52 protein-coding genes (1 of these 52 cut by a window edge) are annotated in these 56,416 nt (G+C 61.3%); 21 read left to right on the forward strand and 31 right to left on the reverse strand.

The features are described 5' to 3' along the window. Window positions 1-268: 268 nt before the first annotated feature. The 4 genes from urtD to urtA form a co-directional block, all read right to left on the reverse strand. Window positions 269-1,153 carry an urea ABC transporter ATP-binding protein UrtD gene (gene urtD / locus AC1DY9_RS21885; RefSeq protein WP_477667643.1) on the reverse strand — a complete coding sequence of 295 codons (885 nt, stop codon included), beginning with the start codon at window positions 1,151-1,153 and terminating at the stop codon, window positions 269-271. Further along, window positions 1,150-2,280 (reverse strand): urea ABC transporter permease subunit UrtC, encoded by a 1,131-nt coding sequence (gene urtC / locus AC1DY9_RS21890; protein WP_477667644.1) that lies wholly within the window; start codon window positions 2,278-2,280, stop codon window positions 1,150-1,152. The genes urtD and urtC overlap by 4 nt, the downstream gene beginning before the upstream one ends. A 100-nt stretch (window positions 2,281-2,380) precedes the next feature. After that, window positions 2,381-3,964: an urea ABC transporter permease subunit UrtB gene (gene urtB, locus AC1DY9_RS21895; protein WP_477667645.1), complete on the reverse strand. Its 1,584-nt coding sequence runs from the start codon at window positions 3,962-3,964 to the stop codon at window positions 2,381-2,383. A gap of 272 nt (window positions 3,965-4,236) precedes the next feature. Beyond that, entirely contained in the window at window positions 4,237-5,508 is a 1,272-nt protein-coding gene (gene urtA / locus AC1DY9_RS21900; RefSeq protein WP_457282107.1) for an urea ABC transporter substrate-binding protein, read from the reverse strand. A gap of 250 nt (window positions 5,509-5,758) precedes the next feature. On the opposite strand from urtA, the gene AC1DY9_RS21905 reads away from it, so the two are divergent. From AC1DY9_RS21905 to AC1DY9_RS21925, 5 genes are all read left to right on the forward strand, one after another. Further along, window positions 5,759-6,262 (forward strand): hypothetical protein, encoded by a 504-nt coding sequence (locus tag AC1DY9_RS21905; protein WP_477667646.1) that lies wholly within the window; start codon window positions 5,759-5,761, stop codon window positions 6,260-6,262. 289 nt (window positions 6,263-6,551) lie between these two features. Next, complete coding sequence (locus AC1DY9_RS21910; RefSeq protein WP_477667647.1) at window positions 6,552-6,836, forward strand: hypothetical protein; 285 nt, start codon at window positions 6,552-6,554, stop codon at window positions 6,834-6,836. A 122-nt stretch (window positions 6,837-6,958) separates the two neighbouring features. Next, window positions 6,959-7,741, forward strand: a complete 783-nt coding sequence (locus tag AC1DY9_RS21915; RefSeq protein ID WP_477667648.1) for a HamA C-terminal domain-containing protein — start codon at window positions 6,959-6,961, stop codon at window positions 7,739-7,741. Next, window positions 7,728-11,234 (forward strand): DEAD/DEAH box helicase, encoded by a 3,507-nt coding sequence (locus AC1DY9_RS21920; protein WP_477667649.1) that lies wholly within the window; start codon window positions 7,728-7,730, stop codon window positions 11,232-11,234. The genes AC1DY9_RS21915 and AC1DY9_RS21920 overlap by 14 nt, the downstream gene beginning before the upstream one ends. Window positions 11,235-11,249: 15 nt before the next feature. Continuing rightward, the gene (locus AC1DY9_RS21925; protein WP_477667650.1) at window positions 11,250-11,954 is read left to right on the forward strand and encodes a competence protein CoiA; all 705 of its coding nucleotides are present in this window, start codon (window positions 11,250-11,252) and stop codon (window positions 11,952-11,954) included. Window positions 11,955-12,236: 282 nt separating this feature from the next. Here the strand turns inward: AC1DY9_RS21925 and AC1DY9_RS21930 are convergent, their stop codons facing one another. Continuing rightward, on the reverse strand, window positions 12,237-12,743 hold the full coding sequence (locus AC1DY9_RS21930; protein ID WP_477667651.1) for a LysR substrate-binding domain-containing protein: 507 nt from the start codon (window positions 12,741-12,743) through the stop codon (window positions 12,237-12,239). Window positions 12,744-13,232: 489 nt separating this feature from the next. Between AC1DY9_RS21930 and AC1DY9_RS21935 the strand changes: the two genes are divergently transcribed. After that, a complete protein-coding gene (locus tag AC1DY9_RS21935) occupies window positions 13,233-14,681 on the forward strand; it encodes a sensor histidine kinase (protein ID WP_477667652.1) in 1,449 nt (482 codons plus the stop codon). On the opposite strand, the gene AC1DY9_RS21940 is transcribed toward AC1DY9_RS21935, so the two are convergent. Next, window positions 14,605-15,753, reverse strand: coding sequence for a GlxA family transcriptional regulator (locus AC1DY9_RS21940; protein WP_457282111.1), 1,149 nt, complete (start codon window positions 15,751-15,753; stop codon window positions 14,605-14,607). The two genes, AC1DY9_RS21935 and AC1DY9_RS21940, sit on opposite strands and share 77 nt — an antisense overlap. A gap of 102 nt (window positions 15,754-15,855) precedes the next feature. Between AC1DY9_RS21940 and AC1DY9_RS21945 the strand changes: the two genes are divergently transcribed. The 6 genes from AC1DY9_RS21945 (at window position 15,856) to AC1DY9_RS21970 (ending at window position 21,439) form a co-directional block, all read left to right on the forward strand. Further along, on the forward strand, window positions 15,856-16,722 hold the full coding sequence (locus tag AC1DY9_RS21945) for a substrate-binding periplasmic protein (RefSeq protein ID WP_457282112.1): 867 nt from the start codon (window positions 15,856-15,858) through the stop codon (window positions 16,720-16,722). A 73-nt stretch (window positions 16,723-16,795) separates the two neighbouring features. Next, window positions 16,796-17,584, forward strand: coding sequence for an amino acid ABC transporter ATP-binding protein (locus AC1DY9_RS21950; protein WP_457282113.1), 789 nt, complete (start codon window positions 16,796-16,798; stop codon window positions 17,582-17,584). Next, window positions 17,584-18,240, forward strand: a complete 657-nt coding sequence (locus tag AC1DY9_RS21955) for an amino acid ABC transporter permease (protein WP_457282114.1) — start codon at window positions 17,584-17,586, stop codon at window positions 18,238-18,240. Before AC1DY9_RS21950 ends, AC1DY9_RS21955 begins: the two co-directional genes overlap by 1 nt. Beyond that, the gene (locus tag AC1DY9_RS21960) at window positions 18,237-18,923 is read left to right on the forward strand and encodes an amino acid ABC transporter permease (protein ID WP_477667653.1); all 687 of its coding nucleotides are present in this window, start codon (window positions 18,237-18,239) and stop codon (window positions 18,921-18,923) included. The genes AC1DY9_RS21955 and AC1DY9_RS21960 overlap by 4 nt, the downstream gene beginning before the upstream one ends. After that, window positions 18,920-20,353, forward strand: a complete 1,434-nt coding sequence (locus AC1DY9_RS21965) for an amidase (protein WP_477667654.1) — start codon at window positions 18,920-18,922, stop codon at window positions 20,351-20,353. The genes AC1DY9_RS21960 and AC1DY9_RS21965 overlap by 4 nt, the downstream gene beginning before the upstream one ends. A gap of 105 nt (window positions 20,354-20,458) precedes the next feature. Then, on the forward strand, window positions 20,459-21,439 hold the full coding sequence (locus AC1DY9_RS21970) for a lysylphosphatidylglycerol synthase domain-containing protein (protein ID WP_477667655.1): 981 nt from the start codon (window positions 20,459-20,461) through the stop codon (window positions 21,437-21,439). Window positions 21,440-21,587: 148 nt separating this feature from the next. On the opposite strand, the gene AC1DY9_RS21975 is transcribed toward AC1DY9_RS21970, so the two are convergent. Beyond that, window positions 21,588-24,335: a hypothetical protein gene (locus tag AC1DY9_RS21975; RefSeq protein WP_477667656.1), complete on the reverse strand. Its 2,748-nt coding sequence runs from the start codon at window positions 24,333-24,335 to the stop codon at window positions 21,588-21,590. A 362-nt stretch (window positions 24,336-24,697) separates the two neighbouring features. On the opposite strand from AC1DY9_RS21975, the gene AC1DY9_RS21980 reads away from it, so the two are divergent. Next, window positions 24,698-24,928: a SlyX family protein gene (locus tag AC1DY9_RS21980; protein ID WP_457282270.1), complete on the forward strand. Its 231-nt coding sequence runs from the start codon at window positions 24,698-24,700 to the stop codon at window positions 24,926-24,928. A 12-nt stretch (window positions 24,929-24,940) separates the two neighbouring features. Here AC1DY9_RS21980 and AC1DY9_RS21985 read toward each other — a convergent pair whose 3' ends face one another. From AC1DY9_RS21985 to AC1DY9_RS22000, 4 genes are all read right to left on the reverse strand, one after another. Next, on the reverse strand, window positions 24,941-25,453 hold the full coding sequence (locus tag AC1DY9_RS21985) for an SRPBCC family protein (protein WP_457282119.1): 513 nt from the start codon (window positions 25,451-25,453) through the stop codon (window positions 24,941-24,943). Then, window positions 25,440-25,823: an ArsR/SmtB family transcription factor gene (locus AC1DY9_RS21990; protein WP_457282120.1), complete on the reverse strand. Its 384-nt coding sequence runs from the start codon at window positions 25,821-25,823 to the stop codon at window positions 25,440-25,442. The genes AC1DY9_RS21985 and AC1DY9_RS21990 overlap by 14 nt, the downstream gene beginning before the upstream one ends. 82 nt (window positions 25,824-25,905) lie before the next feature. Beyond that, window positions 25,906-26,280 carry a GFA family protein gene (locus AC1DY9_RS21995; RefSeq protein WP_457282121.1) on the reverse strand — a complete coding sequence of 125 codons (375 nt, stop codon included), beginning with the start codon at window positions 26,278-26,280 and terminating at the stop codon, window positions 25,906-25,908. Beyond that, window positions 26,277-26,729 carry a hypothetical protein gene (locus tag AC1DY9_RS22000; RefSeq protein ID WP_477667657.1) on the reverse strand — a complete coding sequence of 151 codons (453 nt, stop codon included), beginning with the start codon at window positions 26,727-26,729 and terminating at the stop codon, window positions 26,277-26,279. Before AC1DY9_RS22000 ends, AC1DY9_RS21995 begins: the two co-directional genes overlap by 4 nt. 306 nt (window positions 26,730-27,035) lie before the next feature. Here AC1DY9_RS22000 and AC1DY9_RS22005 point away from each other — a divergent pair, with 306 nt between their 5' ends. Next, a complete protein-coding gene (locus AC1DY9_RS22005) occupies window positions 27,036-27,539 on the forward strand; it encodes a DUF421 domain-containing protein (RefSeq protein ID WP_477667684.1) in 504 nt (167 codons plus the stop codon). Window positions 27,540-27,596: 57 nt separating this feature from the next. On the opposite strand, the gene AC1DY9_RS22010 is transcribed toward AC1DY9_RS22005, so the two are convergent. Further along, a complete protein-coding gene (locus AC1DY9_RS22010) occupies window positions 27,597-27,773 on the reverse strand; it encodes a DUF3606 domain-containing protein (protein WP_477667658.1) in 177 nt (58 codons plus the stop codon). Window positions 27,774-27,895: 122 nt separating this feature from the next. On the opposite strand from AC1DY9_RS22010, the gene AC1DY9_RS22015 reads away from it, so the two are divergent. Beyond that, window positions 27,896-28,138, forward strand: coding sequence for a hypothetical protein (locus tag AC1DY9_RS22015; protein WP_457282124.1), 243 nt, complete (start codon window positions 27,896-27,898; stop codon window positions 28,136-28,138). Between the two features lie 117 nt (window positions 28,139-28,255). Here AC1DY9_RS22015 and AC1DY9_RS22020 read toward each other — a convergent pair whose 3' ends face one another. After that, window positions 28,256-29,701, reverse strand: a complete 1,446-nt coding sequence (locus AC1DY9_RS22020) for a DHA2 family efflux MFS transporter permease subunit (protein ID WP_477667659.1) — start codon at window positions 29,699-29,701, stop codon at window positions 28,256-28,258. Window positions 29,702-30,023: 322 nt separating this feature from the next. On the opposite strand from AC1DY9_RS22020, the gene AC1DY9_RS22025 reads away from it, so the two are divergent. After that, complete coding sequence (locus AC1DY9_RS22025; RefSeq protein WP_477667660.1) at window positions 30,024-30,851, forward strand: hypothetical protein; 828 nt, start codon at window positions 30,024-30,026, stop codon at window positions 30,849-30,851. A gap of 31 nt (window positions 30,852-30,882) precedes the next feature. Here AC1DY9_RS22025 and AC1DY9_RS22030 read toward each other — a convergent pair whose 3' ends face one another. The 5 genes from AC1DY9_RS22030 to AC1DY9_RS22050 are packed head-to-tail and all read right to left on the reverse strand — an operon-like array spanning window position 30,883 to window position 34,534. Next, on the reverse strand, window positions 30,883-32,403 hold the full coding sequence (locus AC1DY9_RS22030; RefSeq protein ID WP_477667685.1) for an MFS transporter: 1,521 nt from the start codon (window positions 32,401-32,403) through the stop codon (window positions 30,883-30,885). Beyond that, on the reverse strand, window positions 32,400-33,218 hold the full coding sequence (locus AC1DY9_RS22035; RefSeq protein WP_477667661.1) for a DUF899 domain-containing protein: 819 nt from the start codon (window positions 33,216-33,218) through the stop codon (window positions 32,400-32,402). The genes AC1DY9_RS22030 and AC1DY9_RS22035 overlap by 4 nt, the downstream gene beginning before the upstream one ends. 57 nt (window positions 33,219-33,275) lie before the next feature. Next, window positions 33,276-33,653 (reverse strand): VOC family protein, encoded by a 378-nt coding sequence (locus AC1DY9_RS22040; protein ID WP_477667662.1) that lies wholly within the window; start codon window positions 33,651-33,653, stop codon window positions 33,276-33,278. 54 nt (window positions 33,654-33,707) lie between these two features. After that, the gene (locus AC1DY9_RS22045; RefSeq protein ID WP_477667663.1) at window positions 33,708-34,181 is read right to left on the reverse strand and encodes an SRPBCC family protein; all 474 of its coding nucleotides are present in this window, start codon (window positions 34,179-34,181) and stop codon (window positions 33,708-33,710) included. Continuing rightward, the gene (locus AC1DY9_RS22050) at window positions 34,064-34,534 is read right to left on the reverse strand and encodes an ArsR/SmtB family transcription factor (protein ID WP_477667664.1); all 471 of its coding nucleotides are present in this window, start codon (window positions 34,532-34,534) and stop codon (window positions 34,064-34,066) included. The genes AC1DY9_RS22045 and AC1DY9_RS22050 overlap by 118 nt, the downstream gene beginning before the upstream one ends. A gap of 264 nt (window positions 34,535-34,798) precedes the next feature. Here AC1DY9_RS22050 and AC1DY9_RS22055 point away from each other — a divergent pair, with 264 nt between their 5' ends. Beyond that, on the forward strand, window positions 34,799-35,200 hold the full coding sequence (locus AC1DY9_RS22055; protein ID WP_457282131.1) for an EF-hand domain-containing protein: 402 nt from the start codon (window positions 34,799-34,801) through the stop codon (window positions 35,198-35,200). 50 nt (window positions 35,201-35,250) lie between these two features. Here the strand turns inward: AC1DY9_RS22055 and AC1DY9_RS22060 are convergent, their stop codons facing one another. After that, window positions 35,251-36,252: a transporter gene (locus AC1DY9_RS22060; RefSeq protein WP_457282132.1), complete on the reverse strand. Its 1,002-nt coding sequence runs from the start codon at window positions 36,250-36,252 to the stop codon at window positions 35,251-35,253. A gap of 287 nt (window positions 36,253-36,539) precedes the next feature. Here AC1DY9_RS22060 and AC1DY9_RS22065 point away from each other — a divergent pair, with 287 nt between their 5' ends. Then, on the forward strand, window positions 36,540-36,989 hold the full coding sequence (locus AC1DY9_RS22065) for a VOC family protein (RefSeq protein ID WP_457282133.1): 450 nt from the start codon (window positions 36,540-36,542) through the stop codon (window positions 36,987-36,989). A 109-nt stretch (window positions 36,990-37,098) separates the two neighbouring features. Here AC1DY9_RS22065 and AC1DY9_RS22070 read toward each other — a convergent pair whose 3' ends face one another. Beyond that, entirely contained in the window at window positions 37,099-42,654 is a 5,556-nt protein-coding gene (locus tag AC1DY9_RS22070) for a PAS domain S-box protein (RefSeq protein ID WP_477667665.1), read from the reverse strand. Window positions 42,655-43,020: 366 nt separating this feature from the next. Further along, entirely contained in the window at window positions 43,021-43,959 is a 939-nt protein-coding gene (locus tag AC1DY9_RS22075) for a DedA family protein/thiosulfate sulfurtransferase GlpE (RefSeq protein WP_457282135.1), read from the reverse strand. A 250-nt stretch (window positions 43,960-44,209) separates the two neighbouring features. Here AC1DY9_RS22075 and AC1DY9_RS22080 point away from each other — a divergent pair, with 250 nt between their 5' ends. After that, a complete protein-coding gene (locus AC1DY9_RS22080; RefSeq protein ID WP_457282136.1) occupies window positions 44,210-46,588 on the forward strand; it encodes an ATP-dependent DNA helicase in 2,379 nt (792 codons plus the stop codon). Window positions 46,589-47,071: 483 nt separating this feature from the next. Here the strand turns inward: AC1DY9_RS22080 and AC1DY9_RS22085 are convergent, their stop codons facing one another. From AC1DY9_RS22085 to AC1DY9_RS22110, 6 genes are all read right to left on the reverse strand, one after another. After that, window positions 47,072-47,794: a hypothetical protein gene (locus AC1DY9_RS22085; RefSeq protein ID WP_457282137.1), complete on the reverse strand. Its 723-nt coding sequence runs from the start codon at window positions 47,792-47,794 to the stop codon at window positions 47,072-47,074. Window positions 47,795-48,148: 354 nt separating this feature from the next. After that, entirely contained in the window at window positions 48,149-48,961 is an 813-nt protein-coding gene (locus tag AC1DY9_RS22090) for a hypothetical protein (RefSeq protein WP_457282138.1), read from the reverse strand. Window positions 48,962-49,077: 116 nt separating this feature from the next. Next, window positions 49,078-49,317, reverse strand: coding sequence for a hypothetical protein (locus tag AC1DY9_RS22095; protein WP_457282139.1), 240 nt, complete (start codon window positions 49,315-49,317; stop codon window positions 49,078-49,080). 281 nt (window positions 49,318-49,598) lie between these two features. Beyond that, the gene (locus AC1DY9_RS22100; protein WP_477667666.1) at window positions 49,599-49,772 is read right to left on the reverse strand and encodes a hypothetical protein; all 174 of its coding nucleotides are present in this window, start codon (window positions 49,770-49,772) and stop codon (window positions 49,599-49,601) included. Then, window positions 49,769-50,140 (reverse strand): hypothetical protein, encoded by a 372-nt coding sequence (locus AC1DY9_RS22105; RefSeq protein ID WP_457282141.1) that lies wholly within the window; start codon window positions 50,138-50,140, stop codon window positions 49,769-49,771. The genes AC1DY9_RS22100 and AC1DY9_RS22105 overlap by 4 nt, the downstream gene beginning before the upstream one ends. Next, complete coding sequence (locus AC1DY9_RS22110; protein WP_457282142.1) at window positions 50,137-50,301, reverse strand: hypothetical protein; 165 nt, start codon at window positions 50,299-50,301, stop codon at window positions 50,137-50,139. The genes AC1DY9_RS22105 and AC1DY9_RS22110 overlap by 4 nt, the downstream gene beginning before the upstream one ends. A gap of 269 nt (window positions 50,302-50,570) precedes the next feature. Between AC1DY9_RS22110 and AC1DY9_RS22115 the strand changes: the two genes are divergently transcribed. Then, the gene (locus tag AC1DY9_RS22115; protein ID WP_457282143.1) at window positions 50,571-51,188 is read left to right on the forward strand and encodes a DUF502 domain-containing protein; all 618 of its coding nucleotides are present in this window, start codon (window positions 50,571-50,573) and stop codon (window positions 51,186-51,188) included. Window positions 51,189-51,308: 120 nt separating this feature from the next. Next, window positions 51,309-52,664, forward strand: coding sequence for a dicarboxylate/amino acid:cation symporter (locus AC1DY9_RS22120; protein ID WP_477667667.1), 1,356 nt, complete (start codon window positions 51,309-51,311; stop codon window positions 52,662-52,664). A gap of 100 nt (window positions 52,665-52,764) precedes the next feature. Here AC1DY9_RS22120 and infA read toward each other — a convergent pair whose 3' ends face one another. The 4 genes from infA to AC1DY9_RS22140 all read right to left on the reverse strand — a co-directional run. Further along, on the reverse strand, window positions 52,765-53,022 hold the full coding sequence (gene infA, locus AC1DY9_RS22125; RefSeq protein ID WP_092132708.1) for a translation initiation factor IF-1: 258 nt from the start codon (window positions 53,020-53,022) through the stop codon (window positions 52,765-52,767). A gap of 62 nt (window positions 53,023-53,084) precedes the next feature. Beyond that, window positions 53,085-53,321: a hypothetical protein gene (locus AC1DY9_RS22130; protein ID WP_457282145.1), complete on the reverse strand. Its 237-nt coding sequence runs from the start codon at window positions 53,319-53,321 to the stop codon at window positions 53,085-53,087. A gap of 469 nt (window positions 53,322-53,790) precedes the next feature. After that, window positions 53,791-54,822, reverse strand: coding sequence for a response regulator (locus AC1DY9_RS22135; protein WP_457282146.1), 1,032 nt, complete (start codon window positions 54,820-54,822; stop codon window positions 53,791-53,793). Further along, window positions 54,806-56,416, reverse strand: partial view of a hybrid sensor histidine kinase/response regulator gene (locus AC1DY9_RS22140; protein WP_457282272.1) — the final stretch only. It continues 1,920 nt past the right edge of the window; the window shows 1,611 of its 3,531 coding nt (coding positions 1,921-3,531); the start codon falls outside the window, past its right edge — the gene reads right to left on this strand; the stop codon is at window positions 54,806-54,808. The genes AC1DY9_RS22135 and AC1DY9_RS22140 overlap by 17 nt, the downstream gene beginning before the upstream one ends.

Consider the following 56,416-nt stretch of genomic DNA (forward strand, 5'->3'; position numbering starts at 1 on the left):
CCTTCTGTATGCGCCGAGGAGCGCAGGGCCAGACGGATCAGGGCAAAAACTTGTTTGAGCCGCAGGCGAGTTGTTTTTGACCCCGGCTGGACCGAGCACCACAGGCTGCCCGAAGCGCAGCGCAGGGACGCAAACAGCAGGGTCGCCTTTTCTTTGCTTACTTTCTTTTGGCGAAGCAAAAGAAAGTGAGTTGCCGCCGGGCAACCCCCGGCCAGCCGTCCACAGCAAAGAGCACACCGCCGGAGCAAGAACAGGCGAAGATAAAACCTCAACGGCCAAGATACACCTCAATAACCCGCTCATCCGCCTGCACCTGGTCCAGCGTCCCCTGCGCCAACACAGACCCATCACACAGCACGGTAACGATCTCCGAGATCGTCTTGATGAAACTCATGTCGTGCTCCACCACCATCAGCGAATGCTTGCCCTTGAGCGTCAAGAACAGTTCCGCCGTGCGCGCCGTTTCCTCATCGGTCATGCCAGCCACCGGCTCGTCGAGCAGCAGCAGCTTCGGGTCCTGCATCAACAGCATGCCGATCTCCAGCCACTGCTTTTGCCCATGGCTCAGGTTGCCGGCCATACGGCCCACACTGTCTGCCAGGTGAATCGTCACCAGGATCTCGGCCAGCCTGTCGCTTTGTGTTGAATCGAGCTTGAAGAACATCGAATGCTTCACGCCCTTGTTGGTCTTGAGCGCGAGTTCCAGGTTTTCAAACACGGTGAGCTGCTCAAACACCGTGGGCTTCTGGAACTTGCGGCCTATCCCCAGCTGGGCGATTTCGGCTTCCCTGTGGCGCAGCAGGTCAATCGTGCTGCCGAAAAACACCGTGCCTTCATCGGGCCGGGTCTTGCCGGTGATGATGTCCATCATGGTCGTCTTGCCGGCTCCATTGGGGCCGATGATGCAGCGCAGCTCTCCGGGCGCAATGTCCAGGCTCAGCTTGTTGATGGCCTTGAAGCCGTCGAAGCTGACGCTCACATCTTCCAGGTACAGGATACGGCCGTGGGTAACGTCTACCTCACCGCTGGCGTGGGCAATGCGGCGGCCACTGGCGCTGCGGCCACCGGACTCGGTGTTGCTCTTTCCAGCTTCGAGTGCAGCCAGGCGTTCTTCAATGCGGCGCGCGCCCTGTTCAAGAAGGTCGGGGGTCATTTCGCACCGCCTTTGCGCAACTTCTTGACCAGGCCCACCACACCATCGGGCAGGAACAGCGTGACGCTGATGAAAAGTGCCCCCAGAAAGTACAGCCAGAATTCGGGATACGCCACCGTGAGCCAGCTCTTGGCGCCGTTGACAATAAAGGCACCCACTATCGGCCCGATCAGGCTGGCGCGCCCGCCCACTGCGGCCCAGATGGCAATTTCAATTGAGTTGGCCGGGCTCATTTCGCTCGGGTTGATGATGCCGACCTGCGGCACATACAGCGCACCGGCCACACCGCACATGATGGCCGAAATCACCCAGATGGTGAGCTTGTAGCCCAGCGGGCTGTAGCCCGAGAACATCACACGCGTTTCGGCGTCGCGAATGGCCTGCAGCACACGGCCAAACTTGCTGCCCACCAGCCATTTGGCAAACAGAAAGAAACCCAGCAGCGTGAGGCCGGTCATGATGAACAGCGTCATGCGCATCGACGGCGTGGCAATCGGGATGTTGAGAATGCGCTTGAAGTCGGTAAAGCCGTTGTTGCCGCCAAAGCCTGTTTCATTGCGAAAGAACAGCAGCATGGCCGCAAACGTCATGGCCTGCGTGATGATGGAAAAGTAAACGCCCTTGATGCGCGAGCGGAACGCAAAGAAGCCAAACACAAAGGCAATGATGCCCGGCACCGCCACAATCAGAAACAGGGTGGCGGCAAAGCTGTCGCTGAAAGTCCAGTGCCAGGGCAGTGTCTTCCAGTCAAGGAACACCATGAAGTCAGGCAGGTCGCTTTTGTAATTGCCGTCACGGCCAATCTGGCGCATGAGGTACATGCCCATGGCGTAGCCGCCCAGCGCAAAGAACACGCCGTGCCCCAGAGAGAGGATGCCGGTGTAGCCCCAGATCAAATCCATGGCCAGCGCGCAGATGGCGTAGCACATGATCTTGCCGAGCAGCGCCACGGCGTAGGTGCTCATGTGGAACACGCTGCCCTCGGGCACCCACAGGTTGAGGATGGGCGCAATGGCGCAGACGGCGATCAGCGCCATCATGAAGGCGCTCCAGCCGCCGCGTGTGAGCAGCGGGCCTTTGGCCGGTAGGACGACAGGCATAGGTTTAAACACAGACTCGGTATTCATGACGTTTTGCCAATTCGAGGGTAGCCGTGGAACCGGCTTTGCCGGGCCACTAGCTGCGCCCCCTTGAGGGGGAGGTGCCGCAGGCGCTTCGGGGGCGTACTCATACTTCCGCACTGCGGCCCTTCATCGCGAAGATGCCCTGAGGCCGCTTCTGGATGAAGATGATGATGAACACCAGCACGGCAATCTTGGCCAGCACGGCGCCTGTCCAGCCTTCCAGGAATTTGTTGAGGATGCCCAGGCCCATCGCGGCATACACCGTGCCTGCCAATTGGCCCACGCCGCCCAGCACCACCACCATGAACGAATCCACGATGTAGCCCTGGCCCAGGTCAGGCCCCACATTGCCCACCTGGCTCAGCGCGCAGCCCGCCAGGCCCGCAATGCCCGAGCCCAGCGCGAAGGCGTAAGTATCAACGCGGGCCGTGTTCACACCCATGCAAGAGGCAATCGGCCGGTTCTGCGTGACGCCGCGCACAAACAGGCCCAGCCGTGTGCGGCTGATCAGCCAGGCCACGCCCAGCAGCACCGCCACGGCAAACACAATGATGACCAGCCGGTTGTAAGGCAGCGAAAGATTGCCCAGCACCTGCACGCCACCGCTCATCCACACCGGGTTTTCAACACCCACGTTTTGCGCACCGAAGATCGAACGCACCAGCTGCTGCAGCATCAGGCTGATACCCCACGTGGCCAGCAGTGTTTCCAGCGGGCGGCCATAGAGGAAGCGAATCACGCTGCGCTCCAGCGCCGCGCCCATCAGCGCCGAGGCCATGAAGGCCACCGGCACCGCGGCCAGCAAATACCAGTCAAATGCGCCGGGGAAGTATTTCTGGAACACGCCCTGCACCACGTAGGTGGCATAGGCGCCGATCATCATCAGCTCGCCGTGCGCCATGTTGATGACGCCCATCAACCCGTAAGTGATGGCCAACCCCAGCGCCACCAGCAGCAAGATGCTGCCCAGGCTGATGCCGCTGAAAATCGCGCCCAGCTTGTTGCCCCACTCCAGCGAGGCCTCCACCTTGGCCAGCGCAGCCTGCAGGGCCACCTTCACATCGGCATCGGCCTCGGTGCCCAGGCGTTCTATCAGCACCGTTTTGGTATTGGGGTTCTTGCTGCCGGCCAGCTGCGCGGCGGCCTCCAGGCGCTTGGCCTTGTCGGTGCTGCCCAGCATGATGGCGGCGCGCATCAGCTCAAGCTGGTTCTTCAGCTCGGGCACGGTTTCAGCCGCGTAGGCTTTTTCAATCAGCGGCAAGCGCGCTTCATCGTTGTCGCCACCCAGCGTCTTGATGGCGTCGCGCCGCTGCTTCTCGTCTTTGGAAAACAGCTTCAACGCGGCCAGCGCGTTGTCGATCTCGCTGCGCATCAGGTTGGGGTTGATCACGTCTTCGGCATCGGCCGGCAGCGGCACCTCAGCGCCGGTGATCGGGTCAAAAGCCTTGTCGTCTTTCACGACAAAGACCTTGTCGCCCTTGGTTTTCACCGCATCGTCAGACAGCGCCTGTATGAATGCGGCCGTCTTCTCGTCAGCCTTGGCAGCGGCTTTACCCAAGGCCTCCACACGCGCCTCCGTTTCGCCAATTGACATGCCTTTTACCTCCTCAGGGCTTAAGGCATGGGCGCGAGCAGCTATCAAAAGCGTAGCAAGAAGGAGTAAGCGGAGAAGTGGGTAACGGAGCATAGGGGAAAGAACCTGTAGGTTGGGCACAGCACGCAACCGTGTTGCGCCCAGACTGCAACTTCCTGAGGGGGCACCGGCTCCGCTCCTAAGAGCAAGAACCAGGCCGTAGACACCAAAACGGCGTCAAGACTGGAAGAACCAGAACCACTCCATTGAAGAAGTGGTCCAGAGAGCGTAGCGAGCAGCCCGAGGTGGGTTTTGCAGCGCGGAGCCGTACAGAGGTACGGCGAGCACTGCAAGGCCCAGATCGGGTTGCGCAGTAGCTCTATGGCTTACTTCTTGACGGGTTCGTCTGGCTTTTTGTCATTGCCTTCAATGTATGGGCTCCATGGCTTGGCCTTCACAGGGCCAGGCGTCTTCCACACCACATTGAACTGGCCGTCGGCCTTTATTTCGCCGATGAAGACCGACTTGTGCAGGTGATGGTTCTTCTCATCCATCTTGCTCACGATGCCGGAAGGCGCGTTGAAGGTCTGGCCAGCCATGGCGGCGATGACCTTGTCGGTGTCGGTGGACTTGGCTTTTTCAACAGCCTGCTTCCACATGTTGATACCGATGTAGGTGGCTTCCATCGGGTCATTCGTCAAAGGCTTGTCAGAGCCAGGGAGCTTCTTGGCTTTGGCATAGGCAGACCACTTCTTGATGAACTCGGTGTTGGCCGGGCTCTTGATCGACTGGAAGTAGTTCCAGGCAGCCAGGTGGCCAACCAGGGGTTTCGTGTCCACACCGCGCAGTTCTTCTTCACCCACAGAGAAGGCAACCACTGGCACGTCTTTGGCCTTCAGGCCGGCATTGCCCAGCTCTTTGTAGAAAGGCACGTTGGAGTCACCGTTGATGGTGGACACCACAGCCGTCTTGCCGCCTTGCGAGAACTTCTTCACGTCAGCCACGATGGTCTGGTAGTCGCTGTGGCCGAAGGGGGTGTATTTCTCGTCGATGTCGGTGTCTTTGACACCCTTGCTCTTGAGGTAGGCGCGCAGAATCTTGTTGGTGGTGCGTGGGTACACATAGTCAGTGCCCAGCAGAACCCAACGCTTGGCGCCGCCGCCGGCCTTGCTCATCAAATAATCGACCGCAGGAATAGCCTGCTGGTTAGGTGCCGCACCCGTGTAGAACACGTTCTTGGAGAGTTCTTCACCTTCGTACTGCACAGGGTAGAACAGCAGGCCGTTCATTTCTTCAACCACTGGCAGCACCGACTTGCGGGACACAGACGTCCAGCAACCGAAGATGACCGAGACTTTGTCCTGGCCGAGCAGCTGCTTGGTCTTTTCAGCAAACAGGGGCCAGTTGGAAGCCGGGTCAACCACCACGGGCTCGAGCTTCTTGCCCATCACGCCGCCCTTGGCATTGATCTCTTCGATCGCCATCAGCACGGTGTCTTTCAACGTGGTTTCAGAAATTGCCATGGTGCCCGACAGGCTGTGCAAGATGCCAACCTTGATGGTGCCGCCCGCCTGGGCAAAAGCGGCAGGCATGGCGCCAAGGCCTGCCAGTGCGACGGCGGCGGTCATCGCCTTGAGGGTAAATCGACGTTGTTGCATGTGAATCCTCGCTCCGGTAGATAGGTGTGTGAATCGCGTTTCGCTGCGCCAAAACCCGGGGAAACCAGGGCTTTTACACAGCGATGAACCGATTCTGGGGACCGGAGGGGGATTGGGGAATACGCCGGGTGGCGTATGCGGGGTGGCCGGTATGCTGTGGGTTGCCGGTGAGGGCCGGCATTACAGGGAGGCCGCTGCGCCCGCTGACCTCTCTCTCCTATATCAAACTAAAAAACGAGGACTCTCTTATATGAACGCGCTGGTTTCCCGCTCTTCACACCTGGTCATTCTTGCCTTGACCGCCACAATCCTCGCAGGGTGCCAGACCACCCAGCCCGGCCCAGGCGCAAGCAACCCCGAGCCCAGGATTCTTTCCGTCACCCGCGTAGGAGGAAAAGGCATCCCCAACGGCCGATCAGATTCAACGGCGCCCTATCTGCGCGTCATCAAGTTGCAAACCGCCACCGACCCTGGCTACGGCTACTCTGCTGCAAACGCCATCAGAACAGGCCCTTACGACACCCGGCTTCATCTTCTGTACCTCAACTCATTGCGAGGGCCAAAAGGCGAGCCCGTCACATACGAGCGCCGGGGCGCTTGCTGCGAGTACGAAGACAAGTCGCTCCCCAGAGGTGGCGGGCTGCTGGATGTGTACGACATTCAGGTCGACGGAGGCAGCAAGACCATCACGATTTACGTGGATATGTACCGTAAGGGGCCGCCGTTGCTGCCGGTTGGGTTTACGGGTCGGTAGGGATGGTGCTTTCCTGGACGTAGGAGTATTAATCATCCTTCTGCAATGGGCCGGAGAGAGCGAGTCCAAGCAACCGAGGGGGTCAATCTAAACAAGGTCGGTCCGTACGCCGGGAAGCGGTCACCTAGCCGGCAATCGAGACAACAAAATCGCGGAAAAATCGGTGCATTTTGAGGTGAACTCACACAAACAGACCGGTGGCCTCTTTGGGGCGCCTACCCTGATTAGAGGAGGTGATCACCTGCCCTTCTGCCATAGCATGGCTACTCGACGTACCAGGAGAACAAAAATGGCGAGATTTACCGTCCGAGTCGTCTTGCATGACAAGGCAACATGGGATGACTACGAGATTCTTTCTGCGGCACTAGCCAAGCAGAATATTACCGACGTACTTATTTCAGACGACGGCGTCAAATACAAAATGCCTCCGGCCGAGTATCAGTGCGAGGGAGACATAACAAAGGCCGATGTTTTGATTCACTGTAAGAACGCGGCCGAATCTACGGGCAAGAAATACAGCCTCTTGGTGACCGAGTCGAATGGCAGAACATGGGCCGGTCTCGATACGGTCTAGCGCACCGCTCCGGCACTCGAAGTGCGCGTGGGTTGAATATTCAGCAATCAAAACCGTCATCGCGAGCTCGCTGGTGTCACATGACCACTATAAAAACTATTGATTGATCAGGGAGAAGTTCCGTGGGACTATACGAAAGATGGTGTGAATCCACCAAAAAAAAGAACAAGCGCAAGCATTACTGGACCTATGTCGAGAAGGACGGTGGCCGCGACGAGATCCGCAATGATCTCGCACAAACTATCCGGTCGCACTACGATCGGCTTGAACGCATCGCCGAGGATGTAAAGCGACTCGGATACGAGGTGGCCGGCGAAATCCTCAGCGCCGAAATGCCTCAAACAGCCAAAGGCCGTTCTGGCGACCTTGGTGAAATTCTCGCCACCGAGCTAGTAGAAGAAGAGATCGGTCTCCGTATTCCTGTGCGTCGCCTCCGCTACAAAGACGGTCGCAATATGGCCATGCGTGGCGACGACTTTATCGGCGCCGGATACGGTGGAGCCGACGAGAAACTCTGGCTACTGAAAGGCGAGGCCAAGAGTAATAAAGTACTCGGCAAGGCTACGGTCACGAGCGCACGCAAGGTTCTCAATCGTGACAATGGTCGTTGCACGCCGGACTCTCTGCTATTTGTAGCCAATCGCTTACTTGAGAGCAATGATCCAGATGACAACAATCTGGGTCGTAGTCTTCGCGACGAGGTCGGTCTGAAATTGCTGCATGCTGATCGTATTGATCATATGCTGTTCACAATTTCAGGCAACGGCCCCCACGCCTCATTGAAAGTCGATCTCGACGCCACAACGACCAATCGGGACCACTATGTCGTGAACGTCCACGTCGAAGACCACCAAGACTTCATCGCAACTATGTACCTTGAGGCAGAAGATCTTGGAGACGATTGATGAACTAACCGCGTTCCTGACGACCGCGACCGTCGACGGTATTCTTGGGCGTCTTCTCTATCGTGGAGCGGCCTGGTCGCTCATGCGGAAGGAGGGTATGTTGCCGGAAAACGCACCGCCCCTTGGCGCGACAATTGAAACCGATCTCGCCGAGCACGGCTTCGCCTTGCTCAGAGGAGCGATGGCCCTTCGCGCTCAGACTGGTGCTTCGGATCTGACCAGCAAAGCGTTCGAGCGCGCTGCGAATGCATTTGAAGCTCTAGCGCACAACGGTAATCCCGAGGAATCTGCTCGCGGATTTCGCCGCACCATCGCCGCCAGTGCCTACCACCTGGCCGGCTTCTCGGCCGTCGCCTATTCGCTTTTCAACGAGACGATGGAAGACCTCAACATCTCGCCGGGCGAAACAGCGATCCGCCATCTAATACTGCGCGATCTGGAACAGTTGCGCGGCTTCGTTCGTGGCTGGTTGGACGACGAAGTTCACGGCGATGAGCAGATCGCCATGGCTCTGCAGGACGAAGGCGCAGACGTTGACGACGTGCTGTCGACAATTCTCAACACCACGATCTGTCGGGCCTTGGCTCTTTTCGACTTCGCGCTTGAGACGGGAGAGGTCGAGCCGATCGAAGCTGCGCGGGCTCTTCTCGCCACTGCCGTCAGCCTAGCCGACAACGCTGAAAACGTCCCGCTCTGGTGGATCTCGAACCTCTGCCGCCACCTAATCGACGACCTGTGGCAGCACTCGCTCCACCAGAACTTGCCAACTGAGCCACCCGAGGGAACCGAGGAAAAATACCCCGATCTGCGGCGACTTTTCATCTCCTCGCTCTATGCACGCAAGACCTCTGAGGTGGAGCTTTGGCCCTCACAGCGCGTAGCCGCCCAACGCTCCACGGACGTCACGGATGATCTAGTCGTAGCCCTGCCAACCAGTGCGGGCAAGACGCGTGTGGCAGAGATCGCTGCGTTGATGACCCTGTCCTCCGCCCGGAGGGTGCTCGTCGTCACACCGTTGCGCGCCTTATCAGCCCAGACCGAACGGTCCTTCAGGAAGACCTTTGCTCCTCTTGGTTTCGGTGTCTCATCGCTTTATGGCGCTAGCGGCCTTTCAGCCGGCGATGAAGATGCTCTGCGCACTCGTGAAATCATCATCGCGACGCCCGAAAAACTCGACTTCGCGCTGAGAAGCGACCAGTCGCTGATCGACGATGTCGGCCTGATCGTCCTCGACGAAGGCCATATGATCGGCCCTAGTGAACGCGAGATTCGCTATGAGACGCTCGTTCAGCGCCTGCTCAGGCGCGCTGATGCGGCTGGACGCCGGATAGTCTGCCTTTCCGCAATTCTGCCAAGCGGCCACGAACTCGATGACCTGACCGCATGGATTCGTTCCGACGAACCTGGGGAACCGGTGCGTTCCGACTGGCGCCCCACGCGCCAGAGATTCGGAGCACTTACTTGGCGAGATAAGAACGCGCTTCTACGGCTCGACTTAGACGACGACGGCCCCTTCCTCGATAAATTCGTCGTGGAAACACCGGCGCGCGGAAAGGAAAAGAAGCCCTATCCACGCAAGAACTCACACCTCGCTTTGTTCGCGGCGTGGGAGTTTGCCCGCCAAGGTAAGCGCACCTTGATCTTTTCCACCCAAGCAAACTGGGTCGAGAGCTACGGAAAGCAGGTTGTGGATCTCTACAAACGCGGCTATCTGAACTCGCTGCTAGATGACAACGCATCAATCGCTCGCGCCCTAGAGATCGGGGAGGAATGGCTGGGCAAGGATCATCCCGCTGTGGCCAGCCTCAAGGTGGGCGTCGCGATTCATCACGGTCGACTGCCGAGCCCATTCCTGCGCGAACTGGAACTTCTCCTGTCTGATGGGGTATTGAAAGTAATCGTCGCATCACCCACGCTCTCGCAGGGCCTGAACCTCAATGCGGCTGTTCTTCTGGTACCCGCTCTATATCGGGCGGGTGAGAAGATCAAAGGTGAGGAATTCGCCAACGTCGCCGGCCGCGCGGGACGTGCCTTCGTCGATGTTGAAGGGCTGATCGTTCATGTAATGTTCGACAATATCAAATGGCGGAAGAAAGAATGGGGGGAGCTGGTCGCCTCCGCTAAGGCTCGGACGCTTAAAAGCGGCCTTATTCAGGTCGTCGCCGAGATTCTTTTGCGTCTGTCGCGCGAAGGCGTTCTAGATCGCGACGATGCCTGGGAATATCTTGCTAACGCCCGCGAGGCCTGGAGATCACCCGGCGAAGAGGCCGAGGTGGCAGCGCGACTAGCCGGAGCTGTGGAATACGGCGCACACGGCGATGACAACGATGATGACGAGGCAGACGGCGACGAAGAAACCATCGACGAGGAGCCTCTGTCTCAACTCGTCGAGCGCCTTGATGCAACCGTGTTCGGCCTGATCGAAGCGTTGGACGCCGACCACGCCGATCTACCCAAACTTCTGGACGAGGCACTCAAGGGTTCGCTCTGGGCCCGACAGATCGTCCGCGAGGACGAAGGCGTAGCACCCCGGCACAAGAAAGTGTTCGAAGCACGCGCAGCCGTAATTTGGAAGTCCACCACGACGCAAACGCGGCGTGGGCATTTCGCCATGGGCGTCGGGTTGGAAGCTGGCCTCACTATCGACGCGATGGCGGACGAGTTAGCCGAACTCCTGGATTGGGCAGACGAGGCGGCACTGAGCGGCGACATTGACAAACTCGCAGACGCGCTTGGCGGCCTCGGCGAACGCCTACTCTTCATGCGCCCCTTCATTCCCGACAAGGCGAACGCACTGCCAGCAAACTGGAAAGCCATTCTGCACAGTTGGGTGTCCGGTATAGAGGTAACCGAGATCGGACCGCAGAACATGCGAGCAGTCGAAGAAGCCTTYACCTATCGTTTGGTCTGGGCGCTGGAAGCCATCCGTACTCGCCGCATGTCCCTTGGCTGGTCGTCGGAATTTGTGACAGGCGGTGCGGCGGCTACGGTAGAAACAGGCGTCCCACGATTCATGATGGCGATGCTGATTCGGGCGGGCCTACCGTCACGCCGCGCGGCTATAGCGGCAATCGAGGATGCCGAGCCAGCCTTCGTCACCCCAGCGGAGATGCGAGCTTGGCTCGAATCGGACGAAATCACGGCCAAAACCGACGCCGGCGACTGGCCAACGGTCGAGACCTCCGCTCTGTGGGCGCGCTTCCGGACAGAAGCTCTCAGCAGCGGTATTCAGAAATGGTCGGTCGAGCGCTCCAGGCGCATGCTCGACATCGAAGCCCCCCCACCTGCTGGACTCTATCGGATTGTCACCGACGAGGGGGATGGACGGACTTGGCTGGTAAGCCCCGACTACAAGCGGGTTGCCTTATTCAAGAAGCCCGCGGTCGATCCCAAACCCAGTCTCTTCTCGGGCCGTCTACCGGGCAACACCCGGCTCGTGGATACCTTGCGCGTGGGCCGCGGAAAGCTGCGCTGGCCGGCTGCCGACGCTTAAAGGGCAACTGTAGCCATGCTCTATGCCTGGATTGGCGACGAGAAACGTGCACCTGCCGCGAAGGGAGAGCAGGCAACCTGCCGCGGTTGCGGTGGCCTGCTCACCGCCGTCATGCCCGTTGAGAACATGCCCCATTGGCGGCACAGAGCAGGGGACTGCGATACGTGGAGTGAACCGGAAGGCTCTTGGCATCTCGATTGGAAAGAACTCTTCGATATGTCCTGCCGGGAGGTCCCATTGCGCGACTTGGAGACGGGAGAACTGCACCGAGCTGATGTTCTAGTCGGAAGCGGCACCCCGCGCGCAACCGTTCTTGAGCTGCAGCACTCTTCGATCAGTGAAGATGAGCGTAACGCACGGGAAGCCTTCTATCGGCGCGAACATCGGATGTTTTGGTTGATCCATATCCATAGCGATAGCTCTTTTTTGGGGACCTATTTCAGAATGTCGCTTGATTTCAATTCACGTGTTATCAGTCTCGACGGCAAGCAGTTCTCTGTGATGCGCTGGATGGGTCCGAGCAAGCAGTTTATTGAGAAGTGGAAGCGCTCTACTGCCCATGTCTTCTTCAATGCTGGTCCTTACATCTTCTACCTTGCCGGCACTGGCGTGGTCGCACGCTTGGGAGGCTCTCTCAAGCGGGGTGAGTTCGCTCTCTGCACCCTAACCCGCGATGAATTTCTGAGGGGTATCCGCTGGGAGGACAGTGCCCCGTCCTAACTCCCGCCGACTTCAGTTGCCGTAATACTCACCCGTACTCAGATACTTGTCGAGATGGATCGGAGAGGGCAGCGCATAGCGATCGGTATCAGGTGGTCCAAAGTAAGGTCACCGTCCCAAAGCATTGGCTTACGTTGAACTCGCTTAAGTTATTGATAAGCCTGCATCTAGCCGCGGCGTAACCCAGTGAATTTCGGTGTTGGAGTCCTCGTAAAAGAAAGCGCGAGCCACTGGACGCCGTGCACGAGAACGTAAGTGCTGCGGCCAACGGGTAAGACAACCTCACACCCGCAACATAGACAAAAGCCATTCTTCAAACAACCGAATACTCCGCTGCTCACGCCGCTCAGGCGGGTAAGTGAGGAAATAACCGTTCCCGCTATCGACCTCGATGTCAAAGGGCTTCACCACCTTCTGCGAGGCAATCAGGTCAGTGAACAAGGCGGCATCGGCAATCGCTACGCCCAGGCCGCGCTCTGCGCTCTGGACGCACATGTCCACCGTGTCAAACAGCTGCTCACGCGCGCCCTGCAGGTCGGGCACACCGGCGCAGCGCAGCCAGGTCTGCCATTCGTGCCGGTTGGCCGTGGCGTGCAGCAGGGTCGCGCCGGCGAGATCGCGCGGCTCGCGCAGGCTGGCAGCTAGCTGCGGTGTGCACAGGGGCACCAGGCGCTCACGCATCAACGGCACTTCGACCAGATTGAGCCAACCGCCTTTTCCGTGGGCAATGATGACGTCGGCATCGGTATTACTGAAATCGAGTGCGTCTGTCCAGAGGGTCGTAGGCAAAAGGCTTTACCAGCATGATGCTGCCGCCGAGACAATCACTTCATCCGTCCCGCGCTAGGCTCACACACCCAAGCATGAATAAAAAGGTACACGTTCCGCCCGTGTAACCACCGCCCAAAGACAACCAAAGACGGCTCGCCCAACGCCGCCAACACTGGCAAGATCAGCACACGGCTGGCGGGGCAACAAAAACCAGACTTTCACGCCCGGCTGCCGTGAAGCCAATGGAACACGGCGCACCGCCAAACGGCCGCGCCGCAATTCCCGATACCTCGCAAAGAAGGTCTTCATGAAGACCTCCCCAAGTGAAGGCAGAGTGGATGTCCATAAGCCAAATAATAGGTAGAAGCCCCACTCCCACCCTCTTCTTCCACCCGGTACTCAAGGGAAAATCACTGATATTGTTGTTGCCCACGCCTCGCCCCGCTTACAGAAGAATCCGCTCTCAATGACGCCCACCACGCCAGCAGCCCCCGAAGGCGCCGTTCGATGACCCCACGCGAGACCTGGATCAGCGTGCAGCTGGCCCGCACGTTTATGCAAAATTCGCGGCCTACGCTGCATGCGGCCGTGCTGATCATTCTGGTGGTGGTGGCAATGCTGCATGGGCGTGTGGCGCCATGGGACTTGTGGGTATGGACCCTGGCCACCGGCTCCATGACGCTGCTGCGTTATGCCATCCTGCATGCTTACCGCCACCGCCTGGCGGAGGCCGACGGGGTGGCGCTGCGGGAGTTCATGTCGCTCCTCGGATGGGCCTGGCCCTTGAGCGCGGTGGTCTGGGGCTCGCTGATGTTTGTGGTGTACCGCCAGGCCCCCATTGAAGATCAACTGGTGTGCATCATGATCCTGGGGGGCATCGCGGTGGTCGCGGTGGCTTCGGGCCCGCCGAGCTTGCGTACCGTCTCAGCGTACTGCAACGGCTTGAGTGCCTCGGTGCTGGCGGCCCTGGCCTGGCGAATAGACCTGACGGGGGGTGTTCCTTCGGTGCTCGACACCGGCGCCGAGATGGGGGTGGTGCTGGTTTTCCTGTGGGTGGCCCATGTGACGGGCCGGCGCATGTACCGGGCCCAGCACATGAGCCTGGAGCGGCAGTTCGACCGCCAAGAACTGATCAAGGCTCTGGAGGAGCGAAAACAGGCCCTGGCGGAGGCGGAAGCCGTGCGGAGCAGCTTTATTGCCAGCGCCGCGCATGAGCTGCGCCACCCCGTGCAGGCGCTGGGCCCGTATGCCGACTGGCTGACCAAAGAGCCGGAGTTCGCGGCGCAGATTGCACGCAAGATTGGCGATTCGACACGCAAGATTGACGAGCTGTTTGAATCGCTGTTCAGCCTGGCGGGGCTGGAACCGGCTTCGCTGAGCGTGCACCTGCAGCCGGTAGACCTTGGCGCGCTGGTCCACACGCTGGCCGAAGAGCACACGCCGCAGGCGCGCGAAAAAGGCCTGCGACTGCGCACCCGAACCGCCGCGGGACGGGCGGTGTCAGACCCGGTGCTGCTCACGCGGCTGGTGGGTTGCCTGTTGTCCAATGCCTTGCGCAACACGCATGGCGGCGGTGTGTTGCTAGCCGCGCGGTCGCGCCGGGGAAAGTGGCGCATAGAGCTGTGGGACACAGGCACCGGCATTGCGCGTGAACGCCAGCAGACTTTCTCTGAAGGCATCCCGCAGCAGGGCATGGCCGAGGGCTTCGGGCTGGAGCTGGCGGTCGTCTACCGCCTGAGCCAGCTGCTGGGGCACCCGGTGGGCATGACGGAACGCCAGGGACGCGGCAGCGTCTTCTGGGTGGAGTTGCCCCGGTATGAGGAGGTTGAGAAAAGCGCAAATGCTCCTCGCGGGTCTGTACCTGGGCCTGTAATTGGGCCTACACCTCCACCGCAGGCAACGCCTTCCGCAACCGCCCGGGCGAAACACCATACAGCTGTTGAAAGTGCCGGATGAAGTGCGAGGCATCGGCAAAGCCGCATTCATAGGCGATGGTGCTCACCGGTGAATCGGTTGAGGTCAGCAGCCACCGGCCGTACTTGAGCCGCGAGTTGCGGTAAAACCCTGAAGGGGAAGCGCCCGTTTCTGCCAGAAAAACCCTTTCAAGTTGCCGGCTGCTGGAATCCACAATTTTGGCGATGACGGAAATTTCAAGCGGCGTGGTGATGTTCTTTTCCATCAGCACAATGGCCTGGCGGAGCTTGTCGTTGTCGGCACAGGCATAACCCAGCGCGCGCCGGCGCGCGACGTGCGAGATGGCGGATTTGCGGGTTACCGTCATCTGGTGCACAACCTTGGCGGCGCGGTCCGGGCCGCAGTGCAGGCGAATCAGCTCGGTGGCCAGCTCGATGATCGAGATACCGCCCGCGCAGGTGATCCGGTCGCCATCAAAGATGTAGTCGCAGTTGGTGGTGAAGGGTAGATCGGGAAAAGCTTCCTTCCAGTCATTGACATGGAAGGGATGAACACAGGCCATGCGGCCTTGCATGAACCCATGCCGCGCGAGCGCAAAGCTGCCGGTGCAAATGCCAATCAACGGCACACCGGCTTTTGCGGCGTGGTTCAGAAACTTCACACCTCGAGGGTCGGCCGTTTTCATGAAGGGCAGCAAGCCCCCGATCACCGCCACGTAATCAAAGTTGCAGTCCGACGAAGCCGCGGGCAGCGTGGCCACTTCGACGCCACAGCTGGAGGCCACGGTCTCGCCGGCGGCGCTGAGCACCGCCCACGTGCAGCGAAGCTGCCGGCTCTGGTCGCCCAGGTCTGCAGCATGGCGCAGCGCATCGCACAGCCCCGCCAGCGACAACAGGGGGAAACGCGGGCACAGAAAAATACCGACCCGCAGTTCCACGCCGGTTTTTGGAGGCGTTTTGGCCTTGGCCGCGTCAAGCCGGTCCACCAGCTGGTTGCCCTCATCCTGTGCGCCGGCCGCCCTGTTGGCCTTCGCGGGTGCACGCTTTGCGCGCTTTGCCGCCGCAGCTTTGGGCGCAGAAGCGCCCTTCGCAGGTAATTTTCCCGAATGTCGCATACGTTCAATTTACACGCCAAAGCTTCCTATGACAAGTTGACGGCGCTTCATACCATCCACCCCGTCAGTGAGAGTTTCGTTAAACCACCATCAGGAGTTTTCATGAAAAAAACATTCGCCGCACGCCTCTTGTGCATGCTTCTCGCCGCGGGGGCGGTACTGCCGGCTGCCAACGCCCAGGCCTTGCAAACCGTTGAAAAAGACGCGTTGACGATCGCCTTCACCGGCGACATGCCGGGCACCGGCTACCAGGACGGCGCCATGATTGGCTACGACGGCGAGATCCTCCAGCGTGTGGCCGAGGCCGTCAAGCTCAAGGTGAAGCCCGCCCTTATGGAATGGTCGGGCACCATTGCTTCGGTGCAAGCCAAACGCGTCGACGTGATGGCCGGCACCATGGGCTGGACAGAGCAGCGTTCGAAGATCATGACCCTGAGCGACCCGATCCATTACTTCAAGAACGGCATCACCCAGTCAAGCAAGACCAACTGGTCGCACCTCAAGGACCTGGAAGGCAAAAAGGTCGGCACGATCACCGGTTTTTCGTTCATTCCGGAGCTTCGCAAAATCACCGGCCTGCAACTGACGATGTATGACACATCCGACGCGGCAGTGCGCGACCTGCTGGCCGGCCGTATTGACGCGGTCATCGGCGACCCGCCCGTGATGCAGTACGCCATTTCGCGCAACCCGCAATGGAAGCTCAAGTTCAACGCCTTCGTTGACAACAACCCGGACTACCCGCTCCTCACTGGACTCGGTCAGGTGGTGTTTGGCCTGAACAAGGACAACCCGGAACTCGCCAAGGCCGTGAACGCGGAGATCGCCAAGCTCTGGCAGAGCTGTGAGCTCAAGAAGATCGGCGGCAAATACGGCCTGGTGCAAGACGTCTGGTACGTGCCCGTGGGCCAGAACTTCCGTGCCGGCGTAGACCGCCCCGCCGACTGGAAATTGCCGTCCTGCAAGTAAGCCCTTCGAAGCATGGATACAGGCGAATGCGTGTTTTTCTCATGCGTTCGTCTGCGTCAAAAAACTGAATCCAATGAACAACACCCTGTTAAAAGTCGACGGGCTGAAAAAAAGCTACGGCCCGCTCGAAGTGCTCAAGGGAATTTCCTTTGACCTGAGTAAAGGCGAAACCCTGTCGTTGATCGGCCCCAGCGGCTCCGGAAAATCGACCTGCCTGCGCTGCCTGAATTTTCTGGAACAACCAGGCGAAGGCTCGGTCGTGCTTGACGGTGAACGGATAGGCCAGGTGCCAACCCGGCACGGCGGGTTCCGCTTTATGAATGACCGCGAACTCGCGCCCCAGCGCCGTGAGATCGGCATGGTGTTCCAGTTGTTTTATTTGTGGCCGCACCTGAACGTTCGCGACAACGTGGCCCTGGGCTCCATCAAGGCCGGCGGCATGTCGAAACCCGAAGCCTATGAGCTCGCCGACGCCATGCTGGAGAAGGTTCACCTGTCCAACAAGGCAGATGAATACCCGGAGCGATTGTCCGGAGGGCAACAGCAGCGCGTGGCCATTGCCAGGGCCCTGGCCCAGCAGCCCAAGCTCATTCTTTTTGATGAGCCGACTTCTGCGCTTGACCCGGAGCTGGTCGGCGAGGTGCTCACCGTGATTCGTGAGCTGGCCGAAGAGGGCCGCTCGATGATTCTGGTCACACACGAAATCCGCTTTGCCAGGGACGTGGCCGACCGCGTGATCTTCATGGACGGCGGCCACATTGTTGAGCAGGGCCCCGCTGTCGACGTCATCAACAACCCCCAGCTGGAGCGTACCCGCAGCTTTCTCGGCCAGGTGGCGGACAACCCGGGGCTGGCCAGGTGATGGAACAGCTTGGAATTTTCGGGGGCATCCTCGCCGTGCTGATGGGTGGCGCGGTTACCGCCGCGGTGGTGGCCCTGGGTGCTTTCGTCATTGCGCTGGCGGGCGGAATGCTGCTGGCGGTGACGGTCACTTTCGCGCGCTTTCGTTTGCTGAAGCTGGCCATTGCCGCCTACATCGAATGGATGCGCAACGTTCCGGCATTGGCACACCTCTTTGTGATCTATTTCGGGCTGGCGGCTGTGGGCATACGGCTCTCGCCGCTGGTGGCGGCGATTTTGGGCCTGGGGCTGGTTGGCGCAGCGGTGTTGTGCGATGTATTTGTCGCCGGGCTCAAGTGCCTGCATGCCGGGCAGCGCGAGGCCGCCCTTTCCGTCGGAATGACACCGCGGCAGGCGCTGATTCACATTCTTCTTCCACAAATGCTGCGGGTGACGTGGCCATCCCTCGGCAACTACACCAGCCAGCTGCTCAAAGATACGTCCATTGCGTCGGCAATTGCCGCGCCGGAAATCATGTTTTTTGCCAGGAACCTGGTGACCTCTACCTTTGAAACCACTTTGATCTATCTTGCCGCCATGCTGTTGTATGCGGCCATGGTGCTGCCGGTCAGTTGGGGATTTGCCAAGGCCGAAAGCCGCATGGAGAACAAGCGATGAACAGCTTTTTTGCAGTCTTCCTGCAATACTGGCCCGAGTGGGCTCCCCGCCTTGCAGAGGCGGCCAAAGTAACGGCAAAGCTGTCATCTGCGGGCTTTGTGATGGCCCTGCTTTTGGGCGCGACCCTGGCGGCCATGATCCGCAGCGGCCAGCCAGCCCTGCGCTTTGCCGCGAACTTTTTCATCCAGTTCGTGCGCACCGTGCCCCTGCTCGCACTGCTGCTGGCGCTCTACTTTGCGCTGCCGCCGCTCGGGCTCACACTGCCGGGCTTCTGGGCCGGGGTGATCGGGCTGGGCCTGCACGGCGCGGCCTATGTTGCCGAGATTTTGCGCGGAGGCCTGCAGTCGATTCACCGCGGGCAGCGCGAAGCAGCCCTGGCCGTTGGCCTGGCGCCGCACCAGGTGTTCATGCATGTGGTGTTTCCCCAGGCGCTGCGCGTCATGCTGCCACCCTTGCTGAACACCTATGTGGCGCTGTTAAAAGACAGCTCACTTTGCGCACTGATCGCCACGGACGAGCTGATGCTGACGGCGCGGGCCATGTCCAGCGAGTTCTTCCTGCCCCTGCACATCTTCCTGCTGGTGGGCGCCTTCTACTTTGCCATTGCTTTCCCCTTGTCAATGCTTTCGCGGGCGCTGGAAAGGCGCCTCTCGCGCGGCCGGCGGGTCATGGGTGCTGCATGACCTCTATCGCCAATTTCTCTCTCAACACATCGCTTGCCTACGCCTCCATGGAGCAGACGCTCGAGGCTCTTGCCAGCGGAGAAATCACCAGCGAAACACTGGTCGAAACCCAGCTCTCGCGCATAGACGCCTTTGACGCCAAGCTGCACGCCTATGTAGACCTCTATGCAGATGAAGCCTTGCAGGCCGCCCGCGGCCTGGACAAGCTCAGGCAGGCCGGCTTCACGGTCGGCCCGCTGCATGGTGTGACCATTGCCGTCAAAGACCTGTTTGAAATTAAAGGCCATGCCATCACCGCGGGTTCCAGATCGCTCCCGCCGCGGACCTCCACCATCACGGCGACGGTGGTCGACCGATTGAGGGCAGCCGGCGCCATCGTGCTGGGGAAAACACACACGGTGGAATTTGCCTTTGGCGGCTGGGGAACCAATACTTCCATGGGCACACCCTGGAACCCCTGGGACCTTGAAACCCACCGTGTGCCCGGCGGCTCCAGCAGCGGCTCGGCCGTGGCGGTTTCGGCGGGCATGGCCAGCGCAGCGCTGGGTACGGACACCGGCGGCTCCGTTCGCATTCCGGCCGGGCTCTGCGGGCTGGTGGGGCTGAAAACGACGCATGGCCTGATCAGCCGCTACGGCCTGATTGACCTGTGCCCCACGCATGACACGGTGGGGCCCATCACACGAACGGTGAAGGATTGCGCGACGCTGCTGGACGTGCTGGCGGGGCCTGACCCGCAAGACGCGGCATCCCGCTTTTCGCCCTCGCGTTCGGTTTCAAAAGAAATTGAAAAAGATGTCAGGGGAATGCGGGTCTGGACCCTGCCAAAAGCTGAACGCGAAGACGTGGACCCGGAAGTGCTTAAGGCTTACGACAGGTCTCTTTCCGTGTTCACCGGGCTTGGCATGACCCTGGTGGACAAGCCGCTTCCGCAAAGCCTGGCGCAATCCATGCGCATTGCAGGCAGCCTGATGAGCGCCGAAGGCTATGCCAATCTCGGCACGCTTTTTGAGCGCAACGAGCTGGAGTTTGACCCGAACATCAAGCGGCGGATCATGCTGGGCCGGGACATCGGGGCCGCCCAGTACATCACCCTGCTGCGCGACCGCGAGTCTGCGAAAGCCGCGATGCTGGAGGCAATGGACGGCGTGGATGTCTGCGTGTTCCCGACCAATGCGATCACCGCCATACCGGTGAGTGAGGTTGACGAGCTGGCCACGCCACTGTCGCGCTTCGGCCGTTTTGTGAACCTGCTGGATTTGTGCTCGGTCGCCATTCCGGCAGGGCTTTCGGCCAACGGCCTGCCGGTTTCCATTCAGGTGATCGGGCGCCCGTTTGCCGAACCCACGATATTGCGCGCAGCGTTTGCGTTCGAGAAGGCAACGCCGTGGAACCGCCTGCATCCCGCAGGCCTTGAGCTGGAGCGCTGAAGGGGCGGCGCTGCAGCGTGGTGGGCCGCCGTCGGTTTTCGCCTACAAAAATCAGCGCCAGCCTCGCTGGAGTTCGCTTTGCGCCTTGCTGAAAATGCACTGATCATGCCCAGCACTGCGGCTCACCTTCCCGACAGCACGTCCCCGGCAGCCGCAACGTCGCTGTGGCCGCGCATCCGCCGCTGGCTGTTTCCTGCGCTGGGCATCGTCGTCCTGGGTTTGCTGATTTCCCATGCCCACAAGGTGGACTGGGAAGGCGCCTGGCAGACGCTGCGGCGCTACTCGCCTCTTTTGCTGCTTGCCGTGCTGGGCCTGGCCACGGCCAGCCATGCGCTGTATGGCTGCTTTGACCTGATAGGCCGGCAGCACACGCGCCACAAGCTGCCGCGCCTGCAGACCTGGGCCATTGCAGTCACCAGCTACGCCTTTAACCTGAACCTGGGCTCGCTGGTCGGCGGGGTGGCGCTGCGGGCGCGGCTGTATGCGCGGGCCGGGCTGGACGAAGCCACCATTGCGCAGATCGTGGGCTTGAGCCTTGCGACCAACTGGCTGGGCTATGGGCTGGTGGCGGGCAGCCTCTTTGCCGCCGGCGCCATTGCGCCGCCCAGCCAGGCACACATTGGCGCCGCGGCGCTGCGCCTGCTGGGCGTGGTGATGGTGCTGATTGCACTGGGCTACGTGGTGGCGTGCGCGTTGGCGCGCGGGCACGTGTGGCGGGTGCGCGGGCGGCGGCTGAAGCTGCCTTCTGCGCAGCTGGCCCTGGTGCAGCTGGGCATTTCAGCCAGCAACTGGGCACTGATGGGCGCGGCCATGTATTTGCTGCTGGGCCAGCAAGTGCCCTACACCACGGTACTGGGCGTGCTGATGGCGGCGTCCATCGTGGGGGTGATCATGCCGATCCCCGGCGGGCTGGGTGTGCTGGAGGCGGTCTACCTGGCGCTGCTGTCGGGCAGCGTGCGCCAGGGTGCACTGATGGGTGCGGTGCTGGCCTACCGCGCGCTTTACTACCTGTTGCCGCTGGCGGGCGGGCTGGTGCTGTATGCGCTGCTGGAGCGGTATGCGTCAACCCATGCGGATGCCCATTAGCCGAGGTACCGCTTGGTGATCGACATGGCGGGCATGACGGTTGTTGCCTTCCCCTGGATTGCTATCAATAACGTAGCTGCTTGCGCCCGGTCATAAAGGGCTGCAGGCCAAAATGATGCCAAGCCAGCCCGGCCAGGCACCACACGCACTACCTGAATATGCGGGAGCCGATCAGCACGCCCAGCTTTCGGTAGCTTTCCCACTGCGCTTCGTCAAAGAACTGGTCAAACGTGGTTTGCTGCGGGAACGACGGCTTTTTGGTCTGGTATTCAAACAGGTCAAGGGGCGCGCCCTTGATCAAACGCGGCTTGAGCACCAGCAAGATACTTTCAGAGGGCCTGCCCGGCTGGCTGCTGGCATAGCGCACGCGGTAGAGCAGCGCGCACTTTTCGTCGAGTGGCGCCAGCGGATCAGTTGCCGGGCGCAGTTCAGATTCGTCGCGGGCGAAATAAGGCGCCAGTGTGGCGGCATTGGGTGCAAGCCGGGGCACCGCGCTCGGCCCGACGCATTCAAACTCGGCGCCAAAATCGATGCGTGCCAGGCGCATGAGATTGGCAAGGTCTTCAAAGCTGTAGTTCGGGTCTGCACCGCAATCGCAGCAGACGATGAATTCCACCCGCCTGCGCAACAGCTCGAAGACACCGGTGTTCTCAAAGTGCCCGCCGTCGCTCAGGTACCAGTGCGAGCCGTCCGTGCCCAGGAAGCGGGCCCGCAATTCGCACTGCAGATAGCTCTGGTTGCGCCATAGAAAAAAAGGTGTTTTGGTGTCCTTTTTGCCGGAGTCCCACCACCAGCCCAGGCGTATGTTGGTGATGGTGAAAAGCATGGCCTGCCCCAGCGAGGTGCCGCGGCCCAGCCCTGTCGAAAATGCCGCGCCCGACACGCCCACCCATTGGCCGATGGACAGCTCGGGCGGCGCCCGCCTGGCGGCTTTGGCCTGCGTGCCCGCAAAATTGCCGGTCTTTGCATTCCAGAGCCTCCCGTCCACGGTAATGCCCGCGGGTGTGACTGCCAGCGGCAGGCCCTGCCTGTCCCGCTGTGTCAGCTGGTCGCCGGTGCCCGTGGTGGCATTGATGGTCACGTTGATGAGGTGGGCCGGACCCAGGTGGTCGTTGCGGTAATAGGCCTCGCGCGTGAAGTCGTCGCTCGCATCGGCTTCGGTCACGTCCATCTTCGGGCGTTCCGATTCAAACCGTGCCTTGTTGGACGCACCCAGGTAGGCACGCGTGAGGCGCGCGCCGTACATCACCTGCAGGCTCGACAAATTGATGAACCCCAGAAAGTAGCCCGCCACCGCCACAGCCGTCAGGCAAAACACAATGGAGATGACGGGGTAGAAGTATTGCCAGACCCATGATGAGTCCGCGCCAAAACGGACCGTGGTGAACATGGATTCGATCATCAGCTGCCCAAGCCCCGGCAGCGGCGGCTGCATGCCAAACAGCAGGGCCGCGGCCGCGCAGTTCCAGGCCACGGCCAGCAGCAGGGCCAGCGCCAGCCCGACCGCGCCAAGCAGGGTGTTGAGCGGAAGCCTGCTGAGCAAGCCGTCTTTTCCGGGCTGGGCCAGCACCGGCGCAAACTGCTTCACGGCCGCCACAAGGGCCGCGACCACGCCGGCCACGCTGAAAACGGTCAGCGGCGTTGACTGGCTTGTCGCCAGCCAGAGATACAGCGTCTGCCCCGCGGTTTCAATCAGCGCCAGCACGGCAATGATGAATGAGTACGTCAACACCCTGGAGAGCCACCGTGTGATGCGGTTGCGAAACAGCCCGGGTGATTGCTGCGGAAGGTACTTCGCCACAAAGAACACGCCCAGGGAAAAAGCCAGGATGACATCGATCAGCACCAGCAGCAAAACAGGTACCGGAACAGCCTCAAGCAGTGACCCGGCGCCGGCGGCCGGCGGCGCTACCCGGCTCCAGATGACGCAGGCAGCCAGCACACCCGCGGCCAGCAAGCCGGCAGCCGCCAGCGCCGGTGCGGGGATGGCCGACAGCGGCGCTTTTTTTGTATTGCTGCCGGAAGGCGAGGTGTCCTGGTCGAGCCAATAGGCCGCGCCACACGGTATGACCGCAAGCACGAGCCAGATGCCCAGCACACCGAACCACGGGCTGAACCAGATGTCTCCACCCTTCAGCGGAGGCCTGGGCTGCATCATGGATTCCAGCGTAAGCCCCAGCGCATGAAACCCCTCCCATGGAATCTGCAGGCTGCCGTAACGCAGGGCAAACATCAAAAGGAAAATGGTCAGCAAGGTCACGCCGATCACGTAATGCACCGCACAGAGGTTGCGGATGGCAATGGCGATGTCGTAGAGAAAGTCACCGGTGTTGTTCGGTGCCAGGTAACGCCCGTTTTCACGCAGCCAGCGCAAGGGGCGGTCGGGCATCTGGGTGAGCGCGGTCTGGACCTTGCTCAGCCTGCCGGGCGGGTCGGTCGCGAGTGCTTCGTAGGCTTCGGTGGCCAGCACTTCGGGTGCGGGCGGCGCAGGGGGTGTATGGGGCGCCGCAGGCGTGAGGGGATCGCGGGGGCGAAACAGGGCCGAGAAAAAACTGCCGGTATACCCGCCCCCGCTGACGGTGGAGAGGAAGTCAAAGCGGGCGAGCAGCGGCCAGGGCTTTTGCCTGTCTTTGGGGCTGCTTTCGGGCCCGCTTTCTCCCGGGAGGTTGAACCCGGCTTTTGCCAGTGCCTGCAACACGCCAAGGCAAAAGGTGGCGCTGCGGATGCCGCCGCCCGACAAGGCCAGGCCCCACAACTCCTGGGGCGCCGTGCCGCTGGCGTAAACAAAACCTCGCCGGAAATCAATGGCCTTGCGCTCTTCTTCTTGCGCCCGCTCCTGCGCTTGTTCTTGCGCCTGTTCCGGTGTGACGGGGTTTCCAGTGCCTGGCTCGGTCATATCTCGCCTCCTTGGGCAAACAACACAGCTACCGCATGGGCTTTGAAGACGGCTCCGGCGTTGTCATGAAACGCGACGCCCTGCAAAGACTCAGGCGAGCTTAGGCAGGCGGTGCGGGAAAGACAAGGCTCTTATTCCCACAAATCGTATCGAAGCAACGCGCAGGCGGTGGCGCCATCGGGCAGACGGGGCGGCAGTGGCGCCAGTGATACTTGACAGGCGCCCATCTTGCTATCAATAACATAGCTTGTCGCGCAATACCATCAAGAGCTGCAGGCCAAAAGGATGCGTAAACTGTTGCTGTGGAGGCCGCAGGAATGCATGGGGGACCCTGCCCCGCGCACTTCATGTCCAATACAGGCATGGAACCGACGAACGACACACCCCAAACCGACCAGCGCCTGACGGCGCTGGAGATCAAGGCCAGCTTTACCGAAGACCTGCTGGACCAGCTCGACAAGGTCATCGTGCGGCAGCAGCAGCAAATTGATGCGCTGGTGCGCGAGGTGGCAGAACTGAAAGCCGGCCCGGTGCGCGACGGCGATGTGACGGTGGGCCGCAGCCTGCGCGACGAGTTGCCGCCGCACTTCTAGGCCCCGCGCCGTTCAAGCGCCCAGATGGGCGGCGAGCTGGTCGAGGGTGCCGCCGTAGCCTTGCGTGAGCGACGGCTTGAGCTCTTCAAAGTACTGGCGTTCAGCCGCAAGCTCACCAAAGGGTTGCGCGCGCAGTGCCACGATGGTGCTTCCGTTTTTCTCGGTGAAGGTCACGGTGTTTTCTATTTCCAGGGGGCAGGCTTCGCTGAACGGTGCGCGCGCAATGCCGCAGTGTTCGTTGGCAAACGAGTTGAGCCACACGATGCGTTCACCCTGGGCTATTTCACGGTAATTGAACCGGCCCCACATCGTGGGTGCGCCCGGAAACTTCATGGCGTAGTGAAAAAACCCGCCGGGCCTGAACTCGAAACGCAGCAGGTCGATGGAGCAGCCCTTGGGCCCCCACCATTGCTGGATGTTGCCGGCCTCGCTCCACGCTTTCCAGACGCGGTCACGCGGGGCCTTGAACACACGGTCGATCAGGAACGGGGAAGCCATGGCTGCCTTGCTGTCATTTGCGGGCATGTTTCTTTCCTTTTGCAGAGGTTGATTGAGTTGACTGGGCTGATGACGTGGATGTGTCCGGCTGCAAAAACGCGTCGAGCCTGTCGAAGCTGTCTTCCCAGACATTGCGGTACAGCGCCATCCAGCTGGCGACTTCTTTCAGGGGTGCGGCCTCCAGGCGGCACGGCCTGGTTTGCGCCGCACGTCCGCGCGAAATCAGGCCTGCCCGTTCCAGCACCTTCAGGTGTTTCGAAATGGAGGGCTGCGTCATGTCGAAGGGGGCCGCGAGTTCATTGACCGTGGCTTCGCCGGAAGCCAGCCGGGCGACGATGGCGCGGCGGGTCGGGTCCGCGAGGGCGGCGAACGCCTTGTTGAGGGTGTCTGGGGTCATTACATGGCCAATCGTTTATATAGCTGCTTAGCTATATTAAGGCGGTCAAAACGGGATGTCAACCGCCTGCCTTGGGGCTCAACTACCAGAGGTTCTTGCCGTCGATCACTGTCACGGGTGCTTCGGCCGCGTCGAACCCGTCAAAGAGGCGGGCATTGACGCCGATGCGGCGGGTGGTGCCGTCCCAGCTGCCGTCCATCTCGAATGCCGGGCTGTCTGAATAGGTGGACACGCCGCATTCGGCGCAGAAGTGGTGGTCTACCAGCTTGGTCTGCCAGCGGTAGATGGCATCGCCATCCGTGGGGGTGGTGACATGGAACTGATCGGGCGTGTAGTACGCCAGCAGCGCACCGCGCCTGGCGCAAAACGAGCAGGTGCAGCGCGTCAGCTGCGCGGGGATTTCGCCGTCAATGCGAAAGGCGTTTTTGCCGCAGTGGCAGCTTCCTGTGATCGTCATGCGCCACCTCCACGAACTGTTGCATCGCCGTCTTCACCTTCCCCGTATTCGTCATCTTCTTCATCCTCTTCATCTTCATCCTCTTCATCTTCATCGGCCAGGACGCCGGCAATTTCCTCTGCACCGCCTGCGGCCCAGGTAGCTTCACCCTCCTCGCCCCTTGCTTCCRGGTCTTCATCACCGGCGCCTTCCCCTGCCTCCAGGAAGTCGGCCTCGTCCATTGTCCGGTCGGGCAGGATGTCGGCATCAGGCCGCTCATCGCCGATGACACCGGCACGCTCGCCGGTACCCGCAGCGTCGCTGTCGCTGGCCAGTTCCTCTTCGCTGTAGGCACCTAGCGTGTCGCTGCCGGTGTCTGAACTGTCGCCCGGGCCGAGCGACTGTGTGTCTTTTCCGCGCATCCACTGTTCGGGCGGAATGCTGCCACCCGCAATGCTGCTTTTTGCCATGCTGTGCCTTCTTTCATGCTTGTACCGGCGCGAACCACGCGCAATGACGGCGGGCAACCCGCCATCGGTTTTATTCTGCAAAGCCGCAGCGGGCGCAGTTGTGGGACAAAACCGCTTCCTGGTTGTCAGCAGGCGCATTCCCCCGCGCATCCGCCGTGATCAACGGCAAGCGCCCAAGGCGTCGAAGGGCGAATCCGGCTGGCCAGATGTCCTACAAGGGCCGGGCAACGCAACCGACACCTTCCGCCACCGGCGTTTCCTTAAATGATGGCTCGGCGTGCCTTGCTGATCTTGCTGATGAATGCCATGTTTGAACTCAACGTCTCCTGGTGGGAGCTGCCCTTGCGGGCGGTCATCATCTACCTTGCGCTGCTGGCCATGGTGCGCGTTTCGGGGCGGCGCACCGTGGGCCAGTTCACACCATTTGACTTGCTGGTGGTGATGCTGCTGAGCGAGTCGGTCTCCAGTGCACTGAACGGCGGGGACGAATCTGTTACAGGCGGCCTGCTGGCTGCCATCACGCTGGTGGCACTGAATGTGCTCGTCGCGTTCATTACCTCGCGCAGCCGCCACGTGCAAAACGTGCTGGAAGGCCGCCCCTTGCTGGTGGGCCGCAACGGCGAGGTGTTTCTGGAGGTGCTGAAGGCGCAGCGCGTGCCCTTGTGTGATGTGGAGCAGGCGTTGCGCGAGGCCGACTGCGACCGGTCGGACATGCGGTTTGCCTTCCTGGAGGCAGACGGGAAAATCAGCGTCCTGAAGGAGTCGTCGAACGATACGTCACCGGTCAAGGAACGCGTCATTGCCGGCTGACGGGCGACCGCGCCCCATGACGCCGCCCACGGCTTTCTGAAACCTGGCGCTATTGCGCTATTGTTTACCCAGGTACTGGCGCACGGCGGAGGCTGAATTGCCGACAGCCTTGACGGCGTCGCGCAGCTGCTGCTCGGTGCAACCCAGGGTTTTGGTCCAGTCGCGAACTTCATAGTCCTGCCCCAGGGCGATGAACCTGCGGTCCACACCGGTTTTCGTTGTGTCGTCTGCCATGACGCATCTCCTAGGGAAAAAACGAATGCTAGGACGAAATGTCTGGGGTACCCTGTAGGACAAAACCCGTCACGCAGGCAGTCCGTCTTTCCGCTGCCGGCCGACATCTCCAGGTGCATGCCATGTCACTTCCACCGGATTTCAAGCCTTCAGACTTTTCCATCGGCTCCATCAGCGACCGCCAGCTCGTGAACCTGGCCAAGCTGGCCGGTGTCATGACGGAAGGCGACGCGCTGACGCCGGAGCTGCAGGAGTTCACCCTGCTGATCATGGAAAAGTGCGCAGACATCGGCGACAAGTACAAAAGCCAGAAACACGGTCGCACCGCCGGCGATGAGATTCGCGCCCTGTTCGGGGTTTACTGACCACCTGTGGGCGGCGGACCCACGCCGCCATCCCTGTCAATCCGCTACCAAATTAATAGCTGCTTGCGCCCGTCCCTATTGGGCTTAAGGCCAGTTTGATGCATAAACCAGCCGTGGCTAGCCGCCGGCTTCCGTCGCCGGGTGCGCACCCGGCACTGCAGCGCCCGTGCGAAGCAGCACGGCGCCCAGCAATGCGGCGCAGGCCGCAAACACCGCACCGATGACAAACGCCAGCTGGTAGCCGCCGTTGAGCGCCACCACGGCATCGGCACCCGCACCGGCCAGCGAACCGGTGCGCGCCGCCGCCAGGCTGGCCAGCACCGCCAGCCCCAGCGCGCCGCCCATCATGAAAGAGGTATTGACCACACCCGAGGCAATGCCCGACTCGGCCGGGTCCACGTCGCTCATGGCGGCCAGCAACACGGGGTTGAAGGCCATGCCGGCCCCCAGCCCCAGTAGCAGCATGCCGGGCAACACGTCGAGCACAAAGCCGCCGCCCACCGGCGCACGCGCGAACAAGGCCAGGCCCAGGGCGGCCAGCAGCAGGCCGGCCGACAGCGGCGCGCGTATGCCGAAGCGCATGACGATTTTGGCCGACAGGCCCAGCGAGAACGCGGCCATGATCAGGTTGGCGGGCAAAAAACCCAGGCCGACCTGCAGGGCGCTGTAGCCCAGCACCAGTTGCATATACAACGCCGAAATAAAGAACCAGGCAAACATGGCCGCGGCCCACAGTACGCCGACCACGTTGGCGGTGGCGACGTTGCGCAGGCGGAAAAGGCCCAGCGGCACCAGCGGTGTCGTGACCCTGGCCTCGATGGCCAGGAAGATCGCCATCAGCACCGCGGCAACGCCCAGCAAACCGAGCGTCTGGCCTGACAGCCACCCGGCTTCGTTGCCGTTGACGATGCCGTAGACCGCCAGCATCAGCGCGGTGGTGACGGTGACGGCGCCCCACACGTCAAGCCGCGCGCCGGTGGCCTGCCCCTTGCCGCCGGGCAGCAGGAACAGGCACAGCGCAAACACGGCGCCGCCTATGGGCAGGTTGACCAAAAAGATCCAGTGCCAGTTGAGCGAATCGGTCAGCACGCCGCCCAGCAGCACACCAATGCTGCCGCCGCCGGCACAGACAAAGCCGTAGACCCCCATGGCCTTGGCGCGCTCGGCCGGTTCAGTGAAGAGGTTCATGATGAGCGACAGCGAAATCGCCGACACCACCGCGCCGCCCAAGCCCTGCACCGCGCGGGCTACCACGAGCAGCACCTGCGAATTGGCCAGGCCGCAGGCCAGCGAGGCCACGGTGAACAGCGTGAGCCCCGCCAGGAACAGCCGGCGCTGACCGTACAGATCGCCCAGCCGGCCGCCCAGCAGCAAAAAGCCGCCGAAGGTCAGCATGTAGGCGTTCACCACCCAGACGAGCGAGGTTTCGGTGAAACCGAGGTCGGTGCGGATGGACGGCAGCGCCACATTCACGATGGTGGTGTCGAGCACGATCATCAGCACACCCAGGCAGAGCACCACCAGTGCCCACCAGCGCTTTTGGGTTTCCATGTTGTGTGTCATCTGCAGTTTCTCCCCGGTTCAATGAAGGTTGATCGGTGTGATCAGCGGAATCAATTCATGAGGCTCGTCTGGTTCGCAAACCCGGATGCTATCAAATCAATAGCTGGTCGCGCGCGTTCATATTGTTCTGGAGATCATTTTTATGATGAACACGCCGCAGGAGCGGTGCGGGGTGCCCGTGTCCTACAAACGCAGCGGGATTTGGCGGATAGAAACCGGGAATTCGGTTGGCTAATTTAGCTGTCAGGAAACGGGAGCACCGCGGCCCTCCCGGCACCCTGGCACCCCACACAGGCCGCTGACCTTTCCCATGGAACCCCTCATGCTTTTGACCCCACCCTCCGGCCGGGCAACCCGCGCCGCCAGACTTACGGGCCTCGCCGTGCTGGGCGGCGCCAGCCTTGTTGCGTTGCCGGCGCAGGCAGACCCTTCGCCCGCACTGGACCGCGCCAGCCTTTCCATCGGCGCCTTTCATGCAGACCCGACCTTCAACGCGGCAGTGGACACCCGTTTCGGCCGGCTGGATTCCGGCGACGTGAACCGCAGCAGTGTGACCATGCCGCGCATCAAGGCCGACGTGCTGCTGTTTGACAGCCAGGGGCTGTCGCTCGACTACTACCAGTTCAAGCGCGGCTACTCGGATTCGCTGGTCAGCAACACCAATGTGGGCAGCGGCACCGTGACCACCACGGGCACCGCCAACCTGGACGTGAAGCTGGACTTTGCCAAGCTGGCCTACAAGTGGTGGCTGGGTTCGGGCAACACCGTGCTGGGCCTGGGCGCAGGCGCTGCCTACTACCGCGCCAGCCTGGACTTGCGCGCCACGGCAGCCATCGGCGGAACCACCGGCGCCATCGCAGAAACCTACAGCGACGACGCCGTGGCGCCGCTGCTGGAAGTCGGCCTTCGCCACGCCATCAGCCCTGACCTGCGGCTGTTTGCCGACGCCTCCGGTGTGAAGAAAACCGGCGGCAGCGTACGCGGGGAGATCTACAACGCCGCGGTGGGTGTGGAATGGTTTCCCCTGAAGAATGTGGGCGTGGTGCTGGACTATGGCCTGACCGATATCGACCTGCACCGCGACAGCAGCAACGCCCGCTTTCGCGTCAAGCTCAAGGGTCCCTCGGCTTTCCTGAAAGTGCGCTTCTGAGGTTTCCAACACGGGCTGGCTCCGAGGCTGGTCAAGCGGCTGAACCGGTGCGGGCCGGCCGCAGCATGACAGCGGCCAGGATGGCCGTGCCCAGCACCAGTGCGGCGCTGATGCCGGCGGTGACCTGAAAGGCCTGGGCGTACGCATCGCGTGAAGTGCTGAGCAAGGCCGCACCGCTGGCGCCGGGCAATTCAGCCGCCACGGCCACCGCGCCGCCCAGCGTGCTGCGGGCTGCCTCTGCGGCTACGGCCGGCACACCGCTGAGCACAGTGCCCTCCATTGCATGGCGGTAGACCCCCGTCACCACGCTGCCCAGCACAGCAATGCCGAGTGCGCCGCCAAACTCCGAGCTGGTTTCTGAAATCGCCGCAGCCGCACCGGCGCGCTCGGGCGGCGCGGAGCCGACGATGAGGTCGGTACCCAAGGTCACGACCGGGGCCAGGCCCAGCGAAAAAATCACGCTGCCGGTGACCAGCGTGGCCAGGCCCGAGGCGCCACTCACCTGCGTGAGCACGCCAAAGCCCACAAACGCCAGCGCCAGCCCGCCCGTGACGGCCAGGCCGGCGCGGATGCGCCGCGCAATAACAGGTGCCAGCATGGAGCCCACCACAAAACCCAAGGCCGACGGCACGGACCACAGGCCGGCTTCCAGCGGCGACAGGCCAATCACCAGCTGCAAATACTGCGCGATGAAAAGAAAAGCGCCAAACGCGCCGAAAAAGCAGAAGGTGTTGATGGCCAGGGCCGCGCTGAATGCCGGCACACGAAACAAGGCCAGGTCAATCAGCGGGCTGGCCAGCCGGCACTGCCTGCGCAGAAAGGCCGCGCCTATCGCCAGACCCGCGAGGATGCAGCCGACGGCCAGCCAGCCCAGGCCGCCCTCCGCAATGCGCTTGAGGCCGTAGATGACGGCCAGCACCGCCGCCAGCGACTGCGCCGCGCTCAGCAGGTCAAGCCGGCCGGCGTCGGGGTCGCGGTATTCCGGCAGTAGCACCGGGCCCAACACCAGCAGCAAGACCATCACCGGCACGCTGACCAGGAACACTGAGCCCCACCAGAAATGCTCAAGCAGCACACCGCCGATCAGCGGGCCTATCGCGCCCCCCACCGAATAGCTGGTGATCCATACGCCAATGGCCACAGTGCGCTCGCCGGCGTCGAGGAACATATTGCGTATCAGCGAAAGTGTGGAAGGTGCCAGCGTCGCCCCGGCAATGCCCAGCAGCGCGCGCGTAGCGATCAGCATTTCAGCCGTGGTGGAAAACGCCGCCAGCACCGACGCAGCGCCAAACGCGGCAGCCCCCATGAGCAGCAGCCTGCGCCGGCCAATGCGGTCGCCCAGCGTGCCCATGGTGATGAGCGAGCCGGCAATCATGAAGCCGTAAATGTCGACCATCCACAGCAGTTGCGCGCCCGTGGGTTTGAGGTCGGCGCTCAGGTGCGGCACCGCCAGGTTCATCACGGTGAGATCCATCGAATACAGGAGGCACGGCAACGCGATGACGGCCAGCCCGATCCAGTCGCGCCGCGTGGCTTTGGGCGACACCGTCATGCGGCGCCGGCCTCGGCGTGACAGCACGCGGCCGCGGGCTGGCTGGCCGGTGCGCCGTGGCCCGCGTGACCAGTGCCGTATTTGTCATGGTGACGCACCCAGGCCATGGGGAAAGGCAAGCCGCCTTCATCGCGCCCTTTGGGGGTGAGGTCCATATAGCTGTAGGCGCCCACCAGCGTGTCCGCCCCGCGGGCGTAGCTGGAATAGGTGTGAAAGATGTTGCCCTGGCCATCCTGGTAAAACACACTGACCCCGTGCAGCTCTTGCATGCCAGCGCCGTCGACATCGTTCATGCGGTAGTTGTAGTCAAACTTTCCGCTGGCCAGCTCTTCGGGCGTGAAGGAGACGTGGTAGTCGTGGTTGAAGTCGTTGCCGAAGGACGACACCCACTTGAAGCGCCAGCCCATGCGCCGGCGGAACGCAGCCAGGTGGGGTTGCGGCGCGTGCGACACCACAGCCAGCGTGATGTCGCGCTCTGCCAGGTGCGGCAAGGCGCCGTCGATGTGGTCCGAAAGGAAGGAGCAACTGGGGCAGCCTTCCTTCCAGCCGGGACCGAACATGAAGTGATAGACCACGAGCTGGCTGCGCCCCTCGAACAAACCAGCAAGGGTTTCCTTGCCCGCGGGGCCGTCGAACACATAGGGCTTGTCGACCTTGAGCCAGGGCAAGCGGCGCCGCTCGGCGCTCACCAGATCCCGGTGGGCGGTGAGTTCTTTTTCACGGGCCAGCAACAGCTGGCGGGCGGCAAGCCATTCGTCTTTGGATACCACGGAGTGAAAAACGGCGTTGGCAGCGTTTGCGGGGGTTGAAGTCACGGCGGGCTCCCTGGATACGGTCAGTTCAGTGAAGGGTCGAGTTGCTGGAACGGTGGCCTATTGGTTCAGGATGTGAAGGATGTTGCCGTCCGGGTCCTTGAACCAGGCGCCTTTGAAGTCGCCCGCTACGTGCGCATCGCCCTGCCGCGTCATGCCGGGCATGTCGTAGTGCTCAAACACAACGCCTTTGGCCTTCAGCGCTTTCAGGATGTTGTCGAACTCGTCGCCCACACCCCAGGTGGCGGACGTGGCCTTGTTGGTTCCGGCGAAAGACGAGACATACACCACCACAGTGGCGGTGCCGCTCTGGTAGGTGAGCACGCCCTCCTCGGCGGTCTCAAGCGGGGTGAGGCCGAGTGTGCCTCCATAAAATTTCTTCGCCGCCGCAAGGTCCTTGACGGCGATGGTGGCCATGGCGTTTCGGTTGGCAAGCATGGTGCGTCTCTCCTGGGGTTGGGGCTGAACAGAGGTGGTGGTTTGGGGTGACTTTCAGGTCACAGCCGATGAAACAAACAGTTTGTCGAGCTTGAGGAAAGCGCCGGCCCAGCCCTCGTTGTGGCTGTCGCGTGCGGCCAGGTCGTAGAAGCGCTCATGCTTGAACACCAGCTCGGTGCCGGCCCCGGAAGGTTTGAGCGAGACCGTGACCCGCGACACGCGTTCCGGTGTGCTCTTCCAGCCCCAGTCAAACACCAGCTTGCGGTGTGGTTCGACTTCGAGGTAAGTGCCGCTCACGTTGTGTGTTTCCCCGCCCGGCACGCCGAACTGGATGTGGTAGCGGCCGCCCACACGCACATCCATGTCGGCAATGGTCACCACGCCGGCCGGGTCGGGGCCGAACCACTGCGCTAGTGCTTGCGGGTCGGTCCACGCGCGCCAGACTTTTTCGGGAGCGACGGGGTAGTGGCGGGTGATGTCGACGGACGGGCCGGCGGACGGTTTGCCTTGCGCTGTGCTTCTTTCCATGGCGGGTTCAACTCCTCTTGCTGGTAAAGGTAGCGGCCCAGCGCGTCAAGGCGCTCGGACCAGAATTTCTCGTAACGGGATAGCCACATGGCGGCCTCCTGCATGGGCTCGGGTGAAATCGCCAGGTTGACGACGCGGCCATCCTTGGCGCGGCTGACCAGGCCGGCGTCTTCCAGCACCCGCAGGTGCTTCATGAAACCGGGCAGGGACATGCCGTGCGGCTGGGCCAGCTCGCCGACGGACAGGTTGCCCTGTTCCAGGGCCTGCAACACCTTGCGCCGCGTCGGGTCTGCCAGTGCGGCAAATACGGCGTTCAGGGTCTCTTCTTGCGCATCATTTTTATACTTAACCATTTGGCTTAGTATTTGATAAATGATGGGGCTTGTCAACCCGGTTGGCCCGGGAAATCTGTTTCTTTATGTACGCACGATTTGTGGACAGGCCGCCGGGGTGAAGCGCTTTTTTTTGAGCGTGCAAATAAATGTGTCGGCTTGCACCTACCCTGTAAAGCGGCGAAACACCCTGCAAGTTGGCTGGCACTGAAACGTGAATTGACATCCAATCAGGGTATGAACCATTCACCTCATTCACCTTTCACGACCCCGTTCACGACCCCGATGATTTTGTCCAGCCCGCAACAAACCTTCCCTACGCCCGGCCGCCGTGTGGCAGTCCGCTACGTGGGTGCAGTGGCACTGGCCCTGGCCGCAGCAGCCATGCTGTACACCCCACGTGGGCATGCGCAGGCTACAGACCCGGCCGCCGCTGCGTCGGCGCCTGCGGCCGGTGCATCGCAACCCTCCGCTGCCGCGGCTTCCCCCACTCCCAAATACGCGGCCAGAGACCTTGAGCGCGCGTTCAGTTTCATGGACAAGGACAACAACGGCAAAGTCAGCCGCGATGAGGCGTCCAACTTTCGCGGTGTCTCCAAACACTTTGACGAAGCCGACACCAACAAGGACAACATGCTGTCGCGCGAAGAATTTGAACGTGCCATGAACGGGCCGAAACCCCAGTAAACGACGCGCCGGCTTGCGCAAATGGTGATGCGGGAAATGGCTTGTGAAAGCTATTTTTTCCGGTAAACATACCAGGCCGCGAAGGCGGTGAAAACGCCAATGATCCCCACGATCACCATGAAGCCGTGGGGATGCTCGGCCAGGGGGATGCCGCCCACATTCATCCCCAGCAGGCCGGCAACAATGTTGATGGGCAGCGCCAGTACCGTGACCATCGTCAGGATGAAGACGCTGCGGTTGGTCTCCTCGCTGACCTGTGCGGCAATTTCTTCTTGCAGGAGCTTGATGCGCTCCTTCAGCTCGGACATGTCCCGGATGGTCAATGAGAATTCTTCCGTCGCCTGGCGGAGCTCCTCCAGGTCGTGCTCGCTGACCCATGGCGGCGGCAGCCGCAGCAGGCGGAAAAGCGCACCGGGCTCCGGCGCGAGCAGCCTTTGCAGCCGCACCAGCACCCGCCGCAGCTTGCCCAGGTCAGCCCGGCGGTTGTGCAGCCGGCCGATCAGGAATTTGTCTTCCACCACATCCACCTGGACAGTGGCGTCACGCACGATGCGCACCAGCACATCGCCCTGCTCGCGCAGCAGCTGGTTCAGAAATGACACCGATGACGCCAGCGGCTTGCCGTTCTTGATGGCGTCACGCATGCGGTCGATGGAACGCAGGGGATGGGAGCGCGCGCTCAGCGCCATATGGGGCGCCACGTTCAGCCACAGGCTGGACATCTCAGCCGGGTCAAACGCGAATTCATACGCCACGTCGTTAACGACAGCAATCAGTGTGTCGTGCGCATCTTCTATGCGGGTGGATCTTGAACCCGCATGCAGAGCCTCGAAAAACTCGGGTACCGCGTGCAGATGCTTGCGGATGCTCGCCTCCGCCGCGGCGTCACTCAGGTTGAAGTGCAGCCAGACGAAATCTGATTTTCCCTTGGGGCTTTCGTCCTGCAGCCAGGCGGCCGCCTCCAGGAGATCTACCGGGATGCCGGGCGCGCCGTTTTCAAACCTGTAACCGCAGAGCAGGCCGGTTCTGTCGGCGCCGTAAGTGATGTCCATTCAGAAGTGGCGTGAAGTAGTCGAGAAATGGGGTGAATCGGACACGACAGGCACCGGCAGCCGGTATCCGGCGACCTGCCCCGGGCAGTGGCGGTCATACAGTGTGTTGCCTTTGCATGACGGTTCGGTGACAGCGGCGTGACCGCGTTCTTCAGGCGCCTGGCCGGGCGGTGCATGCCCGCAGCACGCCGGGTTGTCACTGAGCTCCAATGCGCCTCATAATTTCAGGACCGGCTGGCAGCACCTCAGGCCTCGCCTGGTTCCTTCACATCACCGACGGAGACGATATGGCCACCCACGAATTGTTTGCCTACCTTCATGTCAAAAATGCTGCAAAGGCCATGGCGTTTTACATCTCGGTTTTTGGTGCCACGGAAAAATTCCGGCTCACAGAACCCGATGGCCGCATCGGCCATGCCGAACTGGACTTTGACGGCGCCACGCTGATGGTGTCGGAAGAATTCCCGGAGTACGGCACCCGGGCGCCGGATGCCGGCGCGCCGGCCACCGTCACGCTGCATCTGCATGTGGACAACTGCGATGAGGTGATTGCGCGTGCGCTGAAAGCCGGCGCCACGCTGGAAATGGCGGCGCAAGACCAGTTTTATGGTGAGCGCTCGGGCAGCTTTCGCGATCCGGCAGGCTACCGCTGGAGTGTGGGGCACAGCATTGAAACCGTGTCGCCAGAGGAAATGCAGCGCCGCTATACCGCGTTGATGACCACGCCTTCTGCGTGAATTTGCTATGAAAAATATAGCTGCTTGCGCCCGCCAGTAAAGGCTAGATCCCGGATTTATTCACTAGCGCGCCAGGAACCCCGTAGCCTGCCGCGGGCCCGGTACAGGTTCAGGCTTCGTCCGTCGGCGATCCCGCAGAATTGCTTTGCCCGAGCACGCGCCGCAAGGTTTCGAGGAGCTCGGTGTTGGAGGTTTTGGCCTTGACCAGCACGGCGGCTGCCCGTGTGGCCTGAAGCCTGTCCACCTCCAGCGCCGAGAAAATCACCACCGGCGGCGGACCGTCCATGGCCTCGACGTCCTTGAGCAAATCCCAGCCGGAGCCGCCCGGCAGGCTGAGGTCCAGCAGGATCAGGTCGAAGCGCTGTTCCTTCAGCCTGTCGCGTGCTTCCTGCACCGTGTCGGCAAAGACGAAGGTCGCAAACCCCTGGGCAATGGTCGCTGCGATGCGCTGGATGTCCGGATCGTCTTCAACATGCAGGATGACGGCGCGGGCTTCGACCGAACCGGCAATGGCGCGCCGCACGCCCAGCACGAGCATGTTCTCGTCGATGGGTTTTTCCAGCCAGTCCGATACGGTCAGGGACTGCTCGTTGAACTGGATCCGCCCCTCGGCCGCCGAGGCCGACACCACCACGATCGGCACGTCGCGTGTATGCAGCTGGGCGCGCAGCGCCCTGATCAGCGCAATGCCGTCCTGGTCGGGCAGCTTCAGGTCTATCGTGACGGCGGCATACCGCCTTTTTGCCAGCTCCGCGACGGCCTGCCTGGCTGTGTACACCATTTCGGTGTCAAAACCGCCCTTGTCGAGCATCATGCTGATCAGGCGGGAGATGTCCGGGTCGTCCTCGCAAATCAGGACACGCGGCCGCTGTTCGACCAGTGCCGAGAAACCGGAAGTACGCTCCGGCGAATCCACCCATTCGGGCAGTTCAAAGAAGAAGGTGGTGCCGACGCCGGCGTCGGTATTAAAACCGATGCTGCCGCCCAGGCGCTCGATGATGGCCCGTGAAATATTGAGGCCCAGACCCGTGCCGCCCTTTTGCCGTGTATCGGAGGAGTCGGCCTGGGAGAATTTCTGGAAGATACGGTTGCGGAATTCCTCCGGAATACCGGGCCCGTGATCCCGTACCTCGACGCGTATGCCCGTCTCGCTGCGTGCCACGTGAATGTCCACCGTGCCGCCTTCGGGGGAGAACTTCATCGCGTTGGACAGCAGGTTGGTCACCACCTGCGTCAGCCGGTCGCTGTCGACCCTGACCTGCAGGTCTTCATCGGGAAATTCGAGCTGCAGATGCACATTCTTCGCCGCGCCGTAGCCTTCGTTGGCGGCCAGCGCCTGCTCCAGCAAAGGCCTGAGTTCGATGGCCTGAAAATCCAGGGTCATCTTGCCGGACTCGATCTTCTCGATGTCCAGGATGTCATTGATCAGCCGGATCAGGCGCTCACAGTTGGTCTTCGCGATGCCCACCAGCGTCTTGACGGCGTCGGGCAGCTGGCCGGCAACACCACCGGAGATCAGGCCCAGCGAGCCCCGGATCGAGGTAAGCGGCGTGCGCAGCTCATGACTGACCGTCGAGACAAATTCACTCTTCATGCGGTCAATGCGCTTGAGTTCAGTGACGTCATTGGCCAGCGTGTAGAAACCGATCACCTTGCCTTCGTCGTCGCCGTCGCCGTAGCGCGGGAAATAATTGATCACGTAGTCGCGCGTGCCGCCGCGGGCGGTTTTCTGCGATCGCTCGTAGACCACCGGGTAGCCCTGCAGCACCTCTTCCACCCGGGGCTTGATCAGGGCGTACATCTCATCGCCCACGATGTCCCGGATGGTCTTGCCTTCGAGCTGCGCTTGCGTCATGCCGAAGACTTCCTCGTAGGCCCGGTTATGGAAGCGCAAGCGCTGATCGGCGTCGGCGTAAGTGATCCAGGCCGGCACGGTGTCGGTGATTTCGCGCAGCTGCGCTTCGCTGGTGCGCAGGGCCTCGGTGACACGACGGATTTCGGTGGTTTCGCGTCCCGTGCCGCGGTAACCGGTGAATTTTCCGTTGGCGTCGAATTTGGGCACGCCGCTGATGCTGAAGTAGTGCAGCCGACCCTTGGAGTCGCGCCGGGTACTTTCAAGGTCGCGGAAAACCTCGTGCCGGGCTATCGTGGCCTTGTACTCGGCCAACGCACCGGCTTCGATGTTGATGTAGTCGAGCTCCCAGGCAGTCTTGCCATGGGCCGCTTTCGGAATGCCCGAGGTGCTTGGGGCTTCGCCGGGAACTTCGACGAAGCGGAAGTTTTCGTCCTGCTCCCAGAACCAGTCGGAGGCCAGCGAGGTGAGCGCGCGAAAGCGCTCCTCGCTTTCACGCAGAACCTGCTCGGTCTGCTTGCGCTCGGTGATGTCCTGGATCTGCGCGATGAATTGAAGCGGCTTTCTGTCCGCATCGCGCACGAGGGAGCAGCTCATGTAGCCCCAGACAGTGCGGCCGGACTTGTGGATGTAGCGCTTTTCGACGTGGAACGATTCGATTTCACCGGCCAATGCCCTGCGGCGCTGCTCCAGGTCCCAGGCAATGTCGTCGGGATGGGTCAGGTCATGGATGGTGCGCGACAGCATTTCCGCTTCTGAATACCCCAGCATCTGGCAAAAAGCGGTATTGACCTTCAGCCGGCGCGAGTCGATGCCGATCAGCGTCATCCCGATGGCCGCATGTTCAAACGCATTGCTGAACTGTTGGTCACTGACCGTGAAGACATCGTTGTCCGTGCTGATGGGGCCGGCCCCCTTGGGACTTACTTCTCCGGCGTCCTCGAACGCACTGGCGCCGCCGTCCGTCAGCGCAACGCCTGAGTCGTCAAACACGTCCCCCTCAGCCGGCATGGCCCCGGCCTGCTCGCCTCCGAGCGTGAAATAAAAGGTACTGCCCTCACCCACCGCCGACCTGGCCCAGATTTTTCCGCCGTGACGGGTAATGATGCGTTTGACCGTGGCCAGCCCGATGCCGCTGCCGGCGAACTCTTCCGGTGAATGCAGCCGCTCAAAAGTGCCGAAGAGCTTGTCGGCATACGCCATGTCGAAGCCGGCGCCGTTGTCCCGCACAAAGTACACCACCTGGTCCTCAGGCCCGGCTTCTTTTCCGACCAGGATTTCGGTGTGCGGTTTTTTCGAGGTGAACTTCCATGCATTGGCGATCAGGTTCTCCAGCACCTGACGCAGCAAGGCAACGTCCGCCCGGCCCCACAGGTTGGGCTCGACGGTGATCCGCACCCGCCGGTCTGGATCGTTTTCCGTCCATTGCTTGATGATCTTGGCCGCCTCGGTGCTGATGTCGACAGACTCCCAGTTCAGGCTGGTCCGCGACAACTGGGCCAGGGACAGCAAACCGTCGGTCAGCTCACCCATGCGGCGCACACTGCTGCGTATGCGGCCCATGAAGTGATGCGCGCGCTCCCCCGACTCAGGTGGAACCGCTTTTTCAAGCAGCGCACAAAATCCGTCGATGGTGCTCAACGGTGTCCGCAAGTCATGCGCCACAGAATATGAGAAGGCCTCGATCTCCCGGGTAGCGACTTCCAGCTGGGCGGTCCTGCGCAGCACGCGCTTTTCCAGGTTGACGTTCAGCCGGACGATTTCCTGCTCAGCCTGCCGGCGTTTGCTGATGTCGGTAATGGTGCTGACATACCCCGACGGAGCGCCGTTCCCGTCCACCAGGGGCTGCACGTTGATCAGTGCCCAGAACTCGCTGCCGTCGGGCCTGCGATGGCACACCACACGGTTCAGTTGTGGCTGGCCGGTACGCACGGCGACAACACTGGGCCACTCTTCCCTGGGCATTGGCGTGCCGTCTTCGCGGAATCTTTGCCATTCCGGCTCGACCGAAGTCTGGCCTTTGAGCTGGGCCAGGGCCAGGCCGAGGATGCGCTCTGCACTGGCATTGCAATCAACGATATGCCCTTGGGCGTCCCGCAGGATCACACCTTCGGCCAGCGCACCCACAACCGCCCGGAAGCGGGCCTCGCCGACCCGCAGCGCCATCTCCACTTCCTTGCGCGACGTGATGTCGGCGCCCACACCCCGATAACCCGCAAAGGTTCCTTCGTCGCCAAACACCGGTTCCCCGCTGACGCTGCGGTAAACGACGCTGCCATCTTCCTTGGTCAGCCGGTATTCAAAATTGCGGAACGGCAAATGCGCCTGTAACACCGCCTTGTGCTCGTCCCATGTACCGACAAGCGGCGCAGCATTGGGGAGGTCCCATCGGCATTGCCCCTCTCCAATGACCTGGGTTCCCAGGGAGAAGCGTTGCGGATCATTGGAGACAAAGACGTTGCGGAAATTTGTATCCTGTTCCCAGTACCAGTCGGACGAAAGACCGGTGAGGCTGCGAAAGCGCTCTTCGCTGCGACGCAGTTTGGCCTCGGCCTCAAGCCGCGCGGTGATGTCGGTGCCCACGCCGTGATAGCCGGTGAAGCGGCCGTTGGCATCCACCATGGGCTCCCCGCTGATACACAAGGTCACACGCCTGCCGTCTTTTTCTTCGCGTTCGTATTCAAAGTTGCGGAAGACTTCGTGGCGTTCCAGCAGGGCCCGGTGGTTGGCCCAGAGCTCCTTGTTGACCGGGCTGTGGTCGATCTCCCAGCGTGTCTTGCCAAGATGCTCATTGATCGCGCGCTTCGCTTCGTCCGTGTTGCCACCGGACAACTTGGTGAACCGGAATTTTTCATCCGTCTCCCAATACCAGTCGGACGAAAGGCTGGTCAGGCTGCGGAATTGGCGCTCGCTGCTGCGCAGGCGCGCTTCGTCGGCCAGCTGCTGGGTGATGTCTTCAGCGATGACCAGGACATGCGTCACCGCACCGCTGGAATCCTTCAGCGGGACCTTGCGCATGTGGACATGAATAGCGCCCCTGTGTCTTGTGTAGGTAAGCCGGTCAGGGAACTCCTGCTTCTCGCCTGAAGCAATCAGGCTCAGATCCGCCGCGTACATATTGTGAGCATGGGCCTTTGGCCAGAGATCATGAACCGTGCGGCCCAGCGCTTCTGCGCTGGTGACACCGTACAGCTCTTCTGCGGCCCGGTTCCAGGCCAGGAAGCGGTGGTCCGTGGCGGATTTCAGGTGAAGAGCGACCGGGAGGTTCTCAACGATGTCATCGAGCAGGCGGGCGACCTTGCGTTCTTTTTCTTCAGCACGCCTGCTCGCCGTGACATCGCGTGTGATGCCCCGGTACCCCACGAACTCCTGATGTTTGTTGAACACCGGCACACCGCTGATGGAAAAATAATGCGCGACGCCGTCGTCCAGAACGCGGATGTATTCGAAATCGCGGAAGGGCTTGCGTGCAGCCAGCACGGCGCGGTGGTCTTCCCATGACATGGTGACCGGCAGGGCGCCAGGCAGTTCCCAGCGGCATTTGCCGACGGAACTGTCGAGATCCTCATCTTGTGACTTGTTGCTGTACTCGGCAGTGAAGTCGGTAAAACGATACTCCGCGTCCTGCTCCCAGTACCAGTCCGCCGAGATGGTGGCCAGGCTGCGCAGCCCGCTGATGTCGTCCTTCAGCGCCTGGACCAGGCGCTGCTGTTCCACGATTTCAAGCTTCAGCGCATCATTGGCGGCCGCCAGCGCAAGCGCTTCGGCCTGTATGCGCTGCTGGGACTGCTCTGCCGTCTCGTCGCGTTTCATCGCGGCACCTGACCTGTAACCGTGCCGGGCCGACGCGGCAGGGGCACGGGCGCCCCCATCAGGCCAGGCTCACGGTGGACTGCGGTGAATGCGCTTGGCAAACTGGGGTTCATCCGCCGGTGGTGACTTTCTTTGCAAAGGTGAGCGGCTCCATCAAGACCCGCTTTCCGTAGCTGCCGCCCTGCAAGTGTGTAATGCTGCATTTAATTGCACTATAGGACAACACCCTGATTTCTTTTGGCCGTGCCTTCGATTAGATTGGCCTGGTTTTTGCATACTTAAGACCTCCTATGACGGCAGTTAATAGGTCCTCGGAATTACATGAATTGCCGGTTCGGTATTTGGCAATTATTACCACCACTCCACTCAGGCAGTCTGGGGGTATTCCAGCGCCAGCCCCGCCGCCTGCCAGGCATCAATCCCGCCGTGCAACGGCCTGACATTGCTGAACCCGGCCGCCATCAGGCGCTTGGCCACCAGGGCTGCAGAAGCATCGTTGGGACAAGCGCAATAAACGACCACGGCGACATCGTGCGGGATGTCAAGCGATGCCCGGGTTCGGTCCAGGTCCGACCAGACCAGCGCGCCGGGAATGATGCCGCCGCCGGCGCGCGCCAGTTCCGTGCGCACGTCCAGGATGACGGCAGGCTTGTTCTGCTGTGTGAGCTGCAGCAGCTCCTGCGGTGAAATGCGGGCCATGCGCAGCTGCCGGTAAAAGCGCTGCCGCTGCCACCATTTGTGCGCCAGGAAGAGCGCAAACGCAGCCAGCAGCACCATCAGCCCGATGCGTCCCATCTGCTCGAAAATGGCCAGCACGTCGGCCACCGCGTCATGAAAAATCATGCCGATCCCCACACCGGCACCGGCGTAAAGCGTTGCGCCCAGCGCATCAAAAACCAGAAAGCGGCCGAAGGGAATGCCGGTGCGTCCGGCCAGCGCTGTGGCGAGCGAAGCAAACCCGGGAATGAACTTTGCCAGGATGAGCGACTTGACACCCCAGCGCGTGAAGATGGATTCGGTTTGCCGCACGCAGGAGTCGGGCGACAGCGAAATGCGGCACAGCGTTTTCAGCACACGGCTGCCGTAGCGGTGGCCGGCCCAGTACCAGACGCTGTCCGCGGCCAGGCAAGCCAGCACGGCGGTGAAGATAAGGCCTGCTGCGGAGTATTGGCCGTTAAAGCTCAACGCGCCGGTGAGGATCAGCACCGGATAGGCCGGAATCGGCAAGCCGAGCTGTTCCAGCCCGACATTCAGGAAAACGGCGGCGAGCCCGTAGTGCTCGAGCCACACAATGATCTGTTCCATGGAGTCGCGTTACTTTCTGCGGGGGTCGTTGCGGGCTGCAAAGCCGTTCAGCTCCGCTTTTGTTGCCCATTGATGCAATGTAGACGGCTACAGCGCAGCAGTAAATGGTGGCCCGGTGAATGTTCTTTTTCCATGGGGAGAACAATTCGGGCAATTCGGGTTATTTGGGCTGATTTTGGGAGGCGGCGCCCGGCGCCTGCGCTACCATGAACCCTTCCCCTGTTCATGTGACTCAGAGAGCGACTACCGATTGAAATACCTTGTGGCTGTCCGGGCCCTGTGCGAGTTCACCGCCAAGCATGGCGACCTGGACCTGCGCTTTACGCCATCACCTTCCGCACAGGAAGGCATGGCCGGGCACGCCATGGTGGCGTCGCGCCGTGCAGAGTCTTCAGAGTCCTATCAGGCCGAAGTCAGCCTGGAGGGCGAGTACAAGACCCTGAAGGTGCGCGGCCGTGCCGATGGCTACGACCCTGAACGCAACCAGCTTGAAGAGGTCAAGACTTTCCGGGGCGACCTGCACGCCATGGCCGACAACCGCCGGCACCTGCACTGGGCACAGCTGAAGATTTACGGCTGGCTGCTTTGCGAAGCCAAAAAGCTGCAGGACGTCAACCTGACACTGGTGTACCTTGACGTGGCCAGCACGCAGGAAACACCGCTGACCGAACATTTTTCCGCCGCGTCGCTCAAGGAATACTTTGAAACGCAGTGCGAGCGCTTTCTGGCCTGGGCCAACCAGGAACTGGCACACCGCCAGGCGCGTGATGCTGCGCTGGCCACGCTGGCATTTCCGCACCCTGCATTCAGGCCGGGTCAGCGTGAACTGGCCGAAGCGGTTTACAAGACAGCCCAGGCCGGCACCTGCCTGATGGCACAGGCGCCCACGGGCATCGGCAAAACCATTGGCACGGTGTTTCCGCTGCTCAAGGCTGTGCCGAAAAAGCAACTCGACAAGCTGTTTTTCCTGGCGGCCAAAACGCCGGGCCGCAGGCTGGCGCTCGATGCGCTGGACCGCATCAAAGGCAGCACGGCGGCCCTGCCGCTACGCGTGCTGGAGCTGGTGGCGCGTGACAAGGCGTGTGAACACCCGGACAAGGCCTGCCACGGCGACGCCTGTCCGCTGGCCAAGGGCTTTTACGACCGGCTACCCCAGGCGCGCAGCGCTGCGGTGCAGCATGCCGCCGCACAAGGCCCGCTCGATAAAGCAGCACTGCGTGAACTGGCGCTGGCCCATCATGTGTGCCCTTACTACCTGAGCCAGGAACTGGTCACCTGGGCAGACGTGGTGGTGGGCGACTACAACTATTACTTCGACACCAGCGCGCTGCTGCACGGCCAGGCCGTGGGCAACCAGTGGCGCGTAGGCGTGCTGGTGGACGAAGCGCACAACCTGGTGGAGCGCGCGCGCAAGATGTACTCAGCCACGCTGAGTCAGGCGCAGCTGCAACAGGTGCACGCTACCGCGCCCCGCGCCGTTCGCGGCGCACTGGAGCGGCTCAACCGCAGCCTGCTGGAATTGCAGGAGGCGCAGCAGGCGCGGGGCGAGGCCTACCAGGTCCATCCCGAGCTACCCGTACCTTTTCTGAAAACCCTGGCGCAGGCGCTGACCCAGATCACCGACTTCCTGCTGGCCAACCCGACCCGCATGGACGGCGAACTGCAGGATTTTTATTTCGAGGCACTGCACTTTTCGCGTATGGCTGAAGACTTTGGCGAACACTCGCTGTTTGACGTGACGCTGCAGCAGGAAGCCGGCCGCGACGCGCTGGGCCAGGTACTCGGCCAGCAGCTCGCGGTGCTCAACATCCGCAACGTGGTGCCTGCGCCCTTCCTGGCGCCGCGTTTTGCCGCCGCGCAGTCGACGGCACTCTTCTCCGCCACGCTGAGCCCGCAAAACTACTACGCCGACACGCTGGGCCTGCCGGCCGGCACGGTCTGGACAGAGGTGGAGTCGCCCTTCCTGGCCGAGCAATTGCAGGTCTCGGTGGTAAGCGACGTCTCCACACGCTTTCAACACCGTGACGATTCGCTTTCGCCCATCGTCGACCTGATGGCTCGGCAGTATGAGGGCCGGCCCGGCAATTACCTGACGTTCCTTAGCAGCTATGACTACCTGCAAAAGCTGGTCACGCTGTTCCGGCGGCGCTACCCGCATATTCCCGTGTGGGAACAGACGCGCGGCATGGAAGAAGCCGCGCGCGACGCCTTTTTGGCACGCTTCACGCCAGCCTCGCAAGGCATCGGCTTTGCGGTGCTGGGCGGCTCGTTCGCCGAAGGCATAGACCTGCCGGGCGACCGGCTGATAGGCGCGTTCATCGCCACACTGGGTTTGCCGCAGGTCAATGCAGTGAACGAGCAGATCCGCGAACGCATGGGCATCAACTTCGGCGCGGCCCAGAGCTACGACTACACCTATCTCTATCCCGGCCTGCAGAAAGTCGTGCAGGCGGCCGGACGGGTCATACGCACCACCTCGGACCGCGGCGTGGTCTATCTCATGGACGACCGCTTCACCCGGCCCGAAGTACAAAGCCTGCTGCCGGGCTGGTGGAAGGTGGCGCGGCTACGCGCCAGGCGGCGGGAACCGGCCGCGGCGTTGTCGGAGCCCCACCCACTGAATCACTAAAGCAAAAGCCCGCGTCCGCGGGCTTTTGCCTGCACGGCCATGAAGGCCGCTCACCATGCGGGGCCTAAAACACGCCCAGCAGCATGAGGATAAGAACCACACTAAGGGGGACACCCAGTAACCAGGCAATGAGAGGCATTTGATTCTCCTGAAAGTTGTCAAATTGAAGACAACTTCAATGTAGATTGCGTCCGGGGGCGGCCATGCCAGCCTGAAGGCTTGCTGCAAGTAAGGAATCGCTGACGCGCGTGTAGTTGTGCGGCTCGGCCGCCTGAAGTCCAGCAGGGAAACACCCGGAACTCAAGGAAAATCGGCCTGCAGGTCAATCGGGACGGGCGCAAGAAGCTCCGAAAATGATAGCAACCCTACCACCTCAATCAGCAAGGAATACGGTCCGCCATTTTGGCGGTTGCCACAACTCACAGGCCAGGTGCCAGCAGCATCCACGCGCGCAGAGGCGTCAGCGAAGCTGTTTATAAGGATTTAGCGCTGGCTGAATTGCAGCGCGCCCAGCATGCGCTGCACGGGCTGGGTTTCAGGCAGGACATACACCACGCCATGGCTTTTTCCCAGCACGGGATTCACGACGGTTTCGTAGAAATTGACGGGCACTACGACACATCCCAGCGAAATGCGGTTGTCGTCAGGTGTTTCAGAAGCCAGCCGCTCGGCGCGGCGTTCTGCCGGAGCCGCAGGGCGAAGACGGTGGATTGCCAGCTTGGCCGTGTAGTCGATCCACACAATAGCCTCGCCGTGAAGGTTGTGGCCGGGTTCGGAAACAAACCGGCCTGCCGGCGTGGTGCGTTCGTCTGCGCGCAGGCTGGCAACGTTGCGCTGCTCCATGCCCGGCACCGTGTGGTCGCCGGCTGTCAGGCCGGTCAATGCCGGCGATGCACCGCGCAATTGCCCCGTGGCGTCAAACACAAAAATGCGCCCACCCTTTTTATCGACCACCACAAATGGCAGGCCCTGGTTATCGCGCGCGTTCATGATCCAGCGCAGGGCGTAGCGTGCATCGGCCGATGCCGCGACCAGTGTCATGTCGGCGGAACTGCCGGCGCCCGGCACCGCCATCACGGGTTCCGGGCCGCGTACCAAGGGCGGATCTACGGGAATGGCAGATGCCCACAGAGGGATCGCAGCGAGAAAGGCAAGGGCCGCCGTGCAGACGGTTTTTGCGCGCAGTGCCTTTCCTTTGAACAACATCCTGATCCTGGGTTGAATTCATTGCCATGTGCGGAGCACATGAAAAAGCCGGCCTCGAACCTTTGGGGTAGGAGCCCGGCTGTGGTTGCACCATGTTAGCGATGCAAGCAAATGTTCACAACGGAAAAACCCTGAAATCCTCTGGATTTTTGCTATGCTTTTAATAGCAATAAATCGTTTGCCGTATTGTCATTCATGCTTTTTTTGCATCCAGATTTAGCTACTCAGGAATTTGGTAACAGCGGCCACATGCGGGCATTTTTCGCATTGAAGATGCGAGCGCGCAACAGTACGCAGGGGGTTGTTACAACTCACTCTTCGCGAGAGGTGATCGAAGGAGCGAACAGGCGGGTGTCAGGCGGCGGGGCGAAGCCCCTGTTTTGCGGCAAGCGCATGGGCGGCAGGAAAAACCTCAGCCAGTGGTTTGATTTCCGGCAAAACGTAAATCACGCCATAGCTCGCATTGAACGCGGGCTTGAGTACATCTTCGAAAAATGCCACCGGCATGTTGATGCACCCGTAGGAAATACGGTTGTCCTCGGTACCGGGAGACGCAAGCCTTTCCAGCCGGCGCTCTTTGGGCTCCAGTGTTCGCACGCGGTGCATGGAAACAGCTGCTTCGTAATCCACCCAGACAACATCTTCGCCCAAGGTGTTGCGGCCAGGCTCCCCCATAAACCGGCCCGCCGGTGTGGTGCGTTCGTGGGGCTGCACCTGCGCAATGGGCCGCCCGCCGATACCGGTCACGGAATCATCGCCGACCGCCGCACCGATCAGCACGGGCGTGGCGCTGCGCAACTTGCCGGAGGGTTCGAAAACAAAAACCTTGGTATTTATCTTGTCGAGGATGACAAAGAAAAGCCTGCGGTTGTCCCCCGAGGCAACCACCCAATTGGCAACCTGCCGCGCCTCATCCGACGCAGGCTCTTCACCAAAATCGGCAAAGCGCAAAGACGGCGCCAGCTGCAAGGCGCTGGAAGGGATGGGGTTCAGGGCCGGAGAAGAAACCGGACGGGCATGAAAAAGCGGCAATGTCAGGACAAGCAGTGCCGAGCCCAGCAAGATGCCTTGCTTGATGCCGTCAAGAACGTCTGCGCGGCTGGTGCCGGGCCCATCGCCGGCCGAGGGCGTGGGCGACGCAAACATGTTCATGAAAATACGACGCATGGCCTGCGCTAAAACAATGACGATCCGGCAGCCATGTGAAAACGCTCCGGAAGCCGCGCCTTAAAAGACATGGCAAACCGGAGCGGTGTCACACCAAGGTGCATGACGGTCTGGGTTTAGTTGCGGTCAGCTTGTGCTGGGCGCTCGGTCTGGAAGCCAGCCGTGTTGCTTTCAGTCGTGGTGGCAGGTGCCGCACTGCTAGGGGTGGTGGTGTCCTGGTTTTGCATGGTCTGGCCGGACGACTCTGCAGGCGCAGCTGGTGCCGTTGGGGTTTCGGTCTGGGCGTATGCCAGGCCAATGGTGCTCACAACAGCGGCGGCGGCTACGGCAGAGGCCAGGGATTTGGAAAACTTCATGTCTTGCTCCTTAAGTCATGCCCATCACAGGCAATCAGGGTTGGTAAATGGCTGGCCGTATTGCCAGCTAATTCCAATTTACGAGGGGAGACTGGGACACGGCGTCGGTCCGGTACGGCCTGTCGTGTAGGACAAGCGAGGTCACAAAATGCTACGCACCGAACCAATATAAACACCTGGGCCTGATTCAGAATCGCCCATGCTCCCTGCGCGTTCTGCGCTGAGTGGGGCCGCACTTGCCATGCTGCGGTGCTGCCGTTCCTGCATATCTATCCGGCGGACTATTCGTTGGGATTGTTGCCCTTGAGGCCGTGTTCGGCCTTGATGGCCAGCTGAATTTTCTCAAGCTCATCGATGAGCTGATCCATGCGTGGAAAATCTTTTACCGGCGCCGCCTCCAGGGCCTCAAGCTGTGCGCGGAGCCGCACGTACTCCGCTTGCAGATCGGGTTTCACGCAGGTACCGCACCCGGTTTGATGCCGGTGTCTCTCGCCGCACGGATTTCCGGGCTGCCCGCCGCCGTATTTTTCTTCGCAGAACTGGCAGCACCGAAAAGATCGACCTGCTGAGGCTCATCGCTGCGCGGGCCGTATTGCAGGTCGGGACCGATCAGGCGCTGCAACTCGCCGTAACCGGTGGCCAATGCAGTGTCATATGCGGCAAAACTGATATCGGAGCAGGACACCGATTCAAACACCCGAGGATCCGCGTGGCTCTCCAGGATGCGCCAGCAAAATTCGCCTGGCGCGGGTTCTTCGACTGTCAGGGCAAGGGAACGCAAGGGGACATTGAGTTGCGCATTGACCAGCGTGGATTGGCTCATAAATATCCTAGAAAAAGGCCGTGATGGCCGGGCATGACGTTGTTGCGCAGTTGATAGCGCAGCCGAAAAATATCAAGGGAATGAAAGGTAACTTTCAGCATCGGCGCTTGCTCAGGTGCAAGCACGATGTGAGCGGGAAGAAGACCTGGGTCCGGGTTCATGTCAGCGCTGGGCTTGGGGCCGTGGGTTGATTGATTTTGTTATCGCGTCAAAGCAGCTGCGGGTAATTTGGCGAATGTTGGGCATTGGCTGCACTGCGACAGTTTAAGCAAGAGACTGTGACACCCGGCAGTGATTAGTACCGTGAAAATGTAGGAGAAAGCCGACACCCTCCCTGGCGAGGTGTGTCATGCGAAATGGTTATATTGCAGGCTAGCCAGAAAAATGCACCATGCGCAGCGCGCCTTAACGAAAAGCCAACGAAAAGCCCATGAAAAGCCTCTATAAATATTTCTTTCGTGGCCTCATCACCATCCTGCCGGTGGCACTGACGGTATACCTCCTCTATATCTTCCTGGCATGGATGGAAACTGCCGCCCTGTGGATCCTGCGCCCTCTTATCGGCAGTTTTTACCTGCCCGGCATGGGCTTGGCGTTCGGCATCCTGACCATCCTGGCGATTGGCTTCCTGGTATCCCAGCAAAGTGTGCGCAAAGTGCTGTCTTTTGCGGAATTGCCGTTTACCAATTTGCCGGTGGTCAAAAGCATCTACTCGTCGCTCAAGAGTTTTGCCGACTACTTTTCACCTTCGGGCAAGCAGGGCGAGCAAAGCGTGGTGATACTGCGCATGCCTGGGCACGCGATGGAAATCGTGGGCCTGATCACCCGCCGCAGCTTTGCCGACCTGCCCTCCGGATTCCTTCCGGGTGAGCGTGTCGCGGTTTATTTACCCATGGGCTACATGATCGGTGGCTACACGGTGTTTGTGCCGACGGAGTGGGTGCAGCCTATCGACATGTCGGTGGAAGAAGCCATGCGCTCGTCACTGATTGCGTGGATGGCCCGCCCGCCGGCCGCGGGTAGTGGCAGCGGCAGCCCGGCCGGCTGAGCTTGCGCCGGGGCGGCGTAAAGATTTGTTATCTGTGGTTTCCCACATGGACAAATCGCGTGGCGGGGCTATATTGAATCCGTCCCCCACAACCCGCGCATTCGCTGATGCGACCCGGCCATGACAAGCACAACGACAACGAAGACAAGCCGCAAGCCACCCCTTTACAAATCGCTCTACTTCCAGGTGATCTGCGCCGTGATCGCCGGTGTGCTGCTGGGGCATTTTTACCCTGAGGCCGGAAAGCTCATGAAGCCGCTGGGCGACGGCTTCATCAAGCTCATCAAGATGATGATCRCACCCATCATCTTCTGCACCGTCGTGATCGGCATCGCCGGCATGGAGGACATGAAGAAGGTCGGCAAGACCGGCGGCCTGGCGCTGCTGTACTTTGAAGTCGTCAGCACCTTCGCGCTGATCATCGGGCTGGTCCTGGTCAACGTGTTCAAGCCGGGCGAAGGCATGAATGTCGACGTGTCCACGCTGGACACCAAGGCCATCGCGGCCTATACCGGCCCCGGGAAAATGGTCGGCACGACCGACTTCATCATGAACATCATTCCGTCCACCGTGGTGGATGCCTTCGCCAAGGGTGAAATTCTGCAGGTGCTGCTGATCGCGGTGATGTTCGGCTTCGCGTTGCACCGTTTCGGCGGGCGCGGTACGCTGGTGTTCGACTTCGTCGAAAAAGCCTCGCATGTGCTGTTCACCATTGTCGGCTTCATCATGAAGGTGGCGCCCATAGGCGCTTTCGGCGCAATGGCCTTCACCATAGGCGCTTATGGCGTGGACAGCCTGGTGTCGCTCGGCAAGCTGATGGCCGCTTTTTATGCGACCTGCCTGATCTTCATCTTCGTAGTGTTGGGCACCATTGCGCGCCTGCACGGGTTCAGTATCTGGAAGTTCATCAAATACATCAAGGAAGAGCTGCTGATCGTGCTGGGCACCTCGTCCTCCGAGTCCGTGCTGCCGCGCATGATGGAAAAGATGGAGAACCTGGGCGCAAAGAAAACCACCGTCGGCCTGGTGATCCCGACCGGTTATTCGTTCAACCTGGACGGCACCTCGATCTATCTCACGATGGCGGCGGTGTTCATCGCGCAGGCCACCAATACGCCCATGACCCTCACGCAGGAACTCACGCTGCTGGCGGTGCTGTTGCTGACTTCGAAAGGCGCGGCAGGCATCACCGGCAGCGGATTCATTGTGCTGGCCGCCACGTTGTCGGCGGTGGGTACCGTGCCTGTGGCCGGGCTGGCGCTGATTCTGGGGATTGACCGCTTTATGTCGGAAGCGCGGGCGCTGACCAACCTGATCGGCAATGGCGTGGCCACGATAGTGGTCGCCAAATGGACGAATGATCTGGACACTGAGCGGCTCCAGGCCGGGCTCAACCATGAAACCTGGGTCGAGGCCCAGGAGCCCGAAGTGCTGATCAACAAGAAGACCGAGCACATGGCGACCGGCCGGCGCTAGGGCCTGTTCACAGTTCAGGGGAAAACAACAAAGCCCGGCAAACGGAGGATTCTCCGCCTGCCGGGCTTTGTGCTTTTTTGGGGCGCGACGAGCCGCCGGTTTAGCGAGCCTGGCGCGGCGCCGGGCCTGGGCCACGGCCAGCGATATGGCGGAAGGTGATGCGGCCCTTGCTCAAGTCATAGGGCGAGAGTTCCAGCGACACCTGGTCGCCGGCAAGGATACGAATATGGTTTTTCCGCATCTTGCCGGAGGTATAGGCCACGAGCTTGTGGCCGTTGTCGAGCGTGACGCGAAAGCGCGAATCAGGCAACACTTCGTCTACCAGCCCATGCATTTCAATCAGTTCTTCTTTGGCCATGATGTAACTCCTAGGGAATTGGAAAAATTGTCAGTGATGTCTGTTGTAAGGGCTGGCAAGGCTTATGCGCAGGCCGGCGCCGAACGCTCGTGGATCCAGCCGAGGGCATGTTCCGTCGCGTAATGCACGGCCGCGGCCGCACTGTCGAAAAGGCCGCTGAAGCGCATCACGCGGTCGTGCGTGGCGCTGCCGCTGCCTGAGCGGATGGAGACCGATGCAGCGTAGCGTTCGCCTTGCTGCTTGGCCAGTGGTGAGACAAGGTACTTGCCCACCGCGATTTTGGTGTGATCTACGTTCATAAAAAGTCCGTGCCGGGTATGTGTCCCGGCTTGATAAATAAGGAGTAATCGGCTTGCGAGCAAGCCGGCGGGTGTTCGGTGTCCACCCACCTGGCCCTTGTCAGGGGCTGGGCTGGTTGAGCCATGCGTGGCACTGTCGGGAATAGTGCTCGCCGGAAAAACGGAACAGTGTTGAGAGGGTTCAGGGCTGTATGGGCACTGAAAACACTGTGGATTCGGGCTCTGGGAAGCGCCGCAATTGAGAAGGAAGCCTGTTGGGAAAAGGCCTCGATGAAAAAAGCTGATGCTTTACCGAAGCTCTTATTGTAACCGCCCAGCGGAAATCACGCTTTTTACCTGATACGGCCATCGCAAACCGCTCATTCTTAGCAACCAGGGGCCGCGGAGCCGGCTTTGCCGGGCCGCAGGCGCAGCGGCCCCCTCGGGGGGCAACGCAGTACGCGAAGCGACAAGCGTGGGGGCTCTATCTCTAGCCCTCAAACTGGGGATGCAGCTGCCGTATGCGGTTCATGGCCATACCTGCGGCAGCGGTGCGGGTTTCCACACCCAGCTTGGCATACACCCGTTCCAGATGCTTTTTGACCGTGGCTGGGCTAGAGCCCAGGATGTCTCCAATGTCGCGATTGGTCTTGCCCTTGACCACCCAATACAGCACTTCAGCTTCTCGGGCGGTGAGCTTGAAGCTCAGGCTCATGGCTTCCACCACTGCGTCGTCGGAAATTTCGCGCATGACGATCAACCAGTCACCGCCGCCGTCGCCGTCGCCGGTCTGCTGGTGCAGCCGGAAGGTCAGGCGCCGCGGACCAAGCTCCACCGCCAGGCGCGGCGGCTCAACCTGGCGCTCGGCCTCCGCCATGTGGCGGCGCAGCCAGTTGAGTACAGGTTCGGGTGTTTGCGGCGCGGACGTACCGTAATAGCGCATGAGCAGGTCGCGCGCCAGCGGCGTTTGCCAGATCAATTTCCCGTCTGCCTCACCGCCCATGCGCACCGTGATGCTGGCGTAGCCGAAAGCGTCCAGCGCATTGCGTGCTTGCCCTGCCTGCCGCGCTTCCTGCCTGGCACGGCGGGCGCCTTGCAAATGCACGCCCATGCGTGCCATCACTTCCTTGGGCTTGATCGGTTTGGTAACGTAGTCCACTCCACCGGCTTCCAGGGCCGCCACGAGGTACTCGGTTTCCGTGAGACCGGTCATGAAAATAATGGGAATGTGCGCCGTTTCAGCCATGGCCTTCAGGCGCTTGGCAACTTCGAAGCCGTCCATCCCGGGCATCATGGCGTCTAACAAAACGATGTCGGGCAAAGCCTGCAGCGCACGCTGCAGCGCTGCCTCGCCACTGGTGGCCACAAGGACGGTATAGCCCGATTCATCGAGCGCATCGTGCAGGACCGACAGGTTGTCGGGCACGTCGTCCACAATCAGCACGATATCGCTGTTGGCCCGGTCCAGTGTGCGGTCCAGCTTTCGATCCAGCGTTGGTCCGTCGTCAAGCACGCTGCTCATGGCCCGTCTCCTTGTTGGCTAGCTGGCGGCCCATGGCTTCAAACTGAAATTGCCGCGCCAGCACGCGCATTTCGTCCACAAAGGCCGCGGCCTCCGGCCGCTGCCGTTCAATTTCTGCCAGGTTGTTCATGATGCCCCGGTAAAACCCGAGATTGACGACCTCGAGCAGGGCCGCGAGTTGAGACGCATCGGGCAGTACACGCGGTGGCACGGCCTGGACCACAGGGTCGCCGTCATCCGCAGCAAGGTCATAGCGCCACTTGAGGGCCAGCCGCCGTTCAAGCCAGTCGATCAGTTCGGTATGGCGCACCGGTTTGAGGATGAAATCCTCGGGAAGGATGCCGGCATCGTTCTCGGCGCCCTTGTCGAATGCGTTGGCGGAAACAATGGCGAGATGAATGTCCTCGTGCCCTGACGCACGCACACGGCGCAGGGTTTCCCAGCCATCGATCCCCGGCATGGCCAGGTCCATGAAGATCACGTCGGGCCGGTACCCGCTGGCCAGCAGATCCATGCAATCGTGACCGCTGGCGGCGGTACGCAATTCAAATCCCATGGGCTCAAGCAGTTGCACCAGCAGTTCACGGTCGGGCTCTTCGTTGTCGACCACCAGCAGCTTGCGGCGAACCCCTTCATAGCCGCGCGGCTGGCGCCTGGCTGGTTTGGTGGCGGCATCCTTGACGGCTCCTGCGGCCATGTGCACTTCGGGCAAAAACAGCCGGATACGGAAAATCGAGCCTTCGCCCGGGGTGCTGACCACCGTCATCTCGCCACCCATCAGGTCGGTCAGCATCTTGGCAATCGTCAAGCCCAAACCGGCGCCCGGTGTGCCTTCCGCGCTTTGGCCGGCTGTAGCCCCTCGCGCAAAAGGCTCAAAAATCCGGGACAGCTCCGCCTCACCCATGCCCGGGCCGGTATCTTCAATGTCGATGTAGGCCATCTCGCGCGCATGGCGCAACCTGAAAATCACCTGGCCCTGCGCCGTGAACTTGATGGCGTTGCCCAGCAAATTGATGAGAATCTGCCGAACGCGTTTCTCATCGGCTCGCACCAGCTCCGGCAGATGACCGCTGGTCTCAAAGCGGAACCCGAGACCCTTGGCGGCGGCCTGCAGCTCGAACATGCCGGCCATCTCGTGCACACAGTCGGCGAAATGCATGGGCTTGACATTCAACGTGAGCTTGCCCGCCTCGATGCGGGCAATATCGAGCGTTCCCTCGATCAGCGAAAGCAGGTGTTCGCCCCCGCGCTTGATGACGCTGACAGCCTGTTTGCGGTGCGGCGGTATGGCGTTGTCTTCACCCATCAGCTGCGCGTAACCCAGGATGCTGTTGAGCGGCGTGCGCAATTCGTGGCTGATGGCGCTGATATAGCGGCTTTTCGCCTGGTTGGCCTGGTCGGCATGGCGGCGGGCCTCTTCTGCCACCAGCTTGGCCTGTTGCAGCGCCTCGTCTGTTTGCCGGTGCGACTCGATCTCGCGCATCAACAAATGGGTCTGGCGGTTCGATTCTTCCTGGGCCACCTGGCGGCTTTTATGCGCCAGCACCAGCCACCAGGCCACAAGGCCGGCAATGACCAGCAAGGCCATGTACGC

The organism is Polaromonas sp. P1_F6 (assembly GCF_056405695.1).

Bases quoted from the DNA above. Each gene is read 5' to 3' on its own strand.
- AC1DY9_RS21955 (WP_457282114.1), top strand. From the start codon at position 17,584: ATGGAACAGCTTGGAATTTTCGGGGGCATCCTCGCCGTGCTGATGGGT.
- AC1DY9_RS22025 (WP_477667660.1), top strand. From the start codon at position 30,024: ATGCTTTTGACCCCACCCTCCGGCCGGGCAACCCGCGCCGCCAGACTT.
- AC1DY9_RS21990 (WP_457282120.1), bottom strand. From the start codon at position 25,823: ATGACCCCAGACACCCTCAACAAGGCGTTCGCCGCCCTCGCGGACCCG.
- AC1DY9_RS21980 (WP_457282270.1), top strand. From the start codon at position 24,698: ATGGAACCGACGAACGACACACCCCAAACCGACCAGCGCCTGACGGCG.
- urtD (WP_477667643.1), bottom strand. From the start codon at position 1,153: ATGACCCCCGACCTTCTTGAACAGGGCGCGCGCCGCATTGAAGAACGC.
- AC1DY9_RS22115 (WP_457282143.1), top strand. From the start codon at position 50,571: ATGAAAAGCCTCTATAAATATTTCTTTCGTGGCCTCATCACCATCCTG.
- AC1DY9_RS21925 (WP_477667650.1), top strand. From the start codon at position 11,250: ATGCTCTATGCCTGGATTGGCGACGAGAAACGTGCACCTGCCGCGAAG.
- AC1DY9_RS21950 (WP_457282113.1), top strand. From the start codon at position 16,796: ATGAACAACACCCTGTTAAAAGTCGACGGGCTGAAAAAAAGCTACGGC.
- AC1DY9_RS22095 (WP_457282139.1), bottom strand. From the start codon at position 49,317: ATGAAGTTTTCCAAATCCCTGGCCTCTGCCGTAGCCGCCGCCGCTGTT.
- AC1DY9_RS21945 (WP_457282112.1), top strand. From the start codon at position 15,856: ATGAAAAAAACATTCGCCGCACGCCTCTTGTGCATGCTTCTCGCCGCG.
- AC1DY9_RS22110 (WP_457282142.1), bottom strand. From the start codon at position 50,301: ATGAACCCGGACCCAGGTCTTCTTCCCGCTCACATCGTGCTTGCACCT.
- infA (WP_092132708.1), bottom strand. From the start codon at position 53,022: ATGGCCAAAGAAGAACTGATTGAAATGCATGGGCTGGTAGACGAAGTG.
- AC1DY9_RS22040 (WP_477667662.1), bottom strand. From the start codon at position 33,653: ATGCTTGCCAACCGAAACGCCATGGCCACCATCGCCGTCAAGGACCTT.
- AC1DY9_RS21975 (WP_477667656.1), bottom strand. From the start codon at position 24,335: ATGACCGAGCCAGGCACTGGAAACCCCGTCACACCGGAACAGGCGCAA.
- AC1DY9_RS22055 (WP_457282131.1), top strand. From the start codon at position 34,799: ATGATTTTGTCCAGCCCGCAACAAACCTTCCCTACGCCCGGCCGCCGT.
- AC1DY9_RS21970 (WP_477667655.1), top strand. From the start codon at position 20,459: ATGCCCAGCACTGCGGCTCACCTTCCCGACAGCACGTCCCCGGCAGCC.
- AC1DY9_RS22070 (WP_477667665.1), bottom strand. From the start codon at position 42,654: ATGAAACGCGACGAGACGGCAGAGCAGTCCCAGCAGCGCATACAGGCC.
- AC1DY9_RS22010 (WP_477667658.1), bottom strand. From the start codon at position 27,773: ATGGCAGACGACACAACGAAAACCGGTGTGGACCGCAGGTTCATCGCC.
- AC1DY9_RS21910 (WP_477667647.1), top strand. From the start codon at position 6,552: ATGGCGAGATTTACCGTCCGAGTCGTCTTGCATGACAAGGCAACATGG.
- urtB (WP_477667645.1), bottom strand. From the start codon at position 3,964: ATGCTCCGTTACCCACTTCTCCGCTTACTCCTTCTTGCTACGCTTTTG.
- AC1DY9_RS22135 (WP_457282146.1), bottom strand. From the start codon at position 54,822: ATGAGCAGCGTGCTTGACGACGGACCAACGCTGGATCGAAAGCTGGAC.
- AC1DY9_RS22085 (WP_457282137.1), bottom strand. From the start codon at position 47,794: ATGTTGTTCAAAGGAAAGGCACTGCGCGCAAAAACCGTCTGCACGGCG.
- AC1DY9_RS21965 (WP_477667654.1), top strand. From the start codon at position 18,920: ATGACCTCTATCGCCAATTTCTCTCTCAACACATCGCTTGCCTACGCC.
- AC1DY9_RS22005 (WP_477667684.1), top strand. From the start codon at position 27,036: ATGTTTGAACTCAACGTCTCCTGGTGGGAGCTGCCCTTGCGGGCGGTC.
- AC1DY9_RS21935 (WP_477667652.1), top strand. From the start codon at position 13,233: ATGACCCCACGCGAGACCTGGATCAGCGTGCAGCTGGCCCGCACGTTT.
- urtA (WP_457282107.1), bottom strand. From the start codon at position 5,508: ATGCAACAACGTCGATTTACCCTCAAGGCGATGACCGCCGCCGTCGCA.
- AC1DY9_RS22050 (WP_477667664.1), bottom strand. From the start codon at position 34,534: ATGGTTAAGTATAAAAATGATGCGCAAGAAGAGACCCTGAACGCCGTA.
- AC1DY9_RS22065 (WP_457282133.1), top strand. From the start codon at position 36,540: ATGGCCACCCACGAATTGTTTGCCTACCTTCATGTCAAAAATGCTGCA.
- AC1DY9_RS21960 (WP_477667653.1), top strand. From the start codon at position 18,237: ATGAACAGCTTTTTTGCAGTCTTCCTGCAATACTGGCCCGAGTGGGCT.
- AC1DY9_RS22020 (WP_477667659.1), bottom strand. From the start codon at position 29,701: ATGACACACAACATGGAAACCCAAAAGCGCTGGTGGGCACTGGTGGTG.
- AC1DY9_RS22030 (WP_477667685.1), bottom strand. From the start codon at position 32,403: ATGACGGTGTCGCCCAAAGCCACGCGGCGCGACTGGATCGGGCTGGCC.
- AC1DY9_RS21985 (WP_457282119.1), bottom strand. From the start codon at position 25,453: ATGCCCGCAAATGACAGCAAGGCAGCCATGGCTTCCCCGTTCCTGATC.
- AC1DY9_RS21995 (WP_457282121.1), bottom strand. From the start codon at position 26,280: ATGACGATCACAGGAAGCTGCCACTGCGGCAAAAACGCCTTTCGCATT.
- AC1DY9_RS22105 (WP_457282141.1), bottom strand. From the start codon at position 50,140: ATGAGCCAATCCACGCTGGTCAATGCGCAACTCAATGTCCCCTTGCGT.
- AC1DY9_RS22130 (WP_457282145.1), bottom strand. From the start codon at position 53,321: ATGAACGTAGATCACACCAAAATCGCGGTGGGCAAGTACCTTGTCTCA.
- AC1DY9_RS22045 (WP_477667663.1), bottom strand. From the start codon at position 34,181: ATGGAAAGAAGCACAGCGCAAGGCAAACCGTCCGCCGGCCCGTCCGTC.
- AC1DY9_RS22075 (WP_457282135.1), bottom strand. From the start codon at position 43,959: ATGGAACAGATCATTGTGTGGCTCGAGCACTACGGGCTCGCCGCCGTT.
- AC1DY9_RS22090 (WP_457282138.1), bottom strand. From the start codon at position 48,961: ATGCGTCGTATTTTCATGAACATGTTTGCGTCGCCCACGCCCTCGGCC.
- AC1DY9_RS21940 (WP_457282111.1), bottom strand. From the start codon at position 15,753: ATGCGACATTCGGGAAAATTACCTGCGAAGGGCGCTTCTGCGCCCAAA.
- AC1DY9_RS22015 (WP_457282124.1), top strand. From the start codon at position 27,896: ATGTCACTTCCACCGGATTTCAAGCCTTCAGACTTTTCCATCGGCTCC.
- urtC (WP_477667644.1), bottom strand. From the start codon at position 2,280: ATGAATACCGAGTCTGTGTTTAAACCTATGCCTGTCGTCCTACCGGCC.
- AC1DY9_RS21905 (WP_477667646.1), top strand. From the start codon at position 5,759: ATGAACGCGCTGGTTTCCCGCTCTTCACACCTGGTCATTCTTGCCTTG.
- AC1DY9_RS22060 (WP_457282132.1), bottom strand. From the start codon at position 36,252: ATGGACATCACTTACGGCGCCGACAGAACCGGCCTGCTCTGCGGTTAC.